Genomic DNA, 57,671 nt, shown 5'->3' on the forward strand with positions numbered 1-57,671 from the left:
TAAAGTGCCAAATTTCAGCGCTTCCTTAGCCGTTTGAAATTGTGGTAGTCCAGGTGGTTGAAAGCCTATATACAATTGCGGAGGTGTTGAATAACTCTTGACTTCGATCGGTTTACAAGGGTCGAATGGACTGATATAAGGCCGCCAATATTTAAATTGCGTAAACATAAAATCCTCCTTTCAAAAGGCATTTACGTCATTCGAGTATATGAGAAGGAAAAATTAATTATTCTATAGACAGGTTAGCGTAATATAGATGGTTGATTCTAAGTACGGTATTTAGTGGTAATCAAAAAATAGTGTACCGGAGAAATCCCCAGTACACTATTTTTCTAAAGACCGCTATTAAATGATATGTGAAAATTAATAATTAGAATCTGCAATTAAGCCCTTCATAATCGCTACACCAGAGCTTGCCCCAATTCGTGTAGCACCTGCTTCGACCATTTTTTGCATATCTTCTAAACTGCGAACGCCACCAGAAGCTTTTACACCTAGCTCTGGCCCAACTGTTTTACGCATTAAGGCAATGTCCTCTGCTGTTGCTCCACCTGTAGAAAAACCTGTTGACGTTTTGACGAAATCTGCTCCAGCTTCCACTGAAAGTTCACATGCCTTTACTTTCTCTTCTTCAGTTAGTAAACATGTTTCGATAATCACTTTAACAATCGCACTGCCTTTAGCGGCTTCCACCACTGCCGCAATATCTGCTTGCACTAATTCAAAGTTTTGGTCTTTTAATGCCCCAATATTAATAACCATATCTACTTCTTGTGCGCCGTTTGCAATTGCATCTTTTGCCTCAAATACTTTTACAGCGGTTGTATTAGCGCCTAATGGAAAACCAATAACCGTACAAACTAAAACATTTGAATCTTGTAATAGCTCACTGCAATATTTTACCCAAGTTGGATTTACGCAAACTGATGCAAAGCCAAATTCTTTAGCCTCTGCACATAACTTTTCAATTTGCTCTTTCGTTGCATCCGCCTTTAATAACGTGTGATCAATCATACTTGCATAATTTGTTTTCATTTAACAAGCGCTCCTTCTAACTTAAGTTGTCCGTACCTCTTTGGAATGATAACATGTTTTCACGTTTCCGTCTAATAATCGAACACTAGAGCCAGTCTAGCTAATAAAAATACTTGCTACAAACACTAAATATCATGCCCGTACAAGCGCATTATTATAAAGGAAAAAAGGAAAGGATTGTCCATCTTCAATAGATAGACAATCCTTTATCAATTATTTTACCGTCTCTAGTAAGCGTACAAACTGCCCTTTAGAATGAGGATAGCCTGCTTGTGTAATTTTTACTTTTACAAGTTGGCCAATAAGGTTTTCAGGTCCTTCAAATACTACTTTTAAATAGTTATCAGTATAACCTGTTAATAAACCTTCTTCATCACTACCATCGTGAACAAATTCCTCTGGGATTACTTCTAACACATCATTTTCAAAACGACAAGCATATTCCTTTGCGAGTTGGTCGTTTAAAGCGATTAGACGATGCACGCGCTCATTTTTAATGTCCTCATCCACTTGGTCTTCCATACGTGCTGCTGGCGTGCCTGTACGAGGTGAGAATGGGAAAACGTGTAATTCAGAAAACTTATGGTCACGAATAAAGTTGTAGGTTTCCATAAATTCTTCTTCTGTCTCACCTGGGAACCCAACGATTACATCAGAAGTAACAGCTAAATCAGGTAAGGCTTCATGTAATTTTGTTAAGCGCTCCCCGAAAAATGCCATTGTATATTTTCGGCGCATACGTTTTAATACCGTATCCGAACCAGATTGAATTGGAATGTGTAAATGATTTACAACGATTTTTGAGTCACGTAAAACCTCAATGACTTCATCAGTTAGTTGGCTTGCTTCAATAGAAGAAATACGTAAACGTTTTAATCCTTTTACATTCGCTTCTAAATCACGTAACAACTGTGCAAGGTTATAGTCTTTTAAGTCTTGACCATAGCCCCCTGTATGAATACCTGTTAGTACAATTTCGAGATAACCAGCATCTACTAACTGCTGTGCTTGTTTGACAACTTCTTGAGGATCACGAGAGCGCATTAAACCACGCGCCCAAGGAATAATACAAAATGTACAGAAGTTATTGCAACCCTCTTGGATTTTTAACGATGCACGTGTTCGGTCTGTAAATGCCGGTACATCTAATTCTTCGTATACACGGTTTTTCATAATGTTGCGTACAGCATTAATTGGTTGACGCTCATTACGATATTGTTCAATATAGCCTAGTAATTTTGTACGGTCCTGTGTTCCTACCACAATATCAACACCAGGAATAGCCATAATTTCTGCTGGCGATGTTTGCGCATAACAGCCTGTTACACAAATAACAGCATCCGGATTTTGACGGACAGCTCTGCGAATAACTTGACGTGATTTTTTATCACCCGTATTTGTTACTGTACATGTATTAATCACATAAACATCTGCTTTATGATCAAACTCCGTACGTTCATAGCCTTCTTCTTTAAACAGTTGCCAAATAGCTTCTGTTTCGTAATGATTTACTTTACAACCTAGCGTATATAGAGATACGGTTTTTGGAGGCGCGTAACTCATAATTAATTTCATCCTTTCAACATCACATAACATTGTGTTTCGTATTTATAAGTATTTTTTTGTGTTCTTATTTTAGATACGAGAACTATAATAACACAAACCTTTTAAAATCAGTACTTATTAGATTTTTTTATAAAATAACTAAGCATAACAAATAGCTATTGCCCAACTTTTACACGCTCTGCTATCAATTATCTCAATATAATATTACCTTTGAAAACGAAACCTTCTATAAGTAATTGCCATTCTCTTTTATCATTTAATTGTTTTTTATTGTCATATTATAAAATACATTTCTTTTTTCCAATATAGCAACAAAGCTGGTGAAATGATATACTTTCAATGTAATTGTATGATTACAAAACTAATAGTGCCCTTAAACGGTTTACAAAAAACGGAGGAATTAGTATGAACATTCTTGAAGCATTATCTCTTTCAGTACCCTATATTCACTTAGCATTAAAAGAAGAAGCAATAGTAGCGGTTATTGATAAAGACACTGAAACTGTTGTAAAATGTTTAGCTGGTAAACGCATCGATGTAGGTTATCAAGACGGGCACAAAGTAAACTCTAACGATGAGAATATTTACACTGCTTTAAAAGGGCAAAATTCAGATACAATTATCCCAGAAGACGTTTACGGAATTTTCATTTATGCATTTGCTTTTCCCATTCGTGAACATGGTAAAGTTGTGGGAGCACTTGCTTTTGGTTTACCAATCGACAATAAACTTAAACTTGAAGAATATATGAATAAAATGGAAACTATTATTAACAGTTTACAAGATAAAGTACATAACGTAGCTTCTCATTCTGAGGAGCTAGCAGCCACTAGTGACGAAATTAACACGCAAGCACAGCACGCACTAGATGATGCTAAAAAAACACACGAAGTAACAAATTTAATAAAAAGCATCTCGCGTCAAACAAATTTACTTGGCTTAAACGCTTCGATTGAAGCAGCTCGTGCTGGTCAACATGGTGCTGGTTTTAATATTGTGGCACAAGAAGTAAGAAAGCTTTCTTCTGAAACATCCAACGCGACAGAAAGTATTGAAACGTCTTTACGAAATATTAATAGTAGCCTTGAAAACCTGAAACAAAATATGGGTCAAATTAATGGTGCAACAAATGAACAAGCTCAACTTGTTCAAGATTTCAGCGAAATTATTGGTGAATTAACAGTATTAAGTAGCAAGATGAAAGTTTTTATGCAAGAAGCCTTAAAATAAATAACGTGCTCTAACAGACAATATAGAAACCCTATTACCTTTGATGGCACTGCATATGCTCCAATTGTTAGATAAACAAGCTAACAATTGGGCTTTTTTATTAAAATCATAACTGACTAAATGTTGTTTACTAGAACTTGCCCTACAAACCTGTAATCCTTTGACATAAACCAATCTATTTTTCCCAAAATTTTTTCCCCTTCTCAGCACTACTTTAAAATTTGCTACTACGGTAAATTCGCTCGATTGCATCCATGAGTTTCTTCTCTAGCAGTAATCCCCTATAACTATTATCGACGGCAATAGTAATAAAAAAACTGCCATCTGCATGTGCAGACAGCAGCTTTCATAAAACGTGCTCTACAAAGGGATTTACACACTGGTAAAATGCTTTACTCCGTGACAGTTCCACTTGCAAAAATAGCAACACCACAAGGCTAAACCCAAGTTTTATTCAAATTCATATGATATTGCAGATAATGCATAAAGAGGCGCCGTTTCTGCTCGTAAAATTCTTGGTCCTAGAGACATTGTTTGCGCACCAGCTTGCATTAACATATCAGCTTCCTTGCGCGCAATTCCACCTTCTGGTCCAAAGACGATAAGGATTGATTTCGCTTGCTTGTCATACACGTTTTTTAGCTTATCCGCAAACCTTGTCCGTTTTTCGGCTTTGGCATCCTCTTCATCTGCAATAAAAACAGCATCAAAATCTCCAATTTGTGACACAAGCTGTTTAAAGTGAATCGGTTCATAAATATTAGGAATATGTGTGCGATGTGATTGTTCCGCTGCCTCTTTTGCAATTTTTTGCAAGCGCTCTTGTTTTTTCGCACCCTTTTTCACATTCCATTTGACAATGGAACGTTCCGCTTCAAATGGTAATAAAGCATACATCCCTAGCTCCGTTGCCTTTTGCGTGATAAGCTCCAGTTTATCGCCTTTAGGCAACCCACACGCCACTGTTACACGCACTGGTAGTTCAGGGGATGGAATAGTTTGTCCCGTTGCTTGCACTAAGACATCCTCATCTTCAAAGGCGGTAATCGTACAAATATAAGCTGTGTTTTGTGCCACAACGATGATTTCAGCACCTTCTTTCATCCGCATAACACGCATAATATGGCGGGCATCTTCACCTGTAATGCGCGCTTCCTGAATGGCCGTCTCAATGAAATAGCGTTGCATACTGCTCACTCCTCTCAATAGAAGAAGCGCCAAATCGTCAGCACTCGGCTCACAATTTGCGCTTCCTCGGTTCATTTATAGGGGACGACGGGCGATAATCGCTACCCAATCTTCCATTAATAAAACTTCTTCAATAACAAATCCAGAAGCTTCTAGTGCTGCTTTTACATCATCTCGTTTCGCTCCGATGATGCCTGAAGTGACGTATAATCCACCCGGTTTGACAATCGTAAATGCATCGTCAGTAAAGGACATTATGATTTCCGCTAAAATATTGGCAACGACAACATCTGCTGGCTCCTTCACAGTATCCAATAGGTTACCATGGAAAACATGCACTGTATCGCTTACTTTGTTCAACGCAACATTTTCTTTAGCAGAACGTACAGCAACTTCGTCTAAATCTAGAGCATGCACACTTTTTGCACCCAGCATTGCAGCACCAATTGACAGCACCCCTGAACCTGTGCCAATGTCAACAACCGTGTCGCCTTCTTTTACGACCTTTTCAAGCCCTTGTAAGCACATTACTGTCGTTGGATGTGTTCCTGTTCCGAATGCCATGCCAGGATCTAACTCAATGATTAACTCATCCGTTGAAACGGGTGAATAGTCTTCCCATGTCGGTACAATTGTAAAGCGTTCCGAAATTTTAACAGGGTGATAATATTGCTTCCACGCTGTTGCCCAATCTTCCTCGTTCACTTCTACAATCGAAACAACATTTTCGCCAATATCAATGTTAAATTTCGTTAAATTTGTAATGGCCGCCTTAATCTCTTCGACTGTTTCATTTAAAAAGCTAGACTCTGATAAGTAAGCTTTAACGATGACTCCCTCTTTTGGAAAATCATCTTCATTTAGCGCATAAATTTCTCCATACTGATCTTCACGTGGCTTCGCATATTCAGCTGAATCTTCAATAACAACACCGCTAGCCCCTGCTTCATGCAAAATGTTTGAAATTGCTTCCACCGCTTCATTTTTTGTATGAATGGATAATTCTGACCACTTCACGTAGCTCTTCAGCTCCTCTAATTATTCACCTTGGAATTTTTTCTTGATTTTATCAAATAGTGAGCTTCCTTGTTCTTCTGGAATATCACCACTGATTTCTGCAAATTCACGTAGTAATTGTTTTTGTTTCTCTGTTAGTTTTTCTGGTGTTACAACTTTAACTGTGACATATTGGTTACCTGTTCCATACCCATGCACATTTTTAACGCCTTTATCTTTTAAGCGGAATTGAGCACCTGATTGTGTGCCTGCAGGAATACGTAATTTCACTTTTCCATGCACAGTTGGTACCTCAATCTCATCACCTAGTGCAGCTTGAGGGAATGTTAATTTTAATTCGTAGTAGATATCATCTCCATCACGTTCAAATTCATTGTGCCCTTGAACACGGAACATAATGTATAGGTCACCAGCTGGACCACCATTAATACCTGGTTCACCTTGACCCGATACACGAATTTGTTGACCGTCATCTACACCTGCTGGAATAGACACTTTAATTTTTTTACGTTTTTGGATTTTACCTTCTCCACGACAAGTTGAACATTTTTCTTTAATGATTTTACCTGTTCCATGACATGTTGAACAAGTACGACGATTCATCATGCGACCAAAAGGTGTATCGACTGCTTGATTAATTTGCCCAGCACCTTTACATGTCGAACATGTTTCTGGTGACGTTCCTGGTTTTGCCCCAGAGCCATGACAAGTATCACATGTTTCATCTTTTGGAATCTCGATTTCTGTTTCTTTCCCGAAAATCGCTTCTTCAAATTTAATATTCATGCGATATTGCAAATCGTCACCTTTGCGTGGTGCATTTGGATCTTGACGTCGTCCACCACCGCCAAAGAATGAACTGAAAATATCCTCGAAGCCGCCAAAGCCGCCGCCTCCGAAGCCACCGCCGCCAAAGCCTGCATTTGGATCTTCGTGTCCAAATTGGTCATAGCGCGCTTTTTTCTGATCGTCACTTAGTACTTCGTAAGCCTCAGCAATTTCTTTGAATTTTTCATCTGCACCTGGCTCTTTATTTAAGTCAGGATGGTATTGCTTTGATAATTTACGATATGCTTTTTTAATATCATCTTTAGAAGCTGATTTCGTTAAACCAAGCACCTCGTAGTAATCGCGTTTCTCCATGATTCACACTCCGCTCTTTTTGCATAAAATCTATTGTAACATGCAGTTTAAAAAACTGCTTTAATTTTCGCCATAATTTTCTCATTACTATCATTGTATCTATGATATCTCTAGCATTATAGAAATGTCACTGATATGCCCATTCTTTTTTCTATAAAGAATAGAAAGAGAAAAGCCAAAGCCGCAAGCGGTCTTTGGCTTTTTCACTTTACTGTGCTGTTGATAATATCTTATTTATCGTCTTTTACTTCTTCAAAGTCAGCATCAACGATACCATCGTCTTTTTTGTCAGTTCCAGCTTCTGGACCTGCTTCGCCACCTTGAGCCGCTTGAGCAGCAGCTGCAGCTTGTTCGTAAACTTTCATTACTAGAGGCTGTAATACACCTTCTAATTTTTCTTTCGCTGATTTAATACCTTCTAATTCGCCAGCTTCAAGCGCTTTTTTAAGCTCATCACGAGCATCTTCTAAAGATTTTTTCTCATCTTCTGTAATTTGCTCACCTAAATCAGCAATTGTTTTGTCAACTTGGAACACTAATTGGTCTGCTTCGTTGCGAAGATCAGCTTCTTCTTTACGTTTTGCATCCGCTTCAGCATTTGCTTCTGCATCTTTTACCATGCGTTCGATTTCATCATCTGATAAACCAGAGTCAGATTGGATAACGATTGTTTGTTCTTTATTTGTACCTAAATCTTTCGCTTTAACAGACACGATACCATTTTTGTCGATATCAAATGTTACTTCGATTTGTGGAATACCACGTGGAGCTGGTGGAATATCCGCTAATTGGAAGCGACCTAATGTTTTGTTATCCGCTGCCATTGAACGCTCACCTTGTAATACGTGAATATCTACTGCTGGTTGGTTATCCGCTGCAGTTGAGAATACTTGTGATTTAGATGTTGGAATTGTTGTGTTACGATCGATTAATTTTGTGAACACGCCACCCATTGTTTCAATACCTAAAGAAAGTGGTGTTACATCAAGAAGTACTACGTCTTTCACATCACCTGTTAATACGCCACCTTGAACAGCAGCACCCATTGCTACTACTTCGTCAGGGTTTACACCACGGTGAGGCTCTTTACCAGTTTCTTTACGTACAGCTTCTTGTACGGCAGGAATACGAGTAGAACCACCAACTAAAATTACTTGGTCAATTTCTGAAGTAGATAGACCTGCATCAGATAATGCTTGACGTACTGGACCAACTGTACGGTTTACTAATGGTAATGTAATTTCATCGAATTTCGCACGAGTTAAAGAGATTTCTAAGTGTAATGGACCTGCTTCACCAGCCGTAATGAATGGTAATGAAATTTGTGTAGATGTTACACCTGATAAATCTTTTTTCGCTTTTTCAGCAGCATCTTTTAGACGTTGCATAGCCATTTTGTCTTTAGAAAGGTCAATGCCGTTTTCTTTTTTAAATTCGGCAACTAAATATTCGATTACTGCGTCATCGAAATCGTCACCACCAAGTTTGTTGTCACCAGCTGTAGCTAATACTTCGAATACACCGTCACCTAATTCAAGGATAGATACGTCGAATGTACCACCACCAAGGTCAAATACTAATACTTTTTGGTCTACATCTTGTTTATCTAAACCATAAGCAAGTGCAGCAGCTGTTGGTTCATTAATGATACGTTCTACTTCAAGACCAGCGATTTTACCAGCGTCTTTTGTCGCTTGACGTTGCGCATCGTTAAAGTAAGCAGGTACAGTAATAACTGCTTTCGTTACTTTTTCACCTAAGTAATCTTCTGCATAGCCTTTTAAGTATTGAAGAATCATTGCTGAAACTTCTTGTGGTGTATATTCTTTATCTTCCACTTTAACTTTTTCAGCTGTACCCATTTTAGATTTAATTGAAATAATCGTATTTGGATTTGTTACTGATTGGCGTTTTGCTACTTCCCCAACTTGTTTTTCACCATTTTTGAATGCTACTACAGATGGTGTTGTACGGTTTCCTTCTGGGTTTGGAATAACTTTTGGCTCTCCGCCTTCAAGTACAGATACACAAGAGTTTGTTGTTCCTAAGTCAATACCGATAATTTTGCTCATAGTAAAATTTCCTCCTATTATTAAAACGCAAATGCGTTAATTAACTAATTATTTTTTGAATAGTGCGATGACTATTCGTTTACAGATACCATAGTTGGGCGTAATACGCGATCTTTTAAAATATACCCTTTTTGAAGCTCACGTAATACAACACCTTGTTCTTTTTCACTATCTTGTTCTTGCATAACAGCTTGGTGAACATTTGGATCAAATTGCTCTCCTTCAGCTTTTATCACTTGTAAGCCCTCTTTTTCAGTTGCTTCTAATAGTGAACGGTAGACCATTTCAATACCTTTTACAATTGAGACCGCTTCTTCGGAAGTTGGCTCTATTTGTAATGCACGTTCGAAATTATCTAATACCGGCAATAAATCCGATAACAGATTTTGTGCACGATATTTTTCAGCCGCCTCACGATCAAGCTGTGTACGGCGACGTAAATTGTCAAAGTCTGCACGCAGGCGTAGATGACGATTTTCCTCATCATCTAGCTTTGCTTGTAATTCTGCTAGTTTCGCTTCATACTGCTCTTCAATTGTTAGTTCTTTCACTTCTGGCGTTTCTGTTTGTTCTACAGTTGCCTCATTTTCAGCTTGTACATTTTCTTGTACAAGGTCTTTGTTTTCTGTTGTTTCAGTCACTTAAATCCTCCTCATTATCAATCACTACGATTCTTCGTAAAGGCTTGAGATAAGTCCATGCGCATTACTTCAAGCAAAGCAACAACACGCTTGTAATCCATGCGCGTTGGACCAATAATTGCAATGGCCCCCTGTTGATCCTCACCTATTGAATAAGTCGTCGTGATGACACTACAGTTTTCCATTTCTAACTGCTTATTTTCCGAGCCTATACGAATATGAATACCCGATTCGTTCGGATGGAAAAGCGACTGCACTTGGCTAGTCGTTTCCATTAAGTCCAAAATCATTCGGACTTTATTTAAATCGTGGAATTCCGGTTGGTTGAACATATTTGTTTTACCACCATAGAAAATTTTACTTTCCGAATTTTGCATCGTAGCTGAAACGAGCGAATGGATAAAATCATCCGCCGATCGAACATGTTGCTGCAAGATAGCCAGAATTTCAATTTCCAGCTTTTTATGGATTTCATCTAACGAAACACCGACTAAGCGGTCATTTAAAATGTTCACCATTTTTTCTAGTTCAGCAGCGGTAAAATTAGGTGGTAAACTAAACATGCGGTTCTCAACATGCCCGTTATTCGTTACGATAATCGCTACTGCCGCATCGCTTGAGAGTGGCACGATAGAAAAACGCTTTACTCGATGTCTTTGGACATCTGGTCCTAAAAGAATCGATGTATACGATGTCAGCTCAGATAAAATATTCGCTGATTTTCGGATAATGTGCTCTACTTCTACTAGACGTTCGTTGAAAATCGATTGAATTTGCTGAATATCCCGTGAATTAATGCCCTGTGGATTCAACAAATGATCTACATAAAATCTATACCCCTTTTCCGAAGGCACTCGACCAGAGGACGTATGGGTTTTTTCTAAGAACCCTAATTCCTCTAAATCCGCCATTTCGTTTCTAATAGTGGCTGGACTAAATGTAATCTCTTGTTTTTTTGAGATTTGGCGAGAACCTACCGGCTGTGCAGACATAATGAAATCGTCTACGATTACTTGCAATATCTGTAATTGCCGATTTGTTAGCATGATCATCACCTCTGTTAGCACTCAACTAAGAGGAGTGCTAATACTATTATTAAGTTATCAAATCCCACATTTTATGTCAACGATATCGCTCAATCTTCTAGCAAAAATTGTTGAAAAACTTCATTCCCGACAAATCGCCCCTTGCGTGTAAGCCGAATGCCTACAGCATCATGTGCCAAAAGCCCTTCTGACACTAGCTTATCAATGACATGTCCATAACGGTCCAACATTGACTCATTAAATCTTTCTTCATATATATTGTGTGTAATTCCGTCCGTTTTACGCAGCCCTAAAAACATTTGCTCTTCGCGTTGTTCAGTTGCTGTTACAACATGTTCCTGCATGATAGGTAAGTCCCCAGCATTTACAGCATCCATATATTTTTTTAAAGGACCATAATTTGAATAACGTGTGCCATTCATATAGCCATGTGCACCTGCGCCAAAACCAGCATATTCATCATTTTCCCAATAAATTTTATTGTGCGTTGAAGTAAAGCCTGCTTTCGCAAAATTGCTGATTTCATATTGCTTAAAACCATGCAATCGCATTTCTTGCATTAGCACTTCATACATATCCGCTTCTAAATCTTCCGTTGGTAAGCTCAATTTCCCTTTCGCATACTGATTATAAAAAATTGTTTTTGGTTCTACGATAAGAGAGTAAGCTGAGAAATGTGGTAGCTCAAGCGCAAACGCTTTATCTAATGAATCTTTCCATTGCGCCATCGTTTGACCTGGCAAACCATACATTAAATCAATGCTTATATTTTGAAAACCGACCTTTTTAGCGAGTGCAATTGTATCGTAGACGTGCGTATTGCTATGTGTGCGACCAATTTTTTTCAATAATTCTTGGTTAAATGATTGAACGCCCATACTTAAACGATTGACGCCTCCATTAAACAAAGCACGCATTTTCGCCTCTGATAATTCATCTGGATTCGCCTCTGATGTAAATTCTGTCACACGATCCATTGGAATATACGTGCGGATCATGTTGAGTAATCTCGTTAATTGTTCTGGAGATAAAGCAGTAGGTGTTCCACCGCCAAGAAAAATCGTTTCAATTTGTTGAAAATGTTGCGGATATTTTTCCGTAGCAAGCGCCATCTCCTTGCCAAGTGATTCTATATATTCATCAACAGGTTGATTTTTAAAGTAAAATTTGTTGAAATCGCAATAATTGCAAATTTGATGACAAAAAGGAATATGAATGTAAACACCTCGTGCCATAGCTATCCCTTCTTTCTTGTTGAGTTTTTCCATTTCTTCATTATAAACAAACGAAATAAAGAACGCTATGAATCCATCCAGATAAATAAAAGAACTGTAAGAACAAGGTAGGATTATGTTAATAGAAACCCTTCTCAACTGATAAAAACAAAGACATTTATATTGCTTCTCTTAAGAATCACTTTATAACTGCAAAGTTTAATTCAACAGAAATTGCCCTGCTTGAATACAAATATTGTCATAGAGATGTGTTGGAATTTGAAATTAATGCTTTATTTAAACGACTTACTATTGACAAAATTTTAAAAATACTTTAGAATATTTTCTGATTATTTCGCTTATTCTGACAAATAAACGGAGTTGCAATAACTTAGTACTGTTATATCTCCATTCAATACTAGATTTAATGACTTCTGTATTTTAAGAAATAAATTTCCCTCCAGTCCAATATTTCTAAACAATAAACACATCTTAGCGTTATATAATCTACAATATTTCGCTGTCCAAAACAGTATATAGTTATAGAGAATTTCGTCACTATGTCAGTATAAGAAGTACTACATAGGGAGGAATATTGAAGTATGAAACGTATTATTATCGGTATTATCGCTCTCGCTTTATGTGGTGTAGTTAGTGTATTTGTTCCATCAGCTTCCGCAGCGGAGCTTGTTTTATCACAAACACAAAAAGAAAAATACTATCAGCAATATCTGAATGATTTACAAGACTTACAAAATCAGTATGTAGGACAAGAAGTTTTAAATGTCACTGTCGCTCACTTTCCATATTTTGAAGAAAACGGATGGATTGAGCCTTCCCAATTCAAAACCATATTAAACGAAGTAATGACAAGTAAAATCGTTTCAATGGAAAATTCCACCTCAAATATCCGTGCGCGAAAAATTGTTACAAGTATCACAAAATCATTTAATGTAATAAACACAACAGGACACATTATAGGAAGAATCAATGCAACAGTTTCTCCACAATCGGCATACCATAGCGAACGCGATGGTATGGTGCTCACAAGTCCAGGAACTATTACAACTGCTAAAGGATGGGGTTCAGGTTCTTGGAGCCAAACTTACGCGGGTGTATCGCAATGGCCTCAAGGTCAACCCTATACTTACTTTGGCTATAGCATTGCTGGCAACTACACTTACCAAGGTGTTGTAATCCCAATTTCAGCTAACTTTACGGTAAGCATCTCTAAGAACGGTGCATTATATTGAATGAAAATATATTCAACATGACGGTATTAAGCCGTCTTGTTTTTATAAAAGTGAACTCTCATAACGTCTTTGCAAAAATCAAAAAAGCAAAAACTAGTATCAAGATACGTACGCAATATATTTTATATAGAAGATAGAACATGACAATTCAGCTAACATGATGACACACCGCTCGTGGAACCTATCTTTGAATGGACAGGTTTCATTTGCTTCTACAATAGAGAAACAATTGATCCCAAAAAAAATCAAAACTACCATCATCATGTGTAGTTTTGATTTTTTTATGTTTGCTCTTAATAACATAGCAGTCCCACTATTATGCCAAGCAGGACCAGTATATAAGGAGGGACTGCCCAGCGCAAGGATAGCAACAAAAATACAGCCGCTAAAAGAATATCTAATCCACTTTGAATTGTTTGCGTCACAATTGGATGAATAAAAGCACTAGCTAAAATCCCAACAACCGCTGCATTAGCACCAGCCATTGCACCTTTCAAAGCTACATGCCTACTCATAGTGAGCCAAAAAGGCATAGCCCCAACGATTAAAAGAAATGCAGGTAGGAAAATTGCAAACGTCGCAACCACTGCTCCTGGCACGCCAGCAATGACCATCCCAATATAAGAGGCAAATGTAAACAATGGACCTGGAACTGCTTGTGTAAGACCATAGCCTGCTATAAAGTCAGATGCGCTCATTAAGCCACTTTGCACAAACTGCGTTTCGAGTAACGGTAATACTACATGACCGCCACCAAATACGAGGGCCCCTGCTAGATAACATTTTTCCATAATAGTTAGTAAGTCATCTTTTAACAATGAATTAGCTATTGGTAGAGCAATCATTAATGTGACAAACAATGCTAATAACAAGCCACCTGTTTTTTTAGAAATGGGTAAATTTTTTTGCGTGGTATCTTCTAAACCGTTCGTTTGCTTAAACAGGCGTGCACCTATTAAAGCTGCCAATGCAATGACAATAACTTGTGCAAATGGATTTCCCCAAAATTGTAGCGTTATAAGCGCTAAAACTGCTATTATCAAGTGTGCTATGCTAGGAATTAACTTTTTGGACATATCCCAAATGGCTTGCGCCACGATGGCAACAGCAACCAATTTCAAGCCATGAATCCAGACCATATCCATCTTTATATGCGAATAAAAATAGGCAAATAGAGTTAATAGCAATACAGATGGTAACGTAAAACCAAGGAAGGAGGCTAAGCTTCCCAACAGTCCACCACGTAGTAACCCAATGCCCATGCCAACCTGACTCGATGCAGGCCCAGGGAGAAATTGACTAAGTGCTACTAAGCTACTGTACTCTTTATCTGATAACCATTTTCTTTTTTGCACGTATTCAATTTGAAAAAAGCCTAAATGCGCTGTTGGACCTCCAAAAGATGTACAACCTAATTTAAAGGAAATAAGAAAAATCTCGAATAACTTTGGCAAACTGTTCACTACTTTCCATGTAATATACAATCATATTACACGGAGATAGGCTCCTAATAGATTAAGATATTGTAAAATTTACTTAAAGCATCGAATATTCAGTTCTCGCGTATTTTGATAGCTGGTCCGCTTTTAACATCACTTGCAGTAACAGGAATCAGTTTATACGTTTTATCTGTAAGATAGCGTGCATCGAAGCGAATCCCCCACTTTGTATGTTCTTTATTTAATGTGTACGAAGAATCTTGACGCCAAGTTTTGCCTGACTCCGATACAATATTAAAATTTAACGATTCATTTGTAGTTTCTTGTGTCTCAACGTATACCGTCGTTGAAATCGGTGTAGATACAACTTTTTCTACCTTAATTTCCTGACCATCACTAAGCTTGATGGTTTTATTAAGTGCAATTACTTTTCGATCTTCTTGCAGTTGCTTTTGAGATGCTTCTACCTTAAATGCCCAAGGCTCTGGAATAGGCTTTTCCCAATTCCAATCATTGTAGAGGATATTCAGTTGCAACAGTTCATCTTGAGGTAAATCACGCATTTTAACACTGCTATATATAGTATAAGTATTTTCTGATTGGGCAATGGTCTGACCACCGTTTCGAACGGTATAATTTTGACCGTTCACGAGTACTTGCGGAAAGAAAAAAATTTGATAGTCGAAATTTACATCTTTCGCCGGTTCAAAAGTTGCGTTTAACAATAGTTGATTATCATCAACCATCACCTCATTTAAAGTCAATTTCCCAAAATCATTTTCAGTTGATTGACCAACTAGTGTTTTATAAGCTGCAAAATCCGACTGATTATCATTAAAAATTGAAGAGACAACGCGGCTTCCTACCAATAATACACAGGCAACGAATAACATACTTACTACAATGATTACCCATTTACGTTTTCCACTTTTTTCAGGAGACACTTCATGCACATACGATTCAACTGACAAAAAAACACCCCCAATCCCTTTCAACATCTATCAACGGGTACTTGCCTATGATTCATTGTAATAACGAGCTAGGCATTATATAACTAAATAAGTGCCAGTCACTCACACAATTTAATAAAAATCCACGTAGATTTCTGCGAACTACTTTGTACCCGCAGAAACCGAAGTGGATTTTTATACTTTAGGAAAACTGATTTTATCTCTTCTTCTTCAAACATAGCAACGTTTGTTGTAAACCTTCCTGATAACTAGTCTGCGGCAGCGTGCCAATTGCTCTTTCATACTTTGCCCCGCTCAAAATAACAGGCTCCTCTGTTAAATACATCATCTCCTTCATTTCCTTCATAAATGGAGAAAAGAGTGCTAAAATACCAATCATTGTGTTGGAAACCGTTCGTACTTTCTTTTTATAGCCTGTAATATCCCGAATTATCCCCATTAATTGTTCTCCTGTAATGGGATGCACAGCTGGCACATTCCAATTCTGATTATATGTGTGTGATCGCAATGCCAATTCAACGATTGCTTTAGCTCCATCGACTGTATAGAGAAATTCTCTAGCCACTTGCATATGCCCAACGAAGTTTGCCTTTTTATTACTAATAACACTTTTTAATGTTTCATATAGAATTGTATTTTCTGCATTGGGCCCATATAAATCAGGCATATGGACGATTAATGAAGGCACACTACTAGCCTTCAATTTATTTTCCATTGCTAATCGTATCTTCCCTTTTTTTGTATGAGGTTCTTTGATTGCCTCTTCTGTTACAATAGAGGATTGCCTTCCGTATGCGTAAATATTGTCCACTAGTGCAATCTTTGCTTGTTGCGTTTGTGCCACATTGATAATTGTTTGGATACATTGCATATGTGTTTCTTCCCATTCTTGATAGGGAAAACTAATAGCATGAAACATAACATCAATTCCATCAGATGCCTTCCTTACATGCTCTTCATTAAAGACATCCCCTGGAAAAATCGACACATTCGGGTAATTTTCAAAAAGCGCTCGCAACTTCTCTTTTCCCCTAGCAAAAGCCACAACTTGTATACCTCTTGCTGCTAATTCACTCACAATCGCAAAACCTATTCCACCTGAAGCACCCATGACTAATGCTTTTTTCATCATCTATTCCTCCTTTTAATTAACCACTGGTCAATAAATGTTAAAAGGAAACTCTAGATTCACCTTCGCATCTAGAGCAACTTAATTTATGCTAATGCTTTAATGAGAAATTTAGCATGAACATCTACCGCCTCTTGCGCTTCATCATAGTTCATCACATAATGGTGATAATGTGAAACAAAACCGTGTAATGCAAGAAATGTTGAATGAATATCCGAAATTAACAATGTTTTTGCTGATAAAGCTTGAACCGATTGCGCAAATTTTTCATAGCAAAGATTAGCAGCCTCTTGCGATAATCCATCAATATGAAGATCTTTCGTCATAAACATCAATTCATATTGGCTTGGATGGTTTAATCCAAATTTCATAAAGCCAACAAAGACATCGTAAAGTTTGTTTTGATGCTCTCCAGTTCCATTTACAATCTCATCTAACATTTGATTTAATTCAGTAAAATACTCACCTATAATGCAATAAAATAATTCCGCTTTATTTTTAAAATGATAGTAAATTGCTCCATGACTACATCCAAGTTCTTTCGCGATACTACGCATGGAAACTTGATGAAAACCCTTTTCAATAAACTGTTTATGGGCTTCGTCAACAATCATCTTGAGTGTCAATTCTTGTGCTGATGGTTTACGTGGCGACATGGAATCCTCCTTTAACTGACCAGTGGTTAATTAATAGTATAAAATGTTTTCATTTATTTGGCAAACCTTAATTTTAATACAAATCATTTTACAGTTCCTCTTCTAAACGTTGTATTAAACAAAACCTCTATTTTCTGACAGTGATTAAATGGTGAAATTTTGCACCGAGAATAATCAAAGGATAGCCAACACTACTACGTCAGCTATCCTTCAATTTTATATTAAATTAAACTTTTTACTACTTTAGATATTATGGCTCCTTCTGCTTGACCAGATAATAATGGTTTTGCAATCTTCATCGCTTCGCCCATATTCATCCCTTTACTAACGCCTGCTGCTAGTAATTTTTCAGTAATTTCCTCTTCGCTTAATTGCTTAGGAAGGAAGGATTTTAATAACACTAATTTTGCTTCTTCTTTTTCAATTAAATCTGCACGGCCCGCATTTTGCGCGCCTTCTAATGCTTGATTCGTTTGCTTTACTTCACGATTAATGATGGCAATCTCCTCTGTTTGTGTTAGAGGTTCACCCTTTTCTTTCTCTGCTAAATCTAATGCTGATTTAACTAGGGTTAGCACACCTTTTGCTAAGACATCCTTTTCCTTCATTGCTGTTTTTAGTTGTTCAAATACTGCTGTTTTTAACATCCAACTCACTCCTCTATCATTGCTAATTGTCAATGATTATTGCACATTGTGACGACCAAAACAATTTATTTTGCTTTCTTTAACATTTCCACATCGGCCTTTGTTTCTAATATGTCAAGTGTTATCACGTTCATCTTTGCATCCACTTTATCTATTTTTGCACTAAGATTTTGTTCTACTGAATCTAGCCTTGTTTCAACCGATCCTAATCTTTTTTCTATTGAATCTAGACTTGTTTCAACCGATCCTAATCTTTTTTCTATTGAATCTATTCTCGTTTCAACCGACCCTAATCTTTTTTCTATTGAATCTATTCTCGTTTCAACCGATCCTAATCTTTTTTCTATTGAATCTATTCTCGTTTCAACCGATCCTAATCTTTTGTCTAGCGCTTCGATTTGTTGTTGAATCTCTGTTTTCACGCCCTGCACTTGTGTAGAAAGCTCCAAAATAGCTTGAAGAATTGCATTTTGATTGATTTCAGGATTCATAATCGACTTCCTTTCTTCAAATTTATCTATTCATTATTTATTCACTCGTTATGTTCACTGATAAATGTTGCTAATCGACTAGAGTTATTCAAACTCTACTACACTATTCTATCTATGCTTTTTAATGAAGTCAAAACATCAAAAATTTCAATTTGTCAAGAAGTCATCTTGCAATTTCACTTCATAAAAGCGCATAGCCTTCAAATCTCCTCGATACGAAAAAATGCCCTGCTTGATTAACGTTCGTAAACGATACTCAATCCATTCGTCTCCTGTAAATTGTTGCATATGTCCGTACACTTCACCTATTAAACGTGCCGCCTTCCTAAACGCTACGTTACCATCTTCTTGATACATCCGCTTAGCACATTCAATAATAAAATCATCATCTCGATTTTCATGTACGCTATGCAATAGCCCATTACATGTCCATGTTCGTAACAGATGAACTTCGTCTGCTAATAAGCTTTTACCTTCCTTAATTAAGGCTTCTCTTGCTTCATTCATTAGTTCACCCATGTCAAACTGTTCATAAAAATACAGGAGGTTTTCTTCATTCAATTCTCCTGAAGTTCGTGGATAATCCGCTATTTGTGTATGCATCTCTTTTTCATGAAAAGCCTTATACGTATCAATGACTCGCACTGTATTCACTTTGCCTTCTAGCATGGCTAGTACAAGTCTTAATCCTGTTTGTTCATGTGCATTTTGGCATGTCCAAATAACGATTTTTTGATGTGGTAAAATATTGTTTATTTTCTCGATAGCAGTTTGCATACATTGTCGATAATGATTACGTTCATCCTCGTCCATATTGTATCGTTTGTGGAACCATCCAAGTCTCGCTTCTATTCCCGAAGCTTGATGTATATCTTTTACTGGCCCAATCGATAAATTATCTGGCCAAACAATAATATCCTCTGTCTTTTGATATTCTAACGTTCTAAATGCTGCTTTTAGACTTCCGGCTGGCGAATCACCAAAAACAATATGTATTGTCTGCGCTTTATCCATTTGTTCCTTATCTTCTGTCATATGTAGGAGTATTTGCTGCATGTCCTCACTCGACTTTCCATTTAATAGAGATATGAAAAGCATTGACTTTGCTTCCGCTTCACTTAGTTGATTGATTCTTTCTTTTAATCGATTCACATCTTCCAACATTCCATTCAAATCCTCTCCAACATTTATTTTTCTGGTTACTATCATAACAGCATTCCCCATTTCTCTTATCATAGCGCAATTCATGTTTTTTCTAAAATGTTCAACAACGCAAATAGTTGACCTTACCTTCCACTTCTCTTTAAAACAACTAAAACTTTAAATTTAAATAAACTGATTACGTTTTTCTATTAATCGAACCATTCTTTCTATCAGAAAATGTATTGCTCATAAGGATTTATCATGCTAAGATGCCAATAATTCCTACAAAACTAATTTGTTAAGTAGGTAAAATAAAGGGGATGATGATATGGGTCAAATTATTGCCAATACCATAAAGCAGTCGATAACCGAGTTAGTAGGGCATACACCACTATTAGCGTTAAATCAGTACACGAAAGAACTACAACTTGAAGCGGAAATTATTGCGAAGCTAGAATATTTTAATCCTACGAATAGTGTAAAAGATCGTATTGCTAAAGCGATGATTGAGGATGCTGAAGCACGTGGAGTTTTAACAAAGGACAAAACGATTATTGAAACAACAAGTGGGAATACTGGTATTGGGCTTGCGGCCATTGCAGCAGCAAAGGGCTATAAATTACGTATCTACATGCAAGATGGTGTAAGCGAAGAACGAACAAAGGTTGTGAAAGCATATGGAACTGAGGTTGTTCCATTTTCCGATGTACCAGAGATGGTAGCGGCATTTGAAGAAACCGATGGCGATTTTGTTGAAACCATTAAAGTATTTAGAGAAACCGTCGTTGATAAGGAGGACAATGTCGTCTTTCTAAATCAACTGGATAATGAAGCCAACCCTAACATTCACGAACGCACTACTGGGCCAGAAATTTGGGCGGACACAGCAGGGCAAATTGATATTTTTGTTGCAGCAATTGGTACAGGAGGCACCATTAGTGGTGTAGGGGCTTATTTAAAATCCAAAAATCCAGCCATACAAATTATAGGCGTAGAACCCGCTATTAATTCTATCGCTACAGTTGAACAGCCTGATATTATTGAAATTACAGGTGTACATCGCTTTTCAGATGCACAGGAAGCTCGCGTTCCGTCTAATGTTCATCTTGATCGGATTGATGAAGTGTTAGAAGTAGAAACAGATGAGGCCTATAAAGCTGCTCGCACTGTAGCGCAAACAGATGGTGTTTTAGTAGGTACTTCCTCTGGTGCGGCTTTGTTTGTTGCAACAACTCTTGCTAAACGTCCCGAAAACAAAGGGAAACGTATAGTCGTACTCTTTCCAGATACAGGATTGCGCTATTTATCTACCGATTTATTTTAACGATAAAACGAAGGATAGCCTGTTGTCTATCCTTCGTTTGTTCCGAAATCGCAAAATTGCCATTAGCTGTCATAGATATCACAATCTCTTTATTTACTTCTATTTGAATAGGACTGATTATCGCTTTTCGAGTAGAGAAATACCAAAGCCGTTCACTTGGACCAATTAATAGATAGGCTCCCTCTTCGTAATTTCCCATAAAGGTTAGCGCATCTAAGCGAATATCTTCCCCTTTTAATGGTGTTATATCATAATCCTTTAAACGCTCTACCACGTCTGCAATCGCATCTGTGGTTAAATTTATTTCTGCTATATCTTGTATATGTTCAATGGAAAATGTATCGGCATTAACGCTCGGATTGATTTGCTGCCGTGCTATCAACTCTACTACATTGTTCTCGGCATCATAAAAATAGCATGAATAGGCATCGATTGTTTTAAAATACACTTCATCCTCATCGTCCAAACTTAATACGTCTACACGCTCTTTTGCCCATTTTTTCGCTAACTGAAATAAATTACTAGGGATATTGAAGGCGAAATGATATTGCTTTGCAACAGAAGCATCTAGTTTTTCGAATCGAACATTGCTCTCCCCAGCAACTATGTCAAAAAAATGGGTCCCCTCATCTAATAATTCAAATCCTAATAAGGTACAGTAAAATTCCTTCATTTTATGTAAATCATACGCGTAAAGTTTTATTTTAGTAATTCTCATCAATCCGTCACCCCCTTAGCTTTTGATATCATTTACTGTACTAAATAACAGATACATGTTCCTCATGCAAAAGAATGAAGATTTAGAAAATATACTTTAGGTTTCTATATAACCCTATATCGGAGTACGATCTCCTCTACTATTTGGCTGCGAAATAACCAAAAATTCCACATCTTCCTGTGAATCATTGCGCATTTGGTGCGGCTGAAATGGTGGTACTTCAATTCCTTCATGGGGCAATAATATAATCCGTTCTTCGCCTATTTCCATTGTTGCTATACCTGATAGCACGAAAAAGAATTGTTGTGCTTGATGGTGGTAATGACAAACTTCCGTTGTATTGGCAGGCATTCGTTCATGAATAATACTTAATTCATTATTTTTAACTAAATGCCAGCCATCACATTGTTTGCCCCATATGTAATGCTCCGCATGTTCTTTACTGATTTTCAACTAAAACAACTCCCTGTTCAAATAGGCCAAATCCCCTTTTAAAATCAGTAATACTGGTTTTCGTGAATTTGGACTGCTATTGTACTTTTATTTTTTCAACAGTCGCAACATACATGGATTCTTTTTGTATTTTAATGTACTGATACTTGGTTTCCTTGCAGTACCCCTCACTCTTCAAATACTTTTTTAGTTGCGATTTTTTAACAAAAACGTTTTCTGCTTCCTCATATTCTTGGTCATCTGTTTTTTTGGTAATAACCATCATATAAAACTTCGTCACATTATTCCCCCTTTATTGCCATACTTTATCTAATTGATGTGCATAAAAATGAATCGCATTTTTATAACTAAGTATTTCAGCATCTCTTGTCGTATATAGTAAGCATTCTAATAAAAGCTCCATCGCCTTACTATGCTCGTCTAGATTATATAAAGTCATGGCATAAAAGACTTGTAATGCTTTATTAGTCGGAAATAAGTCGATTCCTTTTAAAAACGTCGATTGTGCTTTTTTATACTGCCCTAACGTTCTATATGTACTACCAAGCCCTATAAATGCTCCTTCTAAATCTTTGCCAGATAGCCCTTGTTGAATTGCTTTTTCATAGTATGGTACCGCTTGTGACTCTTCTCCCAAAACATCAAAGCTCCAAGCACATTGATAGTTCACAAACGCATCATTCGGGTATTGTTCTACCATTTTTAACAACAAGTGATTTGATTCTTTCTTCTTTTCCTCATTTCGTAATTGGATTGCCCTTGCAAGTTGTTGTTCGTACAATGTTATTAGCTCCTTTTAAACAAAATGGCACTTTCCGTAAGCCCCGTCATGCATCCCAAATTAAATTGTTAATTTCATTAAACGTCTAAAGCGCTTTGCATGTTGACTGTCTGGTAAAAGACCACTTCGAGCATTCGATGTAAATGCTAGCCACTGCCAATCTTCACCACCAACAAATGCTAACCTAGACCATTTTTCTAGAAAATCAATAAAGTTATCCGCTAATTTATAGCCATGACCTTCTCCATCATCATGACTTAAATAAACAATAGAAGCATCAGCATTGTTATCAACGATATTAAATGCAATGTAATCTCCATTGCCGACCTCGTAAAAAGCAAATGTATGATGCCATACTTTATCGTAATCATGTTGTGGATCTGAAAAAACTTCCTTAATCCACGCGTTTTTATCATTATTTATCTCGTTCAATAATTCCAAATCCCAATGAAGCATTCCACTAAAGATTCCATCTAGTTCACCTTCTAGTTGGTAATCATCTGGAAAAACCCAACGGAAGTATAATGCTGATGAAAACTCCAGTAGCACTTTTTTAAAACTTTTAGGAATCTGGAAACCTAATTGGTTCTCACAGTGTGCAATTTGTTGTAGCGTCGCAGGGGCACCAATATCTACTGCTGATACTTCTCCACCAATCGCAACCATTCGCTCCACTATATTGTGAACTCTCTGCTCGAATATATGATAATCCATGTTCAATCCCCTCCCTCCTACAACTAAAATGTGTTACTTTCTTATTCTTTTATCATAATACACATATGATATTTAGTCAGTTATATTTTTCCATTATTTCAGGATTCGTTGCACAATAAAAAATGACCAAGGTCACATCGTATGCTTACTTGGTCATCTTATACCCGTATATTAACACGTTGTCTTTTTACACTTTTTAATTTGATAGACGACGCCAATAATTACATTTGCAACAAAAAGAAAATTAAATGGATTAAAAATTATCCACATTATATTGGCTTCTAAAGCAAGTTGTAATAGAATCCATAAAATCCAAATAACAATTTGACTTAATATCATTGGTATACTAAACCAATCTCTTATTTCCATATATCAACATCCTATTAATCTATTAAGTTCAAGACTCTCTTTTCGATTTTTTGTATTCTTTATAACTCAAATAAATAGAAATAATTATTAAAACAGCCATAAAAAAGTTAATAATAGATTTGGCATCTGAAGATATAGATAAATATGATGCACCACAGCTTATGACGGCTGCTATTATCGCTAAATAATATGGTCTTATTTCCATATAACTAGTCCCCTTACCAAGTACTGATTTTCTTCAATGCTTGTAAATACGTTAATTCTTCATTATTAATAGACTTTAATAACGATATAATCGTATCATCAGTTAACGCTACATTTTTCGAAAAGGCATAATCTTTTAATAGTGCAATATAGCCTGATATTAAGGCTCGATATTAAAAACTAAAACCCAGTATAAATCTGCTCTAATACCTCTATTTGTATTTCCATTGTGATACTCTACTCTAAAAGTAATATTATATAATTTCAACATCGTATAGCTATAGCTAAACTATCCCCGAGTTAACAATAACTTATCATTGATAACGATTCTCATACAATAGTCAAATTACTTTATTTTTTTGAAAAATTTAGACATTTTTTAATAATAATTTTAGGATTACATAAAAAATATCATCTTTCCGATGGCTTTTATTTTTCTTTTTTTAATTCTACCCTCCCAATTTGACAGCATTTTGATACGAATATACAATAAAAACCACCCTAAATAGAGTGGCATTTATCCTAACCTATTTAACTATTGTGCTTCTTTCTTGAAGTGTCCGCCCAATAATCCACTGCGCAACTATAAGATTCGGTACCCAACATAACCATGAAATGATAGGATAACTAATCATAAAATTTTCGAATCCAAATAATGCAGTAAATAATGGTAGCCACATTCTTAAAGTTACCGCAGCAAAAGTTAATGAATAATTGCGTATCATCCATTTTTGGTGTTCATAAACATTATGTTTTTTAATTTTCGTAACCGCTTGATAACCGGTAATGACCCAGAAAATAGCTAACATACTAAAACCGAGCTGTGACACAAATCCGCCTGTCGCATAAAACGCTAAATAAAGACCTGCAATACTGCCGAATAAAATGCCTATCATATAGACCTTCCCTGCTATACGATGACGCTTCCTATTTTTTTCTCTAAATTTTGAAGATAGTGTAAAGGGACCTATTACTAAAGCCACTACACTACATACAATATGGATATAAAGCAAGGTATACCAGTGCGAATCCAATGTATCCATAAACATCAGTTTCATGCGAACAAAGCCTGCCTGATGGGCATCCATTATTAAATATTGAACTATGGAGTATCCAGCTATTCCAATAGCTAAGCAACTAAACATTAACGTAAGTTTTTTCATTTTACAGTCCCCTAAAAATTGATTTATCAAAAAATGTCGTGCTACATTTCTTAATGTAACATGCCATTTTAGAAGATTTGTAATTTATACAGTAAGTGGTAAATAAAGCAGTATAAGAGGACTTATATTGTGAGTATCATTATTTAGCTATTGTGTAAAAAAAATCTATTCATCAAATATAAAATAATGATATAAAGTTATCAATTAGCGTTGACGGCTAGTCTACTCGATTCGGATGTTCACAAGCGATTCTTCTTTTGCCCAGATGTATTTATTTCTTAATCTTTTTTTCAAACCATCCAAATGCCACTTCTGCCTCGATATATCCATCATTGGGTGAAACTAAAAAAATTACAAAGGATTCTCCTGATGGAAATATAAATTTTCCATCTTCATCACTTGCCAATGTACTTTGTGGAGGTACAATGCGTTTAAATGCATTTACGCCCTGTTTTGGAAATCCACTTACATGTTCAGCAAACTCAATTTTCACTTCTGGCTTTGGAAGTGGCGAAATGGCCTGATTTGCAGATGTTACGTTTTTAGAAATCATCGCATTTCCAGGAGCTATTGCATTAAACCAAATTTCAGCAACAAATGGTTGATTCGAGTGATTTGTAATGGTAAACGCATTTACATATAAATCTACATTTGAATAATGCGGATTACTCAAGCTTCCCCAGGCATTTTTCCCTTTCCCTAAACAAATCGGTTCCGTTTGACCAACAAAATATCGTCCTTGTATGGATTGATACAATGGATTAGGAATATTAACAGCCTTAATAAAACGGTCATGATTTGTCATCAATACACACCACTCCTTTTTACACTGTATGTAGAGAGAATAAAAATGTGTATTCGAAAATTAAACTAATGCAGCCTAATTTATTTATCTAGTAACTATATTTCATAATTTTTCACTCGCAATATATAGGTGATAATTTATAAGAAACAAAATGAATAGCTATATTGTATGTAAACACAGCCTTTCCTTCTAACTTTTGAATAAGTTAGCGTAAGGAGATTATCAAACTTGAGTGAGAATAAAACTAGAAATACGAACACTGAAATCAATCAATTTTATAAAGCTGTGGAAGATTTAAATGATGCAGCAGGTGCATTTTTCCGCATTCCTGTTTTTTTTAGTCATCAAAACCTTTTTACTTTAGGATCAGCACAACCACCATTATCAGAAGAGCAACGATTTATTATTCGAATGTTTAACGAAATTAAACAGGTGCTTCTTTTCCCAAGAACCATTCCGAATACAGACCAATATCCCAATACTACAATAGAGAATGTCCGGACAATAGTAAACTCTAGTTATGGAACAGCTGCGGCTCTATTAAAACCAACTCGACGAACGGATCAACTTGAACCTTATTCGCCTTTCTTACAAATAGAACCATCCATGTCTCTACAACGCGGACTTCCTTTACTGCTTGTAAAACAAAGTACAATCAAAGCAGGTGGTATCTGGGGAGATGCAGGTCCACTTGCCCCTTATACCCCATTAATATGGTTTTCTGAAACGACAACAGTAGATGAATTTTTTGATAGTATAGCTTGGAAAGAAGCATTACAAAACTGGGCAGGGCAAGTACGAAGTGGCTATTTTATTCAAACAAACCCTGAATATAAATACACATGTGATTAGTAGCTATTTTGCTACCATGCATATGGCTACGATCCTTTTGCCATGACCATAATAATTAGATCGCGCCAAAAAGCCCAGTCTCAAAATTTTGAGAACTGGGCTTTTTTCCATCTTCACAATGACAGTTAATCAGTCAAATTTGCTCAATATGATGGTGGCTAGTTACTTTAACTTCCTTTATTCCGCTGTCAGTTTATCCTGTTGTTGTTCGGTTTTAGATTCCTTAAATTCATCAATAAGAGTAGTTAAAGAATCTTCTTTATGTAGATCTTTATCTTCAGCATTTTGAAGCTGATCTGCTACTTTTTCTTGCACAGTTTGAATCCGATCCTCTAAATCTGAAAGTTTTTCATATTTTTTATCAATAAAAATTCCACGGCGTGCATCTAACGCTACTTCACTCTCAAGACGATTTTGCTCGCGTCCTAATGAATTCTTCGACAATTCTAATGTTTCCATTTGTTCTAGTGAAACAGATTTGCCCAAAATATCTTCCATTGAATTGGCAGGTTGTTCTTTCTTTATTTCTTGATCCTTTTGGTTTGTCGCTTTCTTTTGTTCTTCCATCTGCTGTTCAGCTATTTGAGCATCAATTTCAGCTATTTGTTTTTCAAAATCCTTTAGCTGTTCTTTAATAGACGATAAGTCGCCTCCGTTTTCTAACGTCCGTTCGCTTAAATCACTTTTCATTTGTTGAATGCTCTCTCGTTGCTTCATTAAACTTTCAATAAGACTCGTTTTAGCTTGCTGACCTTTAAACAAATTTCGTGCTTGTTGTCCTATTGTTAATGTATCTTTGCGAATTGGAGTATTTTGCTGAACCATTTTAGGTCTATTAGAAGATACATTTGACAGTTTAATAAAGTTCGTAGAATTACTATCATGCGTTATTTTCATATTTTTCCACCTCATAATCTATATCGACAATTTTTTGGTATTTTTAATGAAATCTAGTTAAACCTCATATTTCATCAATCTAGAAAAATAAACAACTACGCACTTATTATTAAATAAATGTTTGATTTCATGATTGACAGTACCTGCTAGGAGCAAGTCTAGTTGCCACTACCTGTCATTTTGAGCACTGCGGAACAAATCACAAGTAATTTGTTGATCTTTATCTAGACCTTTTATAGCTGCATATGTATTTCCCCATTCACACATCGTGTTTAATACTGGTACAAAAGATTTTCCCAAATCCGTTAAGCTATATTCTACTTTTGGCGGTACTTCTTTAAATATTTCTCTTCGTACAAGGCCATCTCTTTCTAACTGTTTCAATTGATCGGTTAAAACCTTTTGTGTAATGCCAGGTATTAACTCATAAAACTCTTTTGTTCTTACTGATTTTTGACTTAAGAAAAAAAGAATTAAACATTTCCATTTACCACCTGCTATATTCATGAAAATATTAATTCCTGTATTATAGTTCACCATCTATTTTCCTCCTGACGCTAAATAGGCACCTTTAAGTGGCTATACCACTTTAAAGTGCGTTATTTTCTTCTATATTATTGCTTACTATAATTAAAGCTGCAAGACAATAAAAATTTCGGAGCTGATAGTATGAGTGTAAAAAATATTTTGGAAAAAAGACGTTCAGTTAGACATTATGATGCAAGTTATAAAATAAGTTCAGAAAAACTAAGCTCATTAGTTGAAAGTGCAAGTAAGGCACCTAATGGAAATAATATTCAAGCTACACGATACTTAATTATTGATAATCCAGACTTAAGAAATTTAATACTCCCTATAGCCTTTAATCAGCAACAAGTAATAGAAGCTTCAACTTTAATGGTCATGTTAGGTGATTATCAGGCATTTGACAAAGAGAATATTATCGAGATACATGAGGAGGGCTTTCAAGCAGGGTATTACGATGAATCGCTAAGAGATTATCTAGCAAATGCTGCAATCAATTATTACCAACATAAATCTAAGGAAGATTTAAAGCTAGAATTAACTCGAGATGTAAGTCTTGCGTCCATGTCATTCATTTTATTAGCAAATGAAGCCGGTTTTGACACTATTACTATGTCAGGCTATGATTCTAAAAAACTAAAAGATATCTTGCATATTTCTGACAGATATTTAGATGTAATGCTCATAGCTGTTGGGAAAGGTACTAAAGCCGGTCATAAAACAGTAAGACATGATGTCAATAAGATAATTTATAGAAACGAGATTAGTTAATGCTCTATAGTCTCTGATTATCTAAAGGCAAAGCAATATGTTCTTAATGGAAAAAAGCTCAGGCTCAAAATTAATTGAGTTTCTGAGCTTTTTTACTTAGTTCTTGTTTATACCCTATATTGATAAATCAACATTACTTCGTATCGTCCATTTTCAGAAGTCATAAATGCTTCCTATAGAAACGTTGTATTCAGGATGTATCTGGGATATAGAATGAACACCCATTTTTATGGATTATTCAGCTAAGCACAAGACATCGATAAACATTCTATTCGCATGTCCACAACCATAAAAAATAGCCCCCTTATCAAATAAATATGAGGGCTTTATATAATTCTTAATCTATCACTTATCTCCAACTGGCTTTAGTGAATTCATTGGAAGATAAACAGCATTATCGAGTCTTCCTTCTAATTCATCGGTTACATATATATAACCATTAATTTCATGATCATACCTTGAATAAACAGTACTTCCCTTTTTCATAATTCTTTCAGTCTTAGATTCTTTTAATGGAACGCCCTTCCCCTCTTCATCTCTTGTTAGTTCATAACGTACACCTCTTTCTCTCGATATTGTCTCAGCGATTTTAAGGTCTGTACCAGGATACTCGTAACAAAATTCCTCACTACCATCACCACTTTCGCAATACTGTAGTAGTTGACCATTATTTGTATCCTTGAAATTAAAACTCCATGGTCCTTCTAGTTTGATGTATGATCCGTAATATAAGCCATCATTAATACCATCGCGAGTAATAACAATATAAGCTGGTTTGTTATAAAAAGAAGAACGAATTTTTATTGGTACTTCTTTGAAAACTACCAAATCCGTTGCTTGTACGCGGTATTGCCCCATTTGATAGAATATTTTTTTATCATATTTTTCAATATCATACGTTCTAAAGAAGTTATTTCGCTTTACCACTAAAGATTCAAACGTACCATCTGAATTTTTCTTGTATACCTTAATGTCTTTTTTAAAGGTCATTTTTCCTGTTTGCCCTTTTACAACTTCCGCTCCATCATGCATCACTTTAGCTTCTGGTTTCGTTGGATTTACTACTGCAAATACGAATGCTGCTAGTAACACAATAAATAATTTTTTCATTATTCTCCTCCTACTCAGTTATAAAAACATAATTTCTTAGTATTATATACCAGTAACTTAATATTCTATCAACGGTTGTTAAAAACCCTACAAAAGTATAGTATTTTTCCAAAACATTATTTCTCCCATCTACCATTCTACCCAGTTCTCTTTTTATATCCATAGCAATTTTGAATAGCTAGCTTTAATAAAGTCAGGTGCACTTTGAAGCTGTGTAATGGATGCTAAAGGTTTGAACATTACGTAATTAGCTAAAAAAATGGGAACTTGACAATCAAATTTATCAAAAAATTAAAACGTGATAATTTCAGTGAAAAAGAATTACAAGAAATAGCTGATATTTTAGGGATTAAGTTTGAAGCTCATTTTGTGTTAGAAGAAGGTACGAAGATATAAATAATCTGCGGAGGGCTAACATTTTTAAAAAGTTGATTAGCAAAAAGAAGCGACAATTAAAGAAGCAAGCTAAAAAGGCAGTATATGAAGCAACTAGAATTAAGCCTATTAAGATTAAAAAGCCAAAGCCATTGATTAAGAAAAAGCGTAAACCATCTTTAAAACGAACAATTAAAAAATTATTCTAAACAGATAACTAAATACGGTTATCTGTTTTTTATCTGTACTTTTTATAATTATTTTCCTAAAATGGTAATATAGAGGGAGGAATTTACAAATGAAAAAATTAGTATTTAGTGCAGCATTAGTATTAAGTCTTGGACTAGCAGGCTGTGGAGAGACAACTACAAAGGACGAATCAGCAAAAGAGGAAAAATCGGTTGCTGAAACATCGAATGATTCTAAACAAGAAACAGCAGCACCAGTTTCTAAAGATGATGGAAAATTAACTGAGGAAAAGTTCAAACAAATTAAAGATGGCATGACATATGAAGAAGTAGTTAAAATTATTGGTAGTGAAGGGAAAATTATGTCTGAAACAGGTTCAGCTGGTGAACCGTATCATACTGTTATGTATGAATTTGAGACGGATGGTGCCCTAGCTGCTTCTACAATGACTTTCCAAGGTGGCAAACTAATCAATAAGGCTCAATTTGGTGTTGAATCATCTGACATTGAAATCACTATCGACCAATTCAATAAATTAGAGAATGGCATGACAAAAGAACAAGTATTTGAGATCCTTGGTGGTGAAGGTGCGGTTATTTCTGAATCTGGCGATGTAGTTATGTACAGTTATAATGGTAAGACTTTAGGGGCAAATGCTTCTTTAATGTTCCAAGGTGGTAAATTGATGAACAAGACTCAATTAGGGTTAGAATAATATTAAAAGGTAAATAATAAAAAAACTAGGTACTCAATTAAAATGAGCGCCTGGTTCTTTTAAAAATATTACAAAATAGCTCTTAAAAAATATGCCCAAGCTACATACTCGTCACTATGTATAGGTGTAACTACTAAAGCTACTACAATTGCTGCGGTAGCTATAGTTTTTATAAATGGTATATTATCTGACCATTATTGCGCATCAGGGTTATAGACCTTTATGTACTTTCTTTTTATAACTATGAATATGATATGGTTCGCCAGTTGACGAATTCTGTTTATTAATTCTGAAACAGTAATTACTTCCTAAATCATATTCACAACTTTGAGAGTTAACATTTGAAGCCAAAGGTGTTATCTCTATAGGAGAACTAGTATATTCTTCATTTTTTTCTTTTTCAATAAGCTCTAAATATAACTCATATTGCTCTTTTGTTCTTTTCTCCGCTCAAGATTGATTCAATCTCTTCTGGTAAACTATTCAATACTTTTTGAGGAATATCCATTTTTTCTGTTTCTATTTCTGCTGCTTTTACTTTATTTGGAGATAAAGGAAACATAGATATTGTAAGTACCATAATCATTATTGTGGCTACTATCTTTTTCAAAATAAACGCTCTTTTTTCGCATTAGTCTTGATTTAGATGTAATAATTTTTGTAAAGGAATTTTGTCAACGTCTAAGTTATATTTCTCCTGTAATACCGTCTTAAAAATATTTTCAACAATACCTGTATAAAATGTAACTACTACATCACAGTGTGCTAATGCAACATGGTCTGTAAGTTGTTTAGAAAATTGATTAATTGGTTCTATATGTTCTTTTTTGACAAGATGCTTAGAATAAACACTAACGGTAATTAAATTCCCCCTTAAATCATCTTCAAAAAAAATATCATTGGGAGATAGGTTTAGATCTTTTATTTCAGAAGCTCGATTTTCATCAACAATAAATAATCGATAAACATCTTTACCAAACTTAACATCCCATACTTCCATATCTTTAAATCTTAGTATTCTTTCAAAATAATCAAACATTTCTACACTCCTAATTTATTAAAAATTATTCTAATATTTTACATTAATAATTATAAGAGTTAATTACTCCGAGGTATATTAATACCTATCATTATTATATATTAATTTTCAATCAGAACTTCACGTCACTTTTTTGATTGATGTATATAGTGTGTCTGTTTTTATCTGACACCTTTAATAAAAGCCCTCCACAATCATCTGTGGAAGGCTAATTCTCAATCATATTAATAACGGTGGCGAATCGGTGGCATCCTCCACCCAAAGGATATAAAATTACTAATTAATAACCTCTATAAACGTTGTTATTTCAACGTTACTTCGTATCATCCATCTTCAATACAGCCATAAATGCTTCTTGTGGAACTTCGACTGAACCGACTTGTTTCATACGCTTTTTACCTTCTTTTTGTTTATCAAGAAGTTTACGTTTACGAGAAATATCCCCACCGTAACATTTTGCCAATACATTTTTACGCATCGCTTTTATTGTCGAACGTGCGACAATTTTTTGACCGATTGCAGCTTGAATTGGGACTTCGAATTGTTGACGTGGAATCAATTCTTTTAGTTTTTCTACGATTACTTTCCCACGCTCGTAAGCAAAGTCACGGTGCACGATAAAGCTTAGTGCATCGACTTGCTCGGCATTTAATAGGATATCCATCTTCACTAGTTTTGACGGCTGATAACCGATTAGCTCATAATCAAATGATGCATAGCCTTTGGTATTTGATTTTAAATAATCGAAGAAGTCGTAGACAATTTCAGATAATGGCATTTCATAAATAATGCTGACACGTGACGTATCAATATAATCCATCGTCATGAAATTACCACGTTTCAATTGGCAAAGCTCCATTACCGCACCAACATAATCATTCGGTACCATAATTGTCGCTTTCACATATGGTTCTTCAACACGGTCAATTTTTTGTGGGTCTGGCATAAAGGATGGGTTGTCGACTTTAATGGACGTACCATCTGTCATATAAACATCGTAAATTACCGATGGTGCTGTTGTAATTAAATCAATGTTAAATTCACGTTCAATACGTTCTTGAATAATTTCCATATGAAGAAGCCCTAGGAAACCACAACGGAAACCAAAACCAAGCGCTTGCGATGTTTCAGGTTCATATTGTAATGCAGAGTCATTTAACTCTAATTTTTCTAACGCATCACGTAAATCATTATATTTAGCAGTATCAATTGGATATAATCCACAGTATACCATTGGATTTAAACGGCGATAACCTGCTAATGCCTCTGCTGCTGGACGATTAGCAAATGTTACAGTGTCCCCCACTCGCGTATCCCCAACATTTTTAATAGAAGCTGTTAAGTAGCCCACATCTCCAACCGTTAATTCACTTTGTGGCACACTTTTCGGAGTATGTACGCCGACTTCAATAACATCAAATTCTGCACCTGTCGCCATCATACGAATTTTATCGCCAGGTTTAACCGTACCATTCATAATTCGAATGGAAATAATAACACCTTTATAGGCATCGTATACTGAGTCAAAAATAAGTGCTTGTAATGGTGCTTCTGGATCGCCTGTTGGTGCAGGAACCTTTTCAACAATTTGTTCTAAAATATCTTCAATACCGATACCAGCTTTTGCGGAAGCTAATACCGCTTCTGAAGCATCTAAACCGATAACGTCTTCAACTTCTTGACGAACACGTTCTGGATCGGCTGCTGGTAAGTCAATTTTATTGATAACTGGCAAAATTTCTAAATCGTTATCAAGTGCTAAGTAAACGTTAGCCAATGTTTGTGCTTCGATGCCTTGTGCTGCATCCACAACTAAAATAGCGCCCTCACAAGCAGCTAAACTACGTGATACTTCATATGTGAAATCGACATGTCCTGGTGTGTCGATTAAATGGAATGTATACACTTCGCCATCTTTGGCTTCATATTTTAATTGGACTGCATTTAACTTAATTGTTATGCCTCGCTCACGCTCTAAATCCATTGAGTCGAGTAGCTGTGCTTTCATTTCACGGGATGTCAGTGATTTCGTTTGCTCTAAAATACGGTCAGCAAGCGTTGATTTCCCGTGGTCAATATGTGCAATAATAGAGAAATTTCGTATGTTCTCTTGTCTTTTTAATCGTGCTTCTCGGTTCATCTCTTCCACTCCTAATTAAACTATAATGAATTATACTATGAACCACATACAAACCACAACATTAGAACGGGATAAATGCTGTTAAATCAATGGTTACTCTTATTTATGCTTGTTATTTTCTGCAATTCAATGCATCAAAAAGCACCCAATTCAGGCAATCAGGCCCAAAAAGGTGCTTTTCAAAAAGTGCATAAAATATGACAAGTGTGTGTACAGGAAGGCACTAACTAATTCAATAACGAACTGTAGATCGAAAAAAAGCACCTGCATGTGACAGGCGCTTTTTTAATTCAATTATTTACTACTCACTAAAGTAAAATTACCTTTCACAAGCCCATCCATCTTTGTCTCGATCATGTTTAGGCGCATAGGCAGGGTGGTCAGCTCCTACACCATTTGGGTGATCTTTACGAAGCTCTGTACAATTTTTATAGGTTTTACTACTATTTGAATTACCCGCATTTGACGAGCCACTTGGTTTACTCGTTGTCGCGGCAGCTGGATTTTTTGAACTTAAGTAAGTATCTACTACATAGCCCTCGTAATCTGCAGTTGTTATAAACGACCAACCAGCAATTGTAGAATGAACGGCTACTTCTTCATTTTTCGCTAGCTCCCCTACTTGAACACCAGAAGGGCTTGCAATATTTCTAACAATAAGACTGCTCGCTAGCACATATTTAGTTGTTGGCTGTGAATTGCTCATAAAATTAGTAGCAGCATAGCCAATCACATTACCATACTGGACAAAGGACCAACCATCACCAACTGATCCGAAATCTTTGACAACCATTTTATTTTGTAATGTTGCAACCGTTTTACCTTTTAAAGATGGCGTTTCTTTTACAACCAAGCCACTTTTCGAACTTGCAATTTTAATTGTGTAAGGCGCATCATCAAGTGCATCTTCAATAATATAACCATCAATCATTTTATTTTCGTTATTTAAATACATTATACGAGAAAAATCATTATGTTCACTAATTGAAATAACAAATTTTCCCTTTTCCACAGTTCCAATTACTTTTGAATTAGTATCAGTTTTTTCATATACCTTAGATGAAGAGTCTGTTACCTTTACTTCTTTAAAAGTGCTAGCATTTGCAATGTTGACATTAAATGCAAATGCTAACATTAGTGTCAATACTAATACAAGTGTTTTACTTTTCATTTTTTAAGTCTCCCTTTTTACCATTTTCCACAAATAACCTTTTTATGTAATACTTGAAAGTTCTTATCATAGGTGTCAATGTTCATGTACCGCTTTGTCAACTAGTGGATTCACTATATTCATCAATCCCTCCTCCCACTAAATATTATACATAAATGGATTATAATTGGTATAAATATATTAAATTAGCATCAAATTATTTTTTCTACATAAGAAAAAATCCCTGTTCTTTCATATAAAAAGACGAGTCACTCCATTAAATGACTCGTCTCAGGGAGACTATCTAGCGACAGCAGGATGCTTATTAAACTTCATTCATACGCGCATCAATTGCTTGCTGAATTAGACTCGATAAAGCTTCTACCCCTTCTGGCTCCAAGTGTACTCCGTCTGGAGCAAAATATTCGGGATGGTTTAAGGCTGTAGAATGCCAATCAATTAACGTAATATTCTCACGCTCTTGCGCTTTATTCGCTAAAGCATTGTTTACTTTTGCTTCCCATGGACGTGGTACACGCGTGTTCACTAAGTATATTTCTGCTTGTGAAAAAGCACCAAGAAGCGTGTCAATTTGGTCATTTGTAAAGTAACCGTTTGTGCCAAGTTGAATAATGACCGCTTTATCTGGTTGATTGAAGCGGGCGTAACTAGGGATTAGTTTGACTGCTTGCGAAACTTGTCTCCCGATTTTTCCATCTATTGTAATGTTAGGGTAAAGCGTATGTAAACTTGTAGCAATATCAATCATAACAGAATCCCCGATAGCTAATAGTTCTTTATACGGTCCTTTCTTAGCAATGTCACTTGCATCATCTTTCTCCGTTTTTGACGTTGCTTCGTTATTGTCAACAGGTGATTCTACTTGTTCATCTGTGGAATCTTGCTCTACGGTATCCTGATCTTTTGCAGAAGCATGTTGCCCACCATTTATTTTAATGTTTGTTGGGTAAGACTCCTTTGTGTCCTGTGGTGCTTCTCCTACTACCCCTGTTATACCAGTAAAAAACACGAGTAAGAAAAGTGGAATAACAGCAGTTGCAATTTTTCTTGCAATTGAAAAATCACGCCATTTGTTCGGATTGATGATTAAATATTGTCGGAAATATAATCGGAATCCTTTTTTACGAATAGGCATTTCAATACAGCGATAAGATAATTCAGCGAGCAGTAATATGAGCAATAACTGTATAGTAACACGCCAATAGACAGGGTTCCCAATTTCATGAACAGGAGTACCTAACACAATAATAGGGTAATGCCAAAGATAGATTCCGTACGATCTAGAACCAATCCAGCGAAGCGGCTTCCATGAAAGTAGTTTGCCTAAAAAACTAGCTGGATGGCAAACACAGGCTATTAATAGCGCTGCATTTAGACAAAATAAGAACATACCACCTCTATATAGAAATGCTTGGTATTCATCTACGAATAAAATACTAACAATAAAAATACTAAAGGTAATGAAACCTATACTGTTAAGCTCATAAACATGCTTAGTAGAAAGCTTTTTCGTAGAAAGTCTTTTCATCGGCCAAACGAATGCTAACCAACAGCCTATTAACAATTCAAATGAACGTGTATCTGTCCCATAATAAATTCGGCTTGGGTCAGCTCCTGGCTGATACAAAAGGGCCATGAGGATTGCTGAACAAATTGCGCCAATGAAAATAATCGTCGAAAATTTACTTTGTTTTTTAAATAGAGCTAAACCAATCATCAATACAATCGGCCAAATTACATAAAATTGTTCTTCAATCGCTAAAGACCATAAATTTTTCAATGGGGAAGGCGACCCGAAACTATCAAAATAGGAAAGTTTATGATAAATAAACCACCAATTACTTGAGTAAAAAATGGAAGATAGCGCATCTCCACGCATAGTATTTAAAAGTTCTTTATGAAATAACATGACCCAGACGAAAGTGGTCATAATCATAACGTAAGCAGCGGGCACTAGACGTCGAAAGCGACCAATCCAAAATTGCCGCAAACTGACTGTTAATTGATTCCCTTTCATCGGTAAAATGGTTGAAGTAATTAAATAACCTGATAAAACAAAAAAGATATCAACTCCGAGGAACCCTCCACTGGCCCATCGAAAGTTAAAATGGTAAGCAATGACTGCTAGTACTGCTAAAGCTCTTATCCCATCTAATCCTGGGATATAACGATGATTCAATGTCTTGCCTAACATACTGTTTCCTCCAATAAAATATAAAACGTCGTTCCATTTATTAAATTATCTACAAAATGTGAATATATTGCCTAGCCTCTGCTCCTTTTCTACGCTTTATTCTTTACTTATAATATTAAAGACGTATGAGCGACCTAAAAAGGTTGATCATTTTCTAAAGCAAAAAAAATTTTCCACGGTGGGATTTTCGTTATACCATTTTCCTAAGTTTTTTAAATCTATTTTCACTACTACAGGGTATAAAAATTTACTATATTTCTTACATAAAGTATGTATAAAACATATAATCAAAGTCATTTTTTTATTAAAAATTTGTAATATTACAACCAAACAACAAAAAAAGCATCTGCCCATAATGGAAGATGCTTTTGAAACGGCTTTTTTCATTGATGAACACAATCGAAAATCGCCCGATTCAATAAGGCGTATGAGCTGACTTGAAAAGTATAATGCAAGGTATAAACAATTGAAAGACCTAGAAAAAATTTTTTTTAAGTAATTCTCTCAATTGGCACCATACATACCATTCATTACCCTTCATTGATGACATCAAACTATTTTCTAAAGTGGACAACGATGAAAAAATTACTTGAATAGCAAAAATTCAATATAGTTAAAGATGACTAATGTAACACACTACTTGTTAATCATTGCCTCATGATTGTTAACTTACTGCTAATAGCTGTTTAACTTTTAGATTCTGTTACAAAAGTTTTGGCAATTGCTTTTCCTATAACAGCAATTGTACGATTTAACTCATCTTCTGTATTATCGATGCCACCTAATTCAATTAAAATCATCTCTTTAGCTAAATCTTGATTGTAGCGACCATCTACATTATCACCACTTTTCGATATAACCCCTCTTGAAACCTTTGGCACAATGTCATTCATGGCAGCAGAAAGACTTTCTGCATAAGCCGTATTCCATCTGTAATTTTTATGTTCTGCTCCTACGACTATGGCAATACGTGCATATGATTGATTGTTGTACATGGTAGTTGTCGCATCCCGCTTGGCAGAATCTCGATGCAAATCAATTATTAAATTATAGGATTGCTCTTGTAAACGGCTTGATAGATATGGACGTACTGTGTTATAAGCTTGTGGAAAAGTTTTGCCTTCCGATTTCATTACCTTCATCACATCAACATCTAATACATCCGTCTGGATACCGTTCATACTAAAGTGCTTGGAAATGGCGTCTTGTAAGTTATAAATATTTGTTTTGTCATCATAAACCGCCACTTTTCCGCTAACTGCTTTTACCATCGGTTGATAGGCTTCTTGTGAATGTGTAAATAACAATAATACTTTAAATGGATCCTGCTCTTTTGTCGGCTCTGACGTCGATTCTGGTGTCGATTCTGGCGTCTGCTCTTTCGTCTTCTCTAGTTCACTTTCTTCTTCTAAATTTGTAGCGGCAAACACGACTTGTTTATCCTCTGGTTGTTTAATCGGAGTCGATGCTTGCTTGTTGAACGGAAGTTGCCCAGCAATGACTGGTAATACGAAAAAGAACAATAATAGACCAATTGACCATTGTAGTTTTTTTAGCAAAGTCACACCCTCCTCCCCTTATCGTATGGAGGGGATGTGTCTTTTAGAACGATGAATTTATAGATCGTTTGCCCATTTTGTAAGCATAGTTGAAATGAGTGTTGCATACCGATCTATCCAATAATCGGCTTCTTTCGGTGTGACCATTAACTGTGCATGTGAAGCAGCAAAAGTCTCTTCAAAAAGCTGTTGACGTTCCTCTTTTGACCATGTTGCCCATTCACCGAAAATGGGTGTAACAAGGGACATATCCAGTTCTTTATTAATATCTGGACGCCATGAAGATAATGATAATTTAGATGAAGGTTTTCCTCTCTCAGCAACTCGCGCGGCAATAGTGCGTAACATCACCTCTACTGCGTCAGCAATTAGCACGGGTGCATCAACAACTGTTGGAATCCCAATTGCTGTGACAGGGATACCAAGCATTTCTAAAGATATTTCCTTGCGTTGATTGCCGACACCTGAACCTGGATGAATACCCGTATCGGTAAGTTGGATAGTTTTACATAAGCGGTCGCTTGCTCTTGTTGCGAGGGCATCTACGACAATGATTAGTTTTGGTTGTAGACGCTCAGCTAATGCTGCTACAAATTCACCTGTTTCATAGCCTGTTTGCCCCGTCACACCTGGTGCATACATGACAAATTTGTCATCGATTTTATCTAGACTATGCAAGTGATCGATAACATATGGTCCTATGGCATCTGGCGTTATCGTTCGATTGCCAAGCCCTATAATTAATATTTTGTCATCCTTCTGCCAGGAAATTGATTCATGTAACGTTTTAAAGTTTGCTAGCAAGGCTTTTTCAAGTTGTTCAAATCCATCCTCATCTTCTAATGTAAGCGTTGGTACGGAAAGGGTTATATATTTCCCTTCTTTTTTGCCTATTTGTTTCTTGCCTTCTGCGTTCACTTGGACATCGGTTATTTTCACGCGTCCTGCAGTGCGGTCTTCTATTTGAACCCCAGATGATTGTTCAAGTGTTTCTTTTTGTTCCTTCGTTTGATGTAAAACGACCTCTTCAGATTCATCAATTAAATCAGTCCGTTGCCAATTTAAATTTTGCATTCAGCTCACCTCAATTAGTAGTTTGTTCAAACTGTCAAGTAAATATTCTTTGCATTTATCTATTGCAATTTAGCCTAGCGTTTGTTAAAATGATTTTTGTTGTATTGACACAAGAAATCAATGAGAAGATATCATCTCGTACCTATTTTAGGAGGTGAAAGATATGCCAAACATTAAATCTGCGATTAAACGCGTAAAAGTTAACGAAAAAGCAAACGTTGCTAACTCTCAAGCTAAATCTGCAATGCGTACTACAGTGAAAAAAGCTGAAAACGCTGTTGCTGCTAACGCTGAAAACGCACAAGAACTTTTACAAGCAGCTTACAAATCTTTAGATAAAGCAGCTTCAAAAGGACTTATCCACAAAAACGCGGCGGCTCGTAAAAAGTCTCGCCTAGCTAAAAAAGCGTAAGTGTTTATAAAGGATCAGTTTACTCTTCTTGAGTAACTGGTCTTTTTTCGTTTTTCAACAATTATAGGATTGCCCATTAAAAAATCCGCTATGCTTCTTCGAAAAAACAGGAGACCCTAAAGGTGCTCCTTGTCTTCCCCTTGGAAAGGCACAGCGGATTTTATTTATCAGGAAAACGATTCATAGTTGCTATTTGTATGAATCTTCCTTACCTAAATCACTCTTTTTAGATATGGTATTTTCTGCATAATCCACACAACTATTGTGGAAAGCACTAAAATAATGAGTACTTGTAATGGAATAGCAAATAGCGGTTTGACAAAAAGCTCATTTTCATCAAAAAAGTACGGGCGGACTTTATCTAAAATCATTGCATGTACTAAGTACACACCAAAACTTGTTTGCCCAATTAACTTAACAATTCTACTTGTCTCATAGCTTCCGCTTGCCACTTTACGATTGACCCAATATTTCACAAAGACAAAGAGAGCAATACTCATCGCAATAACATTTGGACTAGAATAAGAAAAAGCATAGCTTGTAAATTGTCCTTGCTGCTCTGTTAAAACATTTGTACGTAGGATTGTTTCAAGTGCTCCAACTATTCCTAGCATGTAAATTCCGACACGCCATTTTTTCGATAGTTCAAATGTCGCTAAATAGTAGCCAAGTATAAAGAAACCGATATACTCACTTAAAGGGAAAAACAACGTAAATTCATTACTCACAATATATGAATAATAACGGAAACCTCCATAAAATAATATCCAGAGAACAACCACATAGCCTATCATTTGTTTAGAGGCATGATTAACGAAAATATTAAAGACGGGCGCTAGTAAATAAATACCAATCAGCGCATAAAAATACCACAAATGATAGTATATCTGATTATTAAAAAACATGATTAGAAACTCTTTCAACGAATACCCAGGATTCCACATATACGTTGCCCACGTATAATAGATTATCGACCAAGTAATAAAAGGTAGTAAAATTTTATTCGCACGTTTTTTAAAAAAAATACGCAGCGATTCTTCTTTCCGCCCAAGTAACAGTGCCCCACTAATCATTAAAAAAATGGGCACACACCAGCGCGATAATGCATTATAAACAATGCCTGTTTGCCAGTCAAATAAAGTAATTTTGTCATAAAGCACGACATAAGGAGTCGCAGCATGCAAAAGTAATACGCCTAGAATTGCAATGGCTCTAAGGCTGTCCATGTACTGAATTCGTGTATGCACGTTCAAAAACCCCCCACGACATTATACAACCATTCATGCCCAACTAGTTAATATTTTTTACAGTTGGCGTAGTAAAAATAGTTCTAAATATCGCTCGCGGTTTCCTCCTGCTGTTTTTAACTGTAAATCGACTTCTGCCAACTGATATAAAGCTTTCAATAAACTTTCTTCAGATGGACGGTTGCGTTGCTCAACCATTAACTTGACACGATAAGGGTGAATTTTTAAGTTTTTTGCAATTTGCTGTGGATGATAGCCCTTTTTCAGTAAATAAAACACATTCGACATCGTCCGTACATTCGAAGCAAGAAGCCCGACAAGCATAATCGGCTCCTGTTTTTGGCGCAATAAATCATGGTAAATCGACAATGCCGCTACAGGGTCATGTGCAAAATATGCGTTTAACATTTTAAAGGCATCCTGTTCTAACGTTTTTGCGACTAAATCTTCTACGAGCATCGTTGTTATTTCTCCGCCCTCACCTACATAGAGTGATAGTTTTTCCATTTCCATCTGTAGCTGTAGCATATTCGGTCCAACCATTGATACAAGCTGCTCAATAGCACTTTGTGTAATCGTATTGCCCTGTGCTTTCACAAGTCCTTGAATCCATACTGCTAAATCTTGTTCTTTTGGCGTTTCGGCTTGGACAATGAGCGCATGCTCTTTCATCATTTTTGTCACTTTTTTACGTTCATCTAGCTTTTCATATGGTGCAATAAAAACCGTAACAGAAAAATCGGAAGGATTTGCAAGCCATGCCTCCAAACGTTTCAAATCATGCTCGATTTTTTCTTTCCCTTTTTCAGTTGCCTTTAAAAACGATGCATTTTTAGCAATTACTAGTTTACGCTCTGAAAAAAATGGAATCGTATCCGCTTCATCCATCACGACATCTACCGGTAATTCTTCCAAATCAAAAGTAGTCATTTCAATTTCTTCTTCTGTGCCGAGTGCTTCCTTTAAACGCTTCACTGTTTCGTCTATAAAATAGCTTTCTTCACCAATGATTAAGTATACAGGTGCAAGCTGACCTTTTTTTATATTGTTCCAAACCGTTGATATCATATTTTTACCTCCATCTAGCAATACTATTAGTATACATGATTTAGTTTCGGTTGTGACTTTGGGCTAAATTGTGTCGATTCCTTGCCACATTGGTAATTCGTCTTTTCGATATAGCTTTTATGAAAATGATGTCTTATAATAAATAACAGAATTGGAGGGATGACAATGAATCCATTTGAAGGTAAAAATATACAATGCAAACGTAACGATGCTATTGATTCTGGCGTTGGTTTCGGCGTATCTTTTGGGGTTTTCACTATTATGTTTATCATCGCAGTAATAGTAGACTACGCAGCGATGTAAGCTACCTTTTATACCAATGTAAAAGACCTTGTTCAGTTTTGGACAAGGTCTTTTTCAGTACGCACACCCCATCTATCTTTATGTGCGACCACTTCAATCGTACCATCTATCCCCGTTATCATCGTCGCTAATTCACGCCGTCGAAAACGTTCGACTACTATGTCATGCGGGTGATTGTAGTGATTATTTCGTCCTGCACTAAAAATGGTTAATGTAGGCTGTAGTAGCTCTACAAATGGTTCAATGCTTGAAGTTTTACTACCATGATGCCCCGCCTTTAAAAGCGTTATGTTTGCTAAATGTGGTCCATATTGATTTATTAACTGATATTCACCAGCTTCCTCTAAATCGCCTGTTAACAATGCACGAAACGATTCCTGTTGTATAAATAACACAAGGGAATCATTATTGCCCTCATAATGTGTATCATCGGGTAATAAATAGTGAAAATTTGTCGACCCGACACGCCATGAAGTACCTTGCATTTTTTCTTTTACAGGAACTTTTTGTTTCGCCGCTTCCGATAATAAGTCTTGCATCACTGGTTTATCGAGGGAGCTAGGTGTTACATGAATTTCCCGCATCCTAATCTCCTCTAGCACTTCTTCTGCTCCCTCTACATGGTCAGCATCTGGGTGTGTCAATATCATTATATCCACCTGTCGAATACCTTTTCCTTTTAAAAACGGTACAATAACCTGCCTACCAACCTCATAGGGGCGCTTTGGAGCCTTCCAATCCTCTTCCTTGAATCGAAGTACACCTCCAGCATCGACGACGTATACGGTCCTTCTAAACGGTAATTCGATGACTGTACAATCACCCTGCCCTACATTTAAAAATGTCAGCCTCGTTTCGTTATATAATTTAGGTGCAAGTTCGATGCAAAGAGCAGGTATTAAAAGCAGCATGACAACTTTCCCATAGCGTCTCGCTTCTAAAAAATACAAGCTACTAAGCACGCTAACAAACGCTAGACATACTAGCCATAAAGCAGGTTTTCCAGGGGTCCATAGTTGCATCGGCAAAGCTTGTAAATATATGATGGCTTCCGAAAGCCAAGCGCGCAAAGGCTCATAAAATTTGAAAAATAGCTTAGCTAAAGGCATCGAGATGAACGAGATAATGAGCAGCATCAGATTTGTCGGTAAAATAACAACTGAAAATAATGGCACAAAAACAATATTTGCAATAAACGATGAGATTGATAATTCGTAAAAGTGATAAAGTAATAGTGGATAAGCCAATAATTGGCATACAAACGTGATTAACAAAGACTTTAACAACCAGTGCCTGCCTTGCAAGATTGCATTCGAGTATAAAAGACTAACTGTTGCTAGATAGGATAACTGAAAGCCCAGTTGAAATATTACCCCAGGCTCCAGTAAAACAAAGCCAATAAAACTAATAGCTAATGCGTCATCAACTGGCATCTGCCACCTCGCAAAACGCATTAACATCACCAGTTCTACAACAGAAACAGCTCGAACTACAGAAGGCGCTCCACCGGCTAGCACACCATACATAGGCAACACAATCAGTAGGATAATTGTCGCTATTTCTTTTCGTATACCTACTCGTAGCATTCCTTCATAAAACAACCATGAAACGAGTGCGACATGTAAGCCAGAAATGGCAAATAAATGCGTAATGCCTAGCTTCTGATATGCTCTTTGAAGCTCATCGTCTACATGATCCCGTAAACCAATTAGCAACGCCTGTGCCTCTGCTACAAGGGATGCAGGAAAAGCAGTTTCAATATGCTTTTTCAGGTGAAATCTGTACTTAGCAAGCACTATGCCTAAAGATTTCTCTTCTGCTATCAACGACCAGCTCTTGACTTCAAAAATGCCTCTTGCGCCTTTGCTCACTAAATATTTATCAAAAGACAAAGCGTAAGCATGTGCTGGTGGATTAGGTGCTACCAGTTCGCCCTCAACGACATAGGTAAAACCTGTAATAGATGTCGTTTCATAAAAATGTTTTTCTAGCTCTGAAGACAATGTATACATCACATAGAGTGTTTCACCTGTCTCTGTTTTTGCAAACCCACTAAGCCGTTGCCCATTAATTTTATAGTCGCTCGTCCATGTTAATTGAAAAGTTGACGGTAAAGGGGAAGGTTCCGTCAATCGAATGGTGGAAAGATAGAAGAAAGAAAGAAGTCCAACACCTATAACGAGTGTTGGTATCAGCATTGCCTCACCTTTAAAAATAAGCCATAATGCTATTAATAGAACACAAACAAGTAGCCAAGCTGACTTGTGTGCCGCAAGCGAAGCAACAAGTACAGCTAGTGCTACATAAATCCATTTATGCTTTATTGTATTTTGCCAAATAATGCACTCACCTTCTGTTCATAAGGGAGCAATTTTTCTGCTGGCATGCCGCTTTCACGTAATGCATTGAGCATATCTATGTACAAGGCTAATTTTTCATTTCTTAAAAAATCAATTTTACGCTCATCAAAGGGTACATGTAACACTTCTACACCTGCTTTTTTAAATAACTCTTGAGCATATGGATTATTTTTATAATCCGTTGCATAATAGACACGTTCAATTCCTGCTTGAATAATAGACTTCGTACATGGCAAACAAGGGAAATGTGTCACATACAAATCTGCTCCTTTTGTCGGTGTACCGTACTTGGCGCATTGTAAAAGTGCATTCATCTCTGCATGCACCGTACGCACACAATGGTTATCAACAATATAGCAACCCTCTTCAATACAATGTTCATCACCTGTAATTGAACCGTTATAGCCTCCTGCTATAATCCGTTTATCACGCACAACTGTTGCGCCTACTGCCAGTCTTGTACAAGTACTACGTAACGCGAGTAAATGGCTTTGTGCCATGAAAAATTGATCCCAAGTAATACGCTCCATATGACTACCTCCTAAATTTACTTACATTATCAACGAACTGTGCTACTATACCACAGTCACTTTTCTACTCTAGTGTAGCCCTTTTAGAAAAGGGTCGTCAACTTCACATTATTTTGTAAAATTAGTTAACCGTAATGGCATCTTTAAACTTTTCAAATGTTTTTTCACCGATACCTGCCACCTTTTTTACATCTTCTATTGTTTGGAAACGTCCATGTTCCTCACGGTAGGCAATAATACTTTGCGCCTTAGAAGGACCTATCCCAACTAATGTTGCCAGCTCTGTATGATTTGCCTTATTGACATTGATTTTATTATTCGTTGTCAGATTGCTTTCATTTGCTGTGGCAATGGTGAAACTGGACATTACGTCATCAAGTTTTTCACCTTTTACAGGAATATAAATAACCATTTCATCCTGCACCTTTTGCGCATGGTTAATGTGCCGTGTATCAGCGTCCTCACTATAGCCGCCTGCAAGCTGGACTGCATCTATCATTCGTTGATCTGGCTTAAGTGCATAGACACCTGGATGCAATACAGCACCCTTTATATCAATAAGCACCTGCTGTACGACCGCTTCTTCAACAGGTTCTTCTATTATTGCTAGCTGTTCTGTCGGTTGGATTGTTTCGATGAGCTCTTCTTGGGGAAGTGAAGAGTCAAAATTCGAGAAAAAGAAGTAACAAAGTCCACTGATTACTAGTATGCTGGGGAGCAACACACTTTTCTTATACTTTTGCCATAAAGATTGGATCATATAAACCATCCTTTCTATGCAAAAGGTAATCATATGGAGTCTGTTTTAATCATATACTATCGTTCTACTGAAGAAAAGTAGATTGATGCTATCTATCCAAAACTAAATTGTTCTAGCCATATATTTTTAAAAACTCATATTTAATCAAAAAAAAGTTCGGTATAATACCGAACTTTTTTGGAGTATTGGCCTCCATCATCTTATCAAAATTTCAGGAGTACCTGTTGCAAACTATCATTTCACCGCACGTATAAAAATGCGTTCACTTTCGTATTCCGGTGCTTCCTCTGTAAAATCTGCTGTTACTTCTATATCCGTAAAGCCAATCTCACGAAGCCATGTCATATAGTGTTCAATAGCAAATGTGCGTTGGAAATGCTCCTCATCAAACCGTTCATACAGATCACTTCCAGCATCTCGAACATAAAACGTCATTTGATGGACAATCGAATGTTCATAGTCCCCAGGCTCTGTATGCCATACGTAACTAATATCTCCATCATCATACGTAAATGGTCCATCTAAAAAGATTTCATCCATTTTAAATAATGAATGGACATCAAAGAATAGTTGACCACCTGGTCGTAACGTATGAAAAATACGCTCTAGCGTCGAATAAACGTCTGCCTGTTCCACCACATAGTTCAGTGAATCAATGGCAATCGTGACAACATCCAGTGCCTCAAAGCCGTCCAATTCATGCATCGACATACAGAACAGCGGCACTTGTAAACCCGCCTCTGCAAAACGCCCAGCAGCTATAGCAAGCATATCTTCCGACAAATCAATACCACTTACCTGATAACCAGCCTTTGCAAGCATTAGGCCAAGCACACCAGTGCCACAGCCAATATCTAAAAGCTTCGGGAATTGTTTGCTCGGCGCATGTTGCTCTACCCACTTCACATAACGATCATACGGAATATCCGTTTGGAGCTCATCGTATACATGGGCAAAACGTTCGTAGCTACTCACTTACGCCTCTGATACGTCTAATTGTGGTGCATCGCCCCATAGACGCTCTAAGTTATAGTAAGCACGCTCATCCTTGTGGAATATATGTGCTACAACATCACCAAGGTCTACTAAAATCCAGCGTGCGCCATCGAAGCCTTCAACACGACGAATTTCGTGTCCCTCTTTTACCGCTACCTCTTGTAATTCACGTGCAATCGCTTGTACTTGGCGATCTGAATTCCCGTGTGCAATGATGAAGTAATCTGCTAAAAGTGAAATACCTTGCATATTTAAAACGACAATATCCTCACCATGTTTGTCGTCGATTGCTTTGTAAGCTGCTTGTAATAAAGTTGAAGTCATCCTTCACTGTCCTCTCTTTTCATCATATCGTTATAACATGCTATAGATAATGGATAAATGGCCTGTTTACTATCAATTAAAAACGCCAATGTATGACGTATGCAGGCACTCATAGCCTTATCCAAATTTTTATGCGCTTTTTTTCGCAGACGTTCTACACCATCAAATTTTCGATTTGGTTCAATCATATCTGCAACAAAAATTATTTTTTCTAAATTGCTCATTGCTACACGTCCTGTCGTATGGAAACGGATTGCATTTAATATCTCTTCATCCGTTATGCCGAATTCACTTTCAGCAATATACGCACCAACAGGCCCATGTAGTAGTTCACTGCCCCAGCCAATCAGTTGTTGATCTAACTGTTGCGCTTTCACGATTTCCTCCATCCATTCGATATCTGCATACTTTGCAATATCATGAAGAATAGCAGCTGTTTCTGCTTTGCTCTCGTTTTCACCATAGATTTTTGCTAATTGTATGGCTGTTTCCATTACACCAAGTGTATGGATATAGCGTTTCTCAGGCATGCGAGGTTTAATCGCTGCTAAATACTGTTCGCGTTCCATAAAGACCTTCCTCTCGTATAAACGTCTCTACCGCTTCTGGCAGTAAAAAGGTTACCGTTCTACCAGTAGCAAGGCGCTCACGAATCAGTGTCGACGATAAATCGATTTGCGGTACTTCCACCATTAATACAGGATACTCCGTAAGCGCCTCTGTCTTTGGACGCTTTACGCCGACAAATTGAACAAGTTCCACTAGCTCATCAATACAATACCACGTATGGAGTGAATCAATCATATCGCCCCCAATAATAAAGTAAAACTTCACAGTAGGCTCCCTTTCACATAATGCAGCAAGTGTGTTATAGGAATAGGATACACCGCCCTTATCAACCTCATACGACTCAACACGAAAATGCGGATAAGGTTGAATGGCGCGCTTCACCATTTCTAGGCGTTTGTCATCACTCGCATCATGCGGAGCTTGTTTATGGGGTGGTAGAGCATTTGGCAAAAAACGTACCTCATCTAATTCCAATGCATGAAAGACTTCGTTTGCCATGATTAGATGTCCAATATGCGGTGGATTAAACGTACCTCCAAGTAAACCGACCTTCTTCATCGTTTCACCTTATTTCGCTGCTTTTGGTAACACAATTTTCTTGTTGTTACGTGATTCTTTATATAAAACAACTGTCAAGCCGATTAATTGAACAAGTTCAGCATGTGCACCTTTTGCAAGAGCCTCTGCCACTTCGTTTTTGTCCTCTTCACAGTTATCTAAAATACGTACTTTAATTAGTTCACGTACTTCTAATGCTTCACGAATTTGCTTTGTCATTTCGTCATTCACGCCGCCTTTTCCTACTTGGAAAATCGGTGTTAAATGATGTGCTTCTGCACGTAAAAAACGCTTTTGTTTACCTGTTAACATAAAAATTATTGTCCTCCTAATTGCGCCTTTAATCGCGCAATCATTGAATTTGTATTTGGATATTCATCGAGCCAGTGATGGAACGCAATCGCACCTTGATGTACGAACATTCCAAGACCAGTTACAACGGTCGCTCCTTTTTCCACAGCCGCTTGTAAAAAATGCGTCATTAATGGATTATACACAATATCTGCAACAATTGCGCCTTTCGCTAGTCGATTCAATGAAAATGGCATCGAAAAGTCACCCGTTACTAGCCCAGCTGACGTCATTTGCACTAAAATACCAAAGTCAGCCAACGATTCCTCCGCTTGCGCTAAAGAAATCGCACGCCCTGTTCCGAGTTCATCAATCATTGCTTGTGCATTGGCAACTGTACGATTGGCGATTGTTAAATTCGTATATCCTTGTTGTTGCATGGCAAATGCGATGCCACGAGCTGCCCCGCCCGCTCCAATCAGAAGCACTGGCTTATCTTTATGTGACTTACCAACAGCTTCTTCTAATGAGCGCACAAAACCAAGTCCATCTGTATTGTATCCTTTTAACTTACCTTCTTTTGTTCGTACGACGGTGTTCACCGCACCCATTTTTTCTGCTAACTCATCTAGCTCGTCTAAATAAGGAATGATTGCTGTTTTATGCGGTATGGTCACATTCCATCCACTAGCACCTAATGTTTTTAAACCAGCAATTGCTGCCTCTAACTGATGCGATGGTACGTGTACTGGAATATAGGCTGCATCGATCGCCATTTCTTCAAACCAAACATTATGCATGGCTGGTGATTTTGAATGCTCAATCGGATCACCAATTACTGCAAACCACTTCTTCATGTCCTAGTTCCTCTTCTCTTCTTTTACTAATTATTAAATGAGCGATGGACGAATTGATACTTGTACACCTTTTGGTGCATAAGCAGCAATGACCACATTCGCATGCTGTACCGTAATCCAGCCAAGTCCTGAAAAGACTACATCTGTTTTTGCTTCTTTGATTGAAAACTCATGACGGACTAACTCTGGAAGCTTGTCGATAAAGTCTGCAGTCGGAGGTGCCAGTAACTCACCTTTATGCTCAGCATATAACGTATCAGCCTTTTCAAGCTTTGTACGGTGGATTGGCAAATCATTTGCCACATGGATTGTAAATGCTGAACGCTCCCCTTGAATAAAGTCAAATCGTGCAAGTGCACCAATAAATAAAGTTTGCCCTGCATTTTGCTGATACACTTTCGGCTTAATTTCTTTTTTGGGCATAATATACTTTAATTCGCTTGCATCAATATAATGTGCCATTTGATGGTGATTAATAATCCCAGGTGTGTCATATAATGCACTACCATCATCGAGTGGAATTTCAATCATGTCCAATGTAGTGCCAGGGAAATGCGAGGTAGTAATGACTTCTCCTTCACCCGTAGCTTGTTTAATAACGCGATTAATAAACGTGGATTTCCCAACATTTGTACAACCTACTACGTAAACGTTTTGGCCGTTGCGATATTGGTCTATCGCCTCCATCGCCTCAGCCATTCCTTGGCCTTTATGTGCACTAACTAACAGTACATCAATTGGTTGTAGACCAAGTGCTTTTGCCTCGCGTTTTAGCCAGTTTATTACTTTTTTTGGCTTCACTGATTTTGGCAGTAAATCAGCTTTATTCGCTACTAATAGCACTGGATTTTTGCCAACGAAGCGATGAAGCCCTGGCAACCAGCTACCATTGAAGTCAAAAATATCAACGATTTTTACGATCAAGCCTTGCTGTGTTCCAAGGCCATTCAAAATACGTAGAAAATCGTCATCTGTTAATGACACAGGTTGAATTTCATTGTAATTTTTCAAACGGAAGCAACGTTGACAAATGACTACGTCTTTTTCTAGTGATGATGGGGGTGCATACCCTACTGCTGTTTTATCTTCTGTTTGAATTGTCGTACCACAGCCAATACAATTTGGCATTTCGTTCATTCTTGTTCCTCCCAAGTAATTATTCCTTTACGTTTTAAATCATTGAACACACGGCGCTCAACGAAACGATTAAATTTTGTTACGAGCCCATCGGATTGTGCAACTGGTTTTACTAACACAGTATGCAAACCTAAACGTTTGGCGCCCATCACATCTGTAAGTAGCTGGTCTCCTACCATTACTACTTCATTAGGACGTAAGCCTAGTTGAATAACAGCACTATAAAAGGCATTACGAAGTGGCTTTCTCGCCTTATGAATATATGGAATGTTAAGTGGCTCAGCAAAATGCTTTACACGTGCTTCTTTATTATTTGAAGCGATAATTACACGAATGCCAGATTCCTTCATAATACGTAGCCAGATAATTAGCTCTTCCGTTGCATCTGCACGGTCCCATTCCACAAGCGTATTATCTAAATCTGTAATAATTCCTTTAATGCCTAATTCTTGAAGCTTTTCTGGTGTTATTTCAAAAATGCTTGTCACAAATTCATCTGGTAATAAAAAATTATACAAAATAGCGACCCCTAATCTAAACGTATTATTCGACCATTATAGCATATTTGCAAAGGCTTCACCCATGCGAATTGGACTTCCTTGTACAACATTATCCGTAAATGTAATGGTATCTTTCTCAAATAGCATGACCACTGTCGAACCAAATGAAAAATAACCAACTTCATCTCCCTTTTGCCACTGGGCTGTTGTATTTGTTAACACAATGGAATTGACAAACGTAGCACCGACTTTAATAAATGCCACATGCTGGTCATTTGCCACTTTTAACTCGGTTACAAGACGATAGTTATGAGAAATTGGCTTTTTGCCATAAGTGAGTCCTAGCTGATTGACCGGGAAAGATGATTGTCCCAGTGTATATTGTCTTAACACTTCGCCATCAATCGGGCTATGGATTCGATGATAATCAGCAGGACTTAAATAAAATACGATAAAATGTCCATCGGCATATTGCGCAGCACGATCTTTATTCCCTAGTAAGTCCTGCAAAGCATAAGGTTTGCCCTTTACAAGAAAAGTCATATCCCATTCAATGCGCCCAAAGGATTCCACTTTTGCATCCACTGGACTTGTAAAAACAGTAGGATTTTGGTCTATTGGTCGTGCATCTGTTAAAAGCTCTCTTGTAAAAAAATCATGTAAACTTGAAAATTGTTGTGGTTTTTTTGAAACTTCTTCAAGGTTAATATCGTATAGTTTCATATAGCTTGGAATTATTCGCTTACTCCACTTCGCTTTAGCAATAGTTTGTAAAAGCTGGGAAGATTGTTTGCCATTCGTTAATTCTATTAAGCGTTGGTATAGTTTTTCTTTCATAAAGCAAAACCCCTATCCATTAAATTAGACTGTCAATTTTTTCTCATCCGAAGTATAATGGTACAATATCTTAAGTGCAAAGGAGTGATCCGCCTTGTTTTTTTATCACAAGTTGGTGGATACGACGGTTAAGAAAATGAAATCGCACGCAGCAAACTTCATCACAATTAGTAATATGTCCTTTGGTGGCGCGGCCATAATGGCCACTTTACATGAATATTATAGCTATAGTGTCTTGTTTATCTTTATTGCTGCTCTTCTCGATCGCTATGACGGGAAAGTGGCACGCGCGCTCGGACAAGTATCTGAGTTAGGTAAACAATTAGATTCTATGAGTGATATTATATCATTTGGTGTAGCACCTGCATTATTAATGTATGAAGTTGTCCTAGTTGATTTTGGTTTCGCGGGCATGATGATGACCGTTCTTTATATCGTCTGCGGTGCGATGCGATTAGCTCGCTTCAATATTAGTGAAGCAAACGGTTATTTTACTGGGCTCCCGATAACAGCTGCTGGTACGCTATTAACATTAACGTATTTTGCGTCGACTACGTTCCATCCAGCCTTTTATCTATTCCTATTACCGATTTTAGCTTTACTAATGATAAGTACATTCACGTTAAGAAAAGTGTAACAGCGTAATTGCTGTTGCACTTTTTTCATTGAACGACCTTTCTTAACATATACTGTCGAAAAATGGGGAAAGGATGAAATCATTCAATGAGCGGAATTTTTACTTCTATGTTGCAGTTATGGTTTGAAATCCCTGCGTTATTCGGTTATTTAAAAGGGCAAACATTCCATAAACCCTTTTCTAAAGAAGAGGAAGCTGCTTGTATTGAACGATTTTTAGGTGGTGATGAGCAAGCGCGTCTCGATTTAATTGAGCGCAATATGCGACTTGTTGCACATGTCGTAAAGAAATTCCATCCAAAACATGAACAACTCGATGATTATATTTCCATCGGAACAATCGGTCTAATGAAAGCTGTTGAAAGTTATACCCCCGATAAAAAGACGCGCCTTGCAACGTACGCCGCACGCTGTATTGAAAATGAAATTTTAATGCATTTAAGAACCCAGAAAAAAGTACAAAAAGATGTATCCTTATTTGAACCAATTGGCACAGACAAAGATGGCAATGCATTACAAATTCGCGACCTGCTACAATGCGATGAAGAAAGTGCAACCGAAAAAATCGAACATAAAGAACATGTTGCCCAGTTGTACCATTATTTGCACATGCTCGATGAACGCGAGCTGGAAATTGTCACACTCCGCTATGGGCTAAATCAGCATGATGCACTGACACAAAAAGAGATCGCTGCCCGCTTAAATATTTCTCGTAGTTATGTATCTCGCATTGAAAAGCGAGCACTCATTAAACTCTATCAATTTTATAAAAGAGATCAAAAGTCTATTGAGTAATTTATTGTAATTTGTTATTGATAAAAATTCAATCTTGAAATAGCTGTACTTGTTTTATTGATGCTCTCCGCATAACGGTTTTCATTAGCCGCTAAAACACTTTAGCGTGTCTAGCATCCCTTGAGGAGTCCGTTGTTTCCTCTAACAATAAAAAGCTCCTTTTTGACTTTAACAGCCACAAAGGAGCTTTCTATAACGTATTAATGCGTTGCTTCTGTAAGATCTGCCGAAATAAGCGTGCCGATTAACATTGTAATTATCACGACACCTGCTGTTAAAAATAGCATAATGAATACCTCCCATCGAACTATGAAGAGAATGAATTAATGCCATTGTAGCATTGAAGATTATTTACGACTGTGATTTTTCTCACTTTTTCACTGCTCACTTTGTCTATTACATGTAGATTTATAGAGCCGTAATTGCTTTTAATACAATTTGTGTTGAATGTTTTGCAGCGACTGGTAAGAACTCATCAAAGCTGATGTTTGATTCTTTGCCAGCAATATCAGATAGTGCACGAATAACAACGAAAGGTGTACCAAATTGATAGCATACTTGTGCAACAGCTGCCGCTTCCATTTCAACAGCTTTCATTTGAGGAAAATGCTGACGCACTGCTTCCACACGTACAGGGTCATTCATAAAGGCGTCACCAGAGCAAATTAAGCCAATACCGTATTGATGTTCACCAACTGCTTTTACAGCCTCTTCGGCAACTTTTATTAATTTTGCATCTGATTGGAAGGCAGCAGGCATACCTGCCATTTGGCCAATTTCATAACCGAAAATCGTAACATCTACATCATGATGACGTACTTCATTTGAAATAACCACAGCTCCAACTTCAAGTGCCTCATCATAGCCCCCAGCAGAACCTGTATTAATGACTACATCTGGTTTGAATTCATGTAATAAAATTGTTGTTGACATCGCCGCATTGACTTTACCAATACCGCTTTTTAATAGGACTACTTCTTTTCCTTCATATGTCCCTGTTGTGTATTCACTACCAGCAATTGTTGTACTAGTAGCACCTTCTAAAGATGCGCGTAATAACTCTACTTCCTCTTCCATTGCACCGATAACTGCGATTTTCATGAATTCATTACTCCCCTTCTTTTATCCAACTCTATTAAACAACGATGTGTCGGGTTTGACATTCATTTGTAACGCCCCCGCCACAAATCCCAAACATCCGTAGAACCTTTTCCATTACCTACTGCTAATGGCTCTGGTCAAAGAACATTGCACTATTGAGCTATGTTTTTACCCAATAGATTTAAAAATAATCAATACAGCAGTTTTCGTCAATAGGCACCTTCTAATGTATTCAACTGTTCTAGTTTTACAGGAAGCCAGCCTTCGTTATCAACCCATTCCATGCTGACACGATACTTTTCACTTTTGTCTTTTGTCGAAACCGTTGCAATGGCTTTATTGGCACCACCATTATTTTGCAAACGCCAAACAATCATATTGTCACTTGTAATGCCCGTAATGGCTGTCACTGTTGCAATTTTTTCTGCCCAATCTACAGATTGATCATCGTAGGATGAGACATGCTCTCCAGTTTGCGTTGTAGGCGTCGGTTTCCAGTTTTCATCTGTCACCACACGGTCAACAATTGGATCGTCTGACGTCGTTTCAACTGCCGTATTTTGTTCTGGTTGCTGTTCATCTTTCGTCTGGTCTTTATCTTTCGTCTGGTCTTCCTCTTGTGACTGTTCGTCGTTACTTGCGATGTCTTCCTCTTTTGAAGGCTCCTTCTCACTTTCATCGTTCTTTTGCTCTTGAGCTGGTTCCTCTTTAACAGTTTCTTGTGCGTCATCTTGCCACTTAAACACATATGTTGCCGTTATAACAATTAATATAATGACAATGCCAATTAAAATATTTAACATTTTATCTAGCTTTTTATTGTGAGATGGCTGCAAATGACGACTACTTCGTGTTTGTCGTTCACCCATGAAGTCTCCCCCTCTCTAGCCAATATTTTATCAAGTTCCACACAACTTGCAAAATAAAAACAGTTAGCTCTTCTCTAGAAAGAAGAGCTAACTGCTTGTACATCTGTGATTATTTAATTGAAAGAATTTTCACTTTCATTTCACCACCAGGTGTTTGTACAACTACTTCTTCACCTTCTGCTTTTCCAAGTAAGCCTTTTGCAATTGGTGATTCATTTGAGATTCGGAATTCCATTGGATCAGCCTCTGCAGAACCAACGATCGTATAAGATTCTTCATCAGAAGATGGTTTACCGTTAATAATTTCTACGAATGTAACCGTTTTCCCAAGCGAAACTACACTGTTGTCCGTTTCATCTTCAGTAATAATTACTGCGTTACGAATCATTGATTTTAATGTAGAAATACGCCCTTCTAAAAAGGCTTGCTCTTCTTTTGCTGAATCATACTCGGCATTTTCAGAAAGGTCTCCGAAGTCACGTGCAATTTTAATACGC

The 57,671-nt window shown here is 36.9% G+C and carries 62 protein-coding genes (2 of these 62 only partly in view); 10 read left to right on the forward strand and 52 right to left on the reverse strand.

Going from position 1 to position 57,671, the window contains the following annotated elements; genetic code table 11:
* From MKY08_RS14370 to mtaB, 3 genes are all read right to left on the reverse strand, one after another.
* On the reverse strand, positions 1-168 hold the 5' portion of the coding sequence (locus MKY08_RS14370; protein ID WP_069513509.1) for a spore coat associated protein CotJA. Its footprint begins 60 nt before the window's first position; only the first 168 of its 228 coding nucleotides appear in the window; it begins with the start codon at positions 166-168; the stop codon falls past the left edge of the window.
* A gap of 195 nt (positions 169-363) precedes the next feature.
* Positions 364-1,035: a deoxyribose-phosphate aldolase gene (gene deoC, locus MKY08_RS14375; RefSeq protein WP_069513507.1), complete on the reverse strand. Its 672-nt coding sequence runs from the start codon at positions 1,033-1,035 to the stop codon at positions 364-366.
* 213 nt (positions 1,036-1,248) lie between these two features.
* Positions 1,249-2,598 carry a tRNA (N(6)-L-threonylcarbamoyladenosine(37)-C(2))-methylthiotransferase MtaB gene (mtaB, locus tag MKY08_RS14380; protein WP_024363045.1) on the reverse strand — a complete coding sequence of 450 codons (1,350 nt, stop codon included), beginning with the start codon at positions 2,596-2,598 and terminating at the stop codon, positions 1,249-1,251.
* 408 nt (positions 2,599-3,006) lie between these two features.
* Here mtaB and MKY08_RS14385 point away from each other — a divergent pair, with 408 nt between their 5' ends.
* Entirely contained in the window at positions 3,007-3,831 is an 825-nt protein-coding gene (locus MKY08_RS14385; RefSeq protein WP_069513504.1) for a methyl-accepting chemotaxis protein, read from the forward strand.
* A gap of 450 nt (positions 3,832-4,281) precedes the next feature.
* Here MKY08_RS14385 and MKY08_RS14390 read toward each other — a convergent pair whose 3' ends face one another.
* From MKY08_RS14390 to hemW, 7 genes are all read right to left on the reverse strand, one after another.
* Positions 4,282-5,019, reverse strand: a complete 738-nt coding sequence (locus tag MKY08_RS14390) for a 16S rRNA (uracil(1498)-N(3))-methyltransferase (protein ID WP_069513501.1) — start codon at positions 5,017-5,019, stop codon at positions 4,282-4,284.
* A gap of 75 nt (positions 5,020-5,094) precedes the next feature.
* Positions 5,095-6,036, reverse strand: a complete 942-nt coding sequence (gene prmA, locus MKY08_RS14395; protein ID WP_069513495.1) for a 50S ribosomal protein L11 methyltransferase — start codon at positions 6,034-6,036, stop codon at positions 5,095-5,097.
* 21 nt (positions 6,037-6,057) lie between these two features.
* Positions 6,058-7,179, reverse strand: coding sequence for a molecular chaperone DnaJ (gene dnaJ / locus MKY08_RS14400; RefSeq protein ID WP_069513489.1), 1,122 nt, complete (start codon positions 7,177-7,179; stop codon positions 6,058-6,060).
* Between the two features lie 230 nt (positions 7,180-7,409).
* The gene (dnaK, locus tag MKY08_RS14405) at positions 7,410-9,251 is read right to left on the reverse strand and encodes a molecular chaperone DnaK (protein ID WP_069513484.1); all 1,842 of its coding nucleotides are present in this window, start codon (positions 9,249-9,251) and stop codon (positions 7,410-7,412) included.
* A gap of 71 nt (positions 9,252-9,322) precedes the next feature.
* Entirely contained in the window at positions 9,323-9,892 is a 570-nt protein-coding gene (gene grpE / locus MKY08_RS14410; protein ID WP_069513482.1) for a nucleotide exchange factor GrpE, read from the reverse strand.
* A 17-nt stretch (positions 9,893-9,909) separates the two neighbouring features.
* A complete protein-coding gene (gene hrcA, locus MKY08_RS14415) occupies positions 9,910-10,938 on the reverse strand; it encodes a heat-inducible transcriptional repressor HrcA (RefSeq protein WP_069513480.1) in 1,029 nt (342 codons plus the stop codon).
* 89 nt (positions 10,939-11,027) lie between these two features.
* A complete protein-coding gene (hemW, locus tag MKY08_RS14420) occupies positions 11,028-12,173 on the reverse strand; it encodes a radical SAM family heme chaperone HemW (protein ID WP_069513478.1) in 1,146 nt (381 codons plus the stop codon).
* 581 nt (positions 12,174-12,754) lie between these two features.
* On the opposite strand from hemW, the gene MKY08_RS14425 reads away from it, so the two are divergent.
* The gene (locus MKY08_RS14425; RefSeq protein ID WP_069513476.1) at positions 12,755-13,405 is read left to right on the forward strand and encodes a hypothetical protein; all 651 of its coding nucleotides are present in this window, start codon (positions 12,755-12,757) and stop codon (positions 13,403-13,405) included.
* A 293-nt stretch (positions 13,406-13,698) separates the two neighbouring features.
* On the opposite strand, the gene chrA is transcribed toward MKY08_RS14425, so the two are convergent.
* From chrA to MKY08_RS14460, 7 genes are all read right to left on the reverse strand, one after another.
* The gene (gene chrA, locus MKY08_RS14430) at positions 13,699-14,868 is read right to left on the reverse strand and encodes a chromate efflux transporter (protein ID WP_069513625.1); all 1,170 of its coding nucleotides are present in this window, start codon (positions 14,866-14,868) and stop codon (positions 13,699-13,701) included.
* Between the two features lie 89 nt (positions 14,869-14,957).
* Positions 14,958-15,815, reverse strand: a complete 858-nt coding sequence (locus tag MKY08_RS14435; protein WP_069513474.1) for a DUF4179 domain-containing protein — start codon at positions 15,813-15,815, stop codon at positions 14,958-14,960.
* A 196-nt stretch (positions 15,816-16,011) separates the two neighbouring features.
* Entirely contained in the window at positions 16,012-16,944 is a 933-nt protein-coding gene (locus tag MKY08_RS14440; protein WP_069513473.1) for an SDR family NAD(P)-dependent oxidoreductase, read from the reverse strand.
* Between the two features lie 86 nt (positions 16,945-17,030).
* Complete coding sequence (locus tag MKY08_RS14445) at positions 17,031-17,600, reverse strand: TetR/AcrR family transcriptional regulator (protein ID WP_069513471.1); 570 nt, start codon at positions 17,598-17,600, stop codon at positions 17,031-17,033.
* 221 nt (positions 17,601-17,821) lie between these two features.
* Entirely contained in the window at positions 17,822-18,247 is a 426-nt protein-coding gene (locus MKY08_RS14450; RefSeq protein ID WP_069513469.1) for a GatB/YqeY domain-containing protein, read from the reverse strand.
* 65 nt (positions 18,248-18,312) lie between these two features.
* Positions 18,313-18,738 carry a hypothetical protein gene (locus MKY08_RS14455; protein ID WP_069513467.1) on the reverse strand — a complete coding sequence of 142 codons (426 nt, stop codon included), beginning with the start codon at positions 18,736-18,738 and terminating at the stop codon, positions 18,313-18,315.
* A 147-nt stretch (positions 18,739-18,885) separates the two neighbouring features.
* A complete protein-coding gene (locus MKY08_RS14460) occupies positions 18,886-19,947 on the reverse strand; it encodes a DUF1835 domain-containing protein (RefSeq protein WP_256093246.1) in 1,062 nt (353 codons plus the stop codon).
* A gap of 262 nt (positions 19,948-20,209) precedes the next feature.
* Between MKY08_RS14460 and MKY08_RS14465 the strand changes: the two genes are divergently transcribed.
* On the forward strand, positions 20,210-21,205 hold the full coding sequence (locus tag MKY08_RS14465; RefSeq protein ID WP_069513465.1) for a cysteine synthase family protein: 996 nt from the start codon (positions 20,210-20,212) through the stop codon (positions 21,203-21,205).
* Here MKY08_RS14465 and MKY08_RS14470 read toward each other — a convergent pair.
* The 8 genes from MKY08_RS14470 to MKY08_RS14505 all read right to left on the reverse strand — a co-directional run bounded on the left by MKY08_RS14470 (position 21,189) and on the right by MKY08_RS14505 (position 26,412).
* Positions 21,189-21,923, reverse strand: a complete 735-nt coding sequence (locus MKY08_RS14470; RefSeq protein ID WP_069513463.1) for a VOC family protein — start codon at positions 21,921-21,923, stop codon at positions 21,189-21,191. The genes MKY08_RS14465 and MKY08_RS14470 overlap by 17 nt on opposite strands.
* 114 nt (positions 21,924-22,037) lie before the next feature.
* A complete protein-coding gene (locus tag MKY08_RS14475) occupies positions 22,038-22,376 on the reverse strand; it encodes a cupin domain-containing protein (RefSeq protein ID WP_069513461.1) in 339 nt (112 codons plus the stop codon).
* A gap of 76 nt (positions 22,377-22,452) precedes the next feature.
* Complete coding sequence (locus MKY08_RS14480) at positions 22,453-22,656, reverse strand: hypothetical protein (protein ID WP_069513459.1); 204 nt, start codon at positions 22,654-22,656, stop codon at positions 22,453-22,455.
* 12 nt (positions 22,657-22,668) lie between these two features.
* Positions 22,669-23,157: a tetratricopeptide repeat protein gene (locus tag MKY08_RS14485; protein WP_069513457.1), complete on the reverse strand. Its 489-nt coding sequence runs from the start codon at positions 23,155-23,157 to the stop codon at positions 22,669-22,671.
* Between the two features lie 60 nt (positions 23,158-23,217).
* Positions 23,218-23,871, reverse strand: coding sequence for an SMI1/KNR4 family protein (locus MKY08_RS14490; RefSeq protein ID WP_069513455.1), 654 nt, complete (start codon positions 23,869-23,871; stop codon positions 23,218-23,220).
* A 397-nt stretch (positions 23,872-24,268) separates the two neighbouring features.
* The gene (locus tag MKY08_RS14495) at positions 24,269-24,445 is read right to left on the reverse strand and encodes a hypothetical protein (RefSeq protein WP_176723238.1); all 177 of its coding nucleotides are present in this window, start codon (positions 24,443-24,445) and stop codon (positions 24,269-24,271) included.
* Positions 24,446-24,971: 526 nt separating this feature from the next.
* Complete coding sequence (locus MKY08_RS14500; protein ID WP_069513451.1) at positions 24,972-25,607, reverse strand: DUF2306 domain-containing protein; 636 nt, start codon at positions 25,605-25,607, stop codon at positions 24,972-24,974.
* Positions 25,608-25,878: 271 nt separating this feature from the next.
* Positions 25,879-26,412 carry a DUF6143 family protein gene (locus MKY08_RS14505; RefSeq protein ID WP_069513449.1) on the reverse strand — a complete coding sequence of 178 codons (534 nt, stop codon included), beginning with the start codon at positions 26,410-26,412 and terminating at the stop codon, positions 25,879-25,881.
* A gap of 228 nt (positions 26,413-26,640) precedes the next feature.
* Between MKY08_RS14505 and MKY08_RS14510 the strand changes: the two genes are divergently transcribed.
* A complete protein-coding gene (locus MKY08_RS14510) occupies positions 26,641-27,264 on the forward strand; it encodes a hypothetical protein (protein ID WP_069513447.1) in 624 nt (207 codons plus the stop codon).
* Positions 27,265-27,441: 177 nt separating this feature from the next.
* Here MKY08_RS14510 and MKY08_RS14515 read toward each other — a convergent pair whose 3' ends face one another.
* The gene (locus tag MKY08_RS14515; RefSeq protein ID WP_069513446.1) at positions 27,442-28,161 is read right to left on the reverse strand and encodes a hypothetical protein; all 720 of its coding nucleotides are present in this window, start codon (positions 28,159-28,161) and stop codon (positions 27,442-27,444) included.
* A 168-nt stretch (positions 28,162-28,329) separates the two neighbouring features.
* Positions 28,330-28,701, reverse strand: coding sequence for a winged helix-turn-helix transcriptional regulator (locus tag MKY08_RS14520; protein ID WP_069513445.1), 372 nt, complete (start codon positions 28,699-28,701; stop codon positions 28,330-28,332).
* Between the two features lie 129 nt (positions 28,702-28,830).
* Between MKY08_RS14520 and MKY08_RS14525 the strand changes: the two genes are divergently transcribed.
* Positions 28,831-29,457, forward strand: coding sequence for a nitroreductase family protein (locus MKY08_RS14525; RefSeq protein WP_069513437.1), 627 nt, complete (start codon positions 28,831-28,833; stop codon positions 29,455-29,457).
* A 345-nt stretch (positions 29,458-29,802) separates the two neighbouring features.
* Here MKY08_RS14525 and MKY08_RS14530 read toward each other — a convergent pair whose 3' ends face one another.
* Positions 29,803-30,567, reverse strand: coding sequence for a hypothetical protein (locus MKY08_RS14530; RefSeq protein WP_069513433.1), 765 nt, complete (start codon positions 30,565-30,567; stop codon positions 29,803-29,805).
* A gap of 673 nt (positions 30,568-31,240) precedes the next feature.
* On the opposite strand from MKY08_RS14530, the gene MKY08_RS14535 reads away from it, so the two are divergent.
* The gene (locus tag MKY08_RS14535) at positions 31,241-31,846 is read left to right on the forward strand and encodes a DUF3862 domain-containing protein (protein WP_069513431.1); all 606 of its coding nucleotides are present in this window, start codon (positions 31,241-31,243) and stop codon (positions 31,844-31,846) included.
* A 421-nt stretch (positions 31,847-32,267) separates the two neighbouring features.
* Here the strand turns inward: MKY08_RS14535 and MKY08_RS14540 are convergent, their stop codons facing one another.
* From MKY08_RS14540 to gpr, 7 genes are all read right to left on the reverse strand, one after another.
* Entirely contained in the window at positions 32,268-32,456 is a 189-nt protein-coding gene (locus tag MKY08_RS14540) for a hypothetical protein (RefSeq protein ID WP_069513430.1), read from the reverse strand.
* Between the two features lie 21 nt (positions 32,457-32,477).
* Positions 32,478-32,885, reverse strand: coding sequence for a hypothetical protein (locus MKY08_RS14545; RefSeq protein WP_069513429.1), 408 nt, complete (start codon positions 32,883-32,885; stop codon positions 32,478-32,480).
* A gap of 313 nt (positions 32,886-33,198) precedes the next feature.
* Complete coding sequence (lepA, locus tag MKY08_RS14550) at positions 33,199-35,025, reverse strand: translation elongation factor 4 (RefSeq protein WP_025220059.1); 1,827 nt, start codon at positions 35,023-35,025, stop codon at positions 33,199-33,201.
* Between the two features lie 319 nt (positions 35,026-35,344).
* Positions 35,345-36,196 carry an excalibur calcium-binding domain-containing protein gene (locus MKY08_RS14555; RefSeq protein ID WP_069513428.1) on the reverse strand — a complete coding sequence of 284 codons (852 nt, stop codon included), beginning with the start codon at positions 36,194-36,196 and terminating at the stop codon, positions 35,345-35,347.
* A 304-nt stretch (positions 36,197-36,500) separates the two neighbouring features.
* The gene (locus MKY08_RS14560) at positions 36,501-38,390 is read right to left on the reverse strand and encodes an acyltransferase family protein (protein ID WP_069513427.1); all 1,890 of its coding nucleotides are present in this window, start codon (positions 38,388-38,390) and stop codon (positions 36,501-36,503) included.
* 686 nt (positions 38,391-39,076) lie between these two features.
* Positions 39,077-39,955 carry a stage II sporulation protein P gene (gene spoIIP / locus MKY08_RS14565; protein WP_256093240.1) on the reverse strand — a complete coding sequence of 293 codons (879 nt, stop codon included), beginning with the start codon at positions 39,953-39,955 and terminating at the stop codon, positions 39,077-39,079.
* Between the two features lie 51 nt (positions 39,956-40,006).
* Positions 40,007-41,023 carry a GPR endopeptidase gene (gene gpr, locus MKY08_RS14570; RefSeq protein WP_025220063.1) on the reverse strand — a complete coding sequence of 339 codons (1,017 nt, stop codon included), beginning with the start codon at positions 41,021-41,023 and terminating at the stop codon, positions 40,007-40,009.
* Positions 41,024-41,186: 163 nt separating this feature from the next.
* Between gpr and rpsT the strand changes: the two genes are divergently transcribed.
* Positions 41,187-41,435 carry a 30S ribosomal protein S20 gene (gene rpsT / locus MKY08_RS14575; RefSeq protein WP_024363081.1) on the forward strand — a complete coding sequence of 83 codons (249 nt, stop codon included), beginning with the start codon at positions 41,187-41,189 and terminating at the stop codon, positions 41,433-41,435.
* Between the two features lie 212 nt (positions 41,436-41,647).
* On the opposite strand, the gene MKY08_RS14580 is transcribed toward rpsT, so the two are convergent.
* A complete protein-coding gene (locus MKY08_RS14580; protein WP_069513424.1) occupies positions 41,648-42,682 on the reverse strand; it encodes an acyltransferase family protein in 1,035 nt (344 codons plus the stop codon).
* Positions 42,683-42,739: 57 nt separating this feature from the next.
* Positions 42,740-43,750, reverse strand: a complete 1,011-nt coding sequence (holA, locus tag MKY08_RS14585; protein WP_069513423.1) for a DNA polymerase III subunit delta — start codon at positions 43,748-43,750, stop codon at positions 42,740-42,742.
* 165 nt (positions 43,751-43,915) lie between these two features.
* On the opposite strand from holA, the gene MKY08_RS14590 reads away from it, so the two are divergent.
* A complete protein-coding gene (locus MKY08_RS14590) occupies positions 43,916-44,053 on the forward strand; it encodes a YqzM family protein (protein WP_024363084.1) in 138 nt (45 codons plus the stop codon).
* A gap of 32 nt (positions 44,054-44,085) precedes the next feature.
* On the opposite strand, the gene MKY08_RS14595 is transcribed toward MKY08_RS14590, so the two are convergent.
* The 12 genes from MKY08_RS14595 to MKY08_RS14650 all read right to left on the reverse strand — a co-directional run bounded on the left by MKY08_RS14595 (position 44,086) and on the right by MKY08_RS14650 (position 53,773).
* Positions 44,086-46,251: a DNA internalization-related competence protein ComEC/Rec2 gene (locus MKY08_RS14595; protein WP_256093238.1), complete on the reverse strand. Its 2,166-nt coding sequence runs from the start codon at positions 46,249-46,251 to the stop codon at positions 44,086-44,088.
* Between the two features lie 122 nt (positions 46,252-46,373).
* The gene (locus MKY08_RS14600) at positions 46,374-46,943 is read right to left on the reverse strand and encodes a ComE operon protein 2 (protein WP_069513421.1); all 570 of its coding nucleotides are present in this window, start codon (positions 46,941-46,943) and stop codon (positions 46,374-46,376) included.
* Between the two features lie 121 nt (positions 46,944-47,064).
* Entirely contained in the window at positions 47,065-47,703 is a 639-nt protein-coding gene (locus tag MKY08_RS14605) for a helix-hairpin-helix domain-containing protein (protein ID WP_069513419.1), read from the reverse strand.
* Positions 47,704-47,937: 234 nt separating this feature from the next.
* A complete protein-coding gene (locus MKY08_RS14610) occupies positions 47,938-48,678 on the reverse strand; it encodes a class I SAM-dependent methyltransferase (RefSeq protein WP_069513417.1) in 741 nt (246 codons plus the stop codon).
* A complete protein-coding gene (gene rsfS / locus MKY08_RS14615) occupies positions 48,679-49,023 on the reverse strand; it encodes a ribosome silencing factor (RefSeq protein ID WP_024363089.1) in 345 nt (114 codons plus the stop codon). It lies immediately after the preceding gene.
* The gene (yqeK, locus tag MKY08_RS14620; RefSeq protein WP_069513415.1) at positions 49,020-49,592 is read right to left on the reverse strand and encodes a bis(5'-nucleosyl)-tetraphosphatase (symmetrical) YqeK; all 573 of its coding nucleotides are present in this window, start codon (positions 49,590-49,592) and stop codon (positions 49,020-49,022) included. Before yqeK ends, rsfS begins: the two co-directional genes overlap by 4 nt.
* Positions 49,561-50,151 carry a nicotinate-nucleotide adenylyltransferase gene (locus tag MKY08_RS14625; protein ID WP_069513410.1) on the reverse strand — a complete coding sequence of 197 codons (591 nt, stop codon included), beginning with the start codon at positions 50,149-50,151 and terminating at the stop codon, positions 49,561-49,563. The genes yqeK and MKY08_RS14625 overlap by 32 nt, the downstream gene beginning before the upstream one ends.
* A 9-nt stretch (positions 50,152-50,160) precedes the next feature.
* Entirely contained in the window at positions 50,161-50,463 is a 303-nt protein-coding gene (gene yhbY, locus MKY08_RS14630; RefSeq protein ID WP_069513408.1) for a ribosome assembly RNA-binding protein YhbY, read from the reverse strand.
* A gap of 5 nt (positions 50,464-50,468) precedes the next feature.
* Positions 50,469-51,299, reverse strand: a complete 831-nt coding sequence (gene aroE / locus MKY08_RS14635) for a shikimate dehydrogenase (protein WP_069513406.1) — start codon at positions 51,297-51,299, stop codon at positions 50,469-50,471.
* Between the two features lie 33 nt (positions 51,300-51,332).
* Positions 51,333-52,436, reverse strand: a complete 1,104-nt coding sequence (yqeH, locus tag MKY08_RS14640) for a ribosome biogenesis GTPase YqeH (protein WP_024363094.1) — start codon at positions 52,434-52,436, stop codon at positions 51,333-51,335.
* Positions 52,433-52,957 carry a YqeG family HAD IIIA-type phosphatase gene (locus MKY08_RS14645; RefSeq protein WP_231786343.1) on the reverse strand — a complete coding sequence of 175 codons (525 nt, stop codon included), beginning with the start codon at positions 52,955-52,957 and terminating at the stop codon, positions 52,433-52,435. The genes yqeH and MKY08_RS14645 overlap by 4 nt, the downstream gene beginning before the upstream one ends.
* A gap of 33 nt (positions 52,958-52,990) precedes the next feature.
* Positions 52,991-53,773 (reverse strand): phosphatidylserine decarboxylase, encoded by a 783-nt coding sequence (locus MKY08_RS14650; RefSeq protein WP_069513404.1) that lies wholly within the window; start codon positions 53,771-53,773, stop codon positions 52,991-52,993.
* A 136-nt stretch (positions 53,774-53,909) separates the two neighbouring features.
* On the opposite strand from MKY08_RS14650, the gene pssA reads away from it, so the two are divergent.
* The gene (gene pssA, locus MKY08_RS14655) at positions 53,910-54,410 is read left to right on the forward strand and encodes a CDP-diacylglycerol--serine O-phosphatidyltransferase (protein WP_051147750.1); all 501 of its coding nucleotides are present in this window, start codon (positions 53,910-53,912) and stop codon (positions 54,408-54,410) included.
* 86 nt (positions 54,411-54,496) lie between these two features.
* Complete coding sequence (gene sigK, locus MKY08_RS14660) at positions 54,497-55,204, forward strand: RNA polymerase sporulation sigma factor SigK (RefSeq protein ID WP_024363098.1); 708 nt, start codon at positions 54,497-54,499, stop codon at positions 55,202-55,204.
* A 408-nt stretch (positions 55,205-55,612) separates the two neighbouring features.
* Here sigK and mtnN read toward each other — a convergent pair whose 3' ends face one another.
* The 3 genes from mtnN to greA all read right to left on the reverse strand — a co-directional run.
* On the reverse strand, positions 55,613-56,305 hold the full coding sequence (mtnN, locus tag MKY08_RS14665) for a 5'-methylthioadenosine/S-adenosylhomocysteine nucleosidase (RefSeq protein WP_069513402.1): 693 nt from the start codon (positions 56,303-56,305) through the stop codon (positions 55,613-55,615).
* A 209-nt stretch (positions 56,306-56,514) separates the two neighbouring features.
* Entirely contained in the window at positions 56,515-57,174 is a 660-nt protein-coding gene (locus tag MKY08_RS14670) for a YrrS family protein (RefSeq protein ID WP_069513400.1), read from the reverse strand.
* A gap of 109 nt (positions 57,175-57,283) precedes the next feature.
* A protein-coding gene (greA, locus tag MKY08_RS14675; protein WP_024363102.1) for a transcription elongation factor GreA crosses the window boundary here: on the reverse strand, positions 57,284-57,671 show its 3' portion. It continues 101 nt past the right edge of the window; 388 of the gene's 489 nt are visible here — the last part of the coding sequence; the start codon falls outside the window, past its right edge; it ends in the stop codon at positions 57,284-57,286.

This window comes from Lysinibacillus sp. FSL M8-0337, from assembly GCF_038593855.1.
GTDB classification, from domain to species: Bacteria; Bacillota; Bacilli; order Bacillales_A; family Planococcaceae; genus Lysinibacillus; species Lysinibacillus sphaericus_D.

What these genes read in the sequence shown, in the direction of transcription:
- deoC (WP_069513507.1), bottom strand. Translation starts at nt 1,035, where the DNA reads ATGAAAACAAATTATGCAAGTATGATTGATCACACGTTATTAAAGGCG.
- MKY08_RS14670 (WP_069513400.1), bottom strand. Translation starts at nt 57,174, where the DNA reads ATGGGTGAACGACAAACACGAAGTAGTCGTCATTTGCAGCCATCTCAC.
- lepA (WP_025220059.1), bottom strand. Translation starts at nt 35,025, where the DNA reads ATGAACCGAGAAGCACGATTAAAAAGACAAGAGAACATACGAAATTTC.
- MKY08_RS14535 (WP_069513431.1), top strand. Translation starts at nt 31,241, where the DNA reads ATGAAAAAATTAGTATTTAGTGCAGCATTAGTATTAAGTCTTGGACTA.
- MKY08_RS14605 (WP_069513419.1), bottom strand. Translation starts at nt 47,703, where the DNA reads ATGATCCAATCTTTATGGCAAAAGTATAAGAAAAGTGTGTTGCTCCCC.
- MKY08_RS14455 (WP_069513467.1), bottom strand. Translation starts at nt 18,738, where the DNA reads ATGAATCCTGAAATCAATCAAAATGCAATTCTTCAAGCTATTTTGGAG.
- MKY08_RS14520 (WP_069513445.1), bottom strand. Translation starts at nt 28,701, where the DNA reads ATGGTGAACTATAATACAGGAATTAATATTTTCATGAATATAGCAGGT.
- MKY08_RS14470 (WP_069513463.1), bottom strand. Translation starts at nt 21,923, where the DNA reads ATGAGAATTACTAAAATAAAACTTTACGCGTATGATTTACATAAAATG.
- MKY08_RS14465 (WP_069513465.1), top strand. Translation starts at nt 20,210, where the DNA reads ATGGGTCAAATTATTGCCAATACCATAAAGCAGTCGATAACCGAGTTA.
- yqeK (WP_069513415.1), bottom strand. Translation starts at nt 49,592, where the DNA reads ATGGAACGCGAACAGTATTTAGCAGCGATTAAACCTCGCATGCCTGAG.
- MKY08_RS14555 (WP_069513428.1), bottom strand. Translation starts at nt 36,196, where the DNA reads ATGAAAAGTAAAACACTTGTATTAGTATTGACACTAATGTTAGCATTT.
- MKY08_RS14530 (WP_069513433.1), bottom strand. Translation starts at nt 30,567, where the DNA reads ATGAAAAAATTATTTATTGTGTTACTAGCAGCATTCGTATTTGCAGTA.
- pssA (WP_051147750.1), top strand. Translation starts at nt 53,910, where the DNA reads ATGAAATCGCACGCAGCAAACTTCATCACAATTAGTAATATGTCCTTT.
- MKY08_RS14490 (WP_069513455.1), bottom strand. Translation starts at nt 23,871, where the DNA reads ATGGATTATCATATATTCGAGCAGAGAGTTCACAATATAGTGGAGCGA.
- sigK (WP_024363098.1), top strand. Translation starts at nt 54,497, where the DNA reads ATGAGCGGAATTTTTACTTCTATGTTGCAGTTATGGTTTGAAATCCCT.
- MKY08_RS14545 (WP_069513429.1), bottom strand. Translation starts at nt 32,885, where the DNA reads ATGTTTGATTATTTTGAAAGAATACTAAGATTTAAAGATATGGAAGTA.
- dnaK (WP_069513484.1), bottom strand. Translation starts at nt 9,251, where the DNA reads ATGAGCAAAATTATCGGTATTGACTTAGGAACAACAAACTCTTGTGTA.
- MKY08_RS14450 (WP_069513469.1), bottom strand. Translation starts at nt 18,247, where the DNA reads ATGTTAAAAACAGCAGTATTTGAACAACTAAAAACAGCAATGAAGGAA.
- MKY08_RS14425 (WP_069513476.1), top strand. Translation starts at nt 12,755, where the DNA reads ATGAAACGTATTATTATCGGTATTATCGCTCTCGCTTTATGTGGTGTA.
- aroE (WP_069513406.1), bottom strand. Translation starts at nt 51,299, where the DNA reads ATGAAGAAGTGGTTTGCAGTAATTGGTGATCCGATTGAGCATTCAAAA.
- MKY08_RS14600 (WP_069513421.1), bottom strand. Translation starts at nt 46,943, where the DNA reads ATGGAGCGTATTACTTGGGATCAATTTTTCATGGCACAAAGCCATTTA.
- MKY08_RS14460 (WP_256093246.1), bottom strand. Translation starts at nt 19,947, where the DNA reads ATGATAGTAACCAGAAAAATAAATGTTGGAGAGGATTTGAATGGAATG.
- MKY08_RS14505 (WP_069513449.1), bottom strand. Translation starts at nt 26,412, where the DNA reads ATGACAAATCATGACCGTTTTATTAAGGCTGTTAATATTCCTAATCCA.
- MKY08_RS14500 (WP_069513451.1), bottom strand. Translation starts at nt 25,607, where the DNA reads ATGAAAAAACTTACGTTAATGTTTAGTTGCTTAGCTATTGGAATAGCT.
- MKY08_RS14385 (WP_069513504.1), top strand. Translation starts at nt 3,007, where the DNA reads ATGAACATTCTTGAAGCATTATCTCTTTCAGTACCCTATATTCACTTA.
- MKY08_RS14440 (WP_069513473.1), bottom strand. Translation starts at nt 16,944, where the DNA reads ATGAAAAAAGCATTAGTCATGGGTGCTTCAGGTGGAATAGGTTTTGCG.
- gpr (WP_025220063.1), bottom strand. Translation starts at nt 41,023, where the DNA reads ATGCAAAATTTAAATTGGCAACGGACTGATTTAATTGATGAATCTGAA.
- rsfS (WP_024363089.1), bottom strand. Translation starts at nt 49,023, where the DNA reads ATGACTTCAACTTTATTACAAGCAGCTTACAAAGCAATCGACGACAAA.
- MKY08_RS14445 (WP_069513471.1), bottom strand. Translation starts at nt 17,600, where the DNA reads ATGTCGCCACGTAAACCATCAGCACAAGAATTGACACTCAAGATGATT.
- hrcA (WP_069513480.1), bottom strand. Translation starts at nt 10,938, where the DNA reads ATGCTAACAAATCGGCAATTACAGATATTGCAAGTAATCGTAGACGAT.
- MKY08_RS14625 (WP_069513410.1), bottom strand. Translation starts at nt 50,151, where the DNA reads ATGAAGAAGGTCGGTTTACTTGGAGGTACGTTTAATCCACCGCATATT.
- MKY08_RS14495 (WP_176723238.1), bottom strand. Translation starts at nt 24,445, where the DNA reads ATGGAAATAAGACCATATTATTTAGCGATAATAGCAGCCGTCATAAGC.
- MKY08_RS14595 (WP_256093238.1), bottom strand. Translation starts at nt 46,251, where the DNA reads ATGCTGATACCAACACTCGTTATAGGTGTTGGACTTCTTTCTTTCTTC.
- hemW (WP_069513478.1), bottom strand. Translation starts at nt 12,173, where the DNA reads ATGGCACGAGGTGTTTACATTCATATTCCTTTTTGTCATCAAATTTGC.
- rpsT (WP_024363081.1), top strand. Translation starts at nt 41,187, where the DNA reads ATGCCAAACATTAAATCTGCGATTAAACGCGTAAAAGTTAACGAAAAA.
- holA (WP_069513423.1), bottom strand. Translation starts at nt 43,750, where the DNA reads ATGATATCAACGGTTTGGAACAATATAAAAAAAGGTCAGCTTGCACCT.
- MKY08_RS14390 (WP_069513501.1), bottom strand. Translation starts at nt 5,019, where the DNA reads ATGCAACGCTATTTCATTGAGACGGCCATTCAGGAAGCGCGCATTACA.
- MKY08_RS14560 (WP_069513427.1), bottom strand. Translation starts at nt 38,390, where the DNA reads ATGTTAGGCAAGACATTGAATCATCGTTATATCCCAGGATTAGATGGG.
- MKY08_RS14515 (WP_069513446.1), bottom strand. Translation starts at nt 28,161, where the DNA reads ATGAAAATAACGCATGATAGTAATTCTACGAACTTTATTAAACTGTCA.
- yqeH (WP_024363094.1), bottom strand. Translation starts at nt 52,436, where the DNA reads ATGAACGAAATGCCAAATTGTATTGGCTGTGGTACGACAATTCAAACA.
- dnaJ (WP_069513489.1), bottom strand. Translation starts at nt 7,179, where the DNA reads ATGGAGAAACGCGATTACTACGAGGTGCTTGGTTTAACGAAATCAGCT.
- MKY08_RS14650 (WP_069513404.1), bottom strand. Translation starts at nt 53,773, where the DNA reads ATGAAAGAAAAACTATACCAACGCTTAATAGAATTAACGAATGGCAAA.
- MKY08_RS14590 (WP_024363084.1), top strand. Translation starts at nt 43,916, where the DNA reads ATGAATCCATTTGAAGGTAAAAATATACAATGCAAACGTAACGATGCT.
- MKY08_RS14525 (WP_069513437.1), top strand. Translation starts at nt 28,831, where the DNA reads ATGAGTGTAAAAAATATTTTGGAAAAAAGACGTTCAGTTAGACATTAT.
- mtnN (WP_069513402.1), bottom strand. Translation starts at nt 56,305, where the DNA reads ATGAAAATCGCAGTTATCGGTGCAATGGAAGAGGAAGTAGAGTTATTA.
- yhbY (WP_069513408.1), bottom strand. Translation starts at nt 50,463, where the DNA reads ATGTTAACAGGTAAACAAAAGCGTTTTTTACGTGCAGAAGCACATCAT.
- mtaB (WP_024363045.1), bottom strand. Translation starts at nt 2,598, where the DNA reads ATGAGTTACGCGCCTCCAAAAACCGTATCTCTATATACGCTAGGTTGT.